At 70.6% G+C, this 56988-nt stretch carries 56 protein-coding genes and 2 riboswitches; of the genes, 38 read left to right on the forward strand and 18 right to left on the reverse strand.

What is annotated here, in order from left to right:
- The 3 genes from ADK57_RS36815 to ADK57_RS36825 form a co-directional block, all read left to right on the forward strand.
- The coding region (locus ADK57_RS36815; protein ID WP_199830766.1) for a cytochrome c oxidase subunit I at positions 1–868 on the forward strand (868 nt) is incomplete at its 5' end.
- The gene (locus ADK57_RS36820) at positions 865–1263 is read left to right on the forward strand and encodes a cytochrome c oxidase subunit 4 (RefSeq protein ID WP_053754027.1); all 399 of its coding nucleotides are present in this window, start codon (positions 865–867) and stop codon (positions 1261–1263) included. The genes ADK57_RS36815 and ADK57_RS36820, both read left to right, overlap by 4 nt.
- A gap of 130 nt (positions 1264–1393) precedes the next feature.
- Complete coding sequence (locus ADK57_RS36825; protein ID WP_053754028.1) at positions 1394–2659, forward strand: L,D-transpeptidase; 1266 nt, start codon at positions 1394–1396, stop codon at positions 2657–2659.
- 102 nt (positions 2660–2761) lie between these two features.
- Here ADK57_RS36825 and ADK57_RS36830 read toward each other — a convergent pair whose 3' ends face one another.
- Positions 2762–3163, reverse strand: coding sequence for a response regulator transcription factor (locus tag ADK57_RS36830; RefSeq protein ID WP_053754029.1), 402 nt, complete (start codon positions 3161–3163; stop codon positions 2762–2764).
- Positions 3164–3352: 189 nt separating this feature from the next.
- Between ADK57_RS36830 and ADK57_RS36835 the strand changes: the two genes are divergently transcribed.
- The 7 genes from ADK57_RS36835 (at position 3353) to ADK57_RS36865 (ending at position 12701) form a co-directional block, all read left to right on the forward strand.
- Positions 3353–3973, forward strand: coding sequence for a cytochrome c oxidase subunit 3 (locus ADK57_RS36835; RefSeq protein WP_030039314.1), 621 nt, complete (start codon positions 3353–3355; stop codon positions 3971–3973).
- Between the two features lie 63 nt (positions 3974–4036).
- Positions 4037–4846 carry a c-type cytochrome gene (locus tag ADK57_RS36840; protein WP_053754030.1) on the forward strand — a complete coding sequence of 270 codons (810 nt, stop codon included), beginning with the start codon at positions 4037–4039 and terminating at the stop codon, positions 4844–4846.
- Positions 4843–5901 (forward strand): ubiquinol-cytochrome c reductase iron-sulfur subunit, encoded by a 1059-nt coding sequence (locus ADK57_RS36845; RefSeq protein WP_053754031.1) that lies wholly within the window; start codon positions 4843–4845, stop codon positions 5899–5901. Before ADK57_RS36840 ends, ADK57_RS36845 begins: the two co-directional genes overlap by 4 nt.
- On the forward strand, positions 5898–7538 hold the full coding sequence (locus ADK57_RS36850; protein WP_053754032.1) for a cytochrome b: 1641 nt from the start codon (positions 5898–5900) through the stop codon (positions 7536–7538). The genes ADK57_RS36845 and ADK57_RS36850 overlap by 4 nt, the downstream gene beginning before the upstream one ends.
- A 136-nt stretch (positions 7539–7674) precedes the next feature.
- Positions 7675–8739 carry an anthranilate phosphoribosyltransferase gene (trpD, locus tag ADK57_RS36855; protein WP_053754033.1) on the forward strand — a complete coding sequence of 355 codons (1065 nt, stop codon included), beginning with the start codon at positions 7675–7677 and terminating at the stop codon, positions 8737–8739.
- Positions 8740–8815: 76 nt separating this feature from the next.
- A riboswitch (SAM riboswitch) is annotated at positions 8816–8932 on the forward strand.
- A 180-nt stretch (positions 8933–9112) separates the two neighbouring features.
- On the forward strand, positions 9113–10474 hold the full coding sequence (locus ADK57_RS36860; RefSeq protein WP_053754034.1) for an aminotransferase class V-fold PLP-dependent enzyme: 1362 nt from the start codon (positions 9113–9115) through the stop codon (positions 10472–10474).
- Between the two features lie 67 nt (positions 10475–10541).
- Positions 10542–12701: a protein kinase domain-containing protein gene (locus ADK57_RS36865; RefSeq protein ID WP_053754035.1), complete on the forward strand. Its 2160-nt coding sequence runs from the start codon at positions 10542–10544 to the stop codon at positions 12699–12701.
- Positions 12702–12708: 7 nt separating this feature from the next.
- On the opposite strand, the gene ADK57_RS36870 is transcribed toward ADK57_RS36865, so the two are convergent.
- Positions 12709–12990: an Lrp/AsnC family transcriptional regulator gene (locus tag ADK57_RS36870; RefSeq protein WP_019758354.1), complete on the reverse strand. Its 282-nt coding sequence runs from the start codon at positions 12988–12990 to the stop codon at positions 12709–12711.
- Positions 12987–13730: a rhomboid family intramembrane serine protease gene (locus ADK57_RS36875; protein ID WP_053754036.1), complete on the reverse strand. Its 744-nt coding sequence runs from the start codon at positions 13728–13730 to the stop codon at positions 12987–12989. Before ADK57_RS36875 ends, ADK57_RS36870 begins: the two co-directional genes overlap by 4 nt.
- A 167-nt stretch (positions 13731–13897) precedes the next feature.
- On the opposite strand from ADK57_RS36875, the gene ADK57_RS36880 reads away from it, so the two are divergent.
- The 5 genes from ADK57_RS36880 (at position 13898) to ADK57_RS36900 (ending at position 19231) form a co-directional block, all read left to right on the forward strand.
- Positions 13898–14137: a hypothetical protein gene (locus ADK57_RS36880; protein WP_053754037.1), complete on the forward strand. Its 240-nt coding sequence runs from the start codon at positions 13898–13900 to the stop codon at positions 14135–14137.
- Between the two features lie 33 nt (positions 14138–14170).
- Positions 14171–15514 (forward strand): NYN domain-containing protein, encoded by a 1344-nt coding sequence (locus tag ADK57_RS36885; protein ID WP_053754038.1) that lies wholly within the window; start codon positions 14171–14173, stop codon positions 15512–15514.
- 211 nt (positions 15515–15725) lie between these two features.
- A complete protein-coding gene (locus ADK57_RS36890) occupies positions 15726–16760 on the forward strand; it encodes a C40 family peptidase (RefSeq protein WP_053754077.1) in 1035 nt (344 codons plus the stop codon).
- Positions 16761–16980: 220 nt separating this feature from the next.
- On the forward strand, positions 16981–18003 hold the full coding sequence (locus ADK57_RS36895; protein ID WP_053754039.1) for an NlpC/P60 family protein: 1023 nt from the start codon (positions 16981–16983) through the stop codon (positions 18001–18003).
- Positions 18004–18037: 34 nt separating this feature from the next.
- The gene (locus ADK57_RS36900) at positions 18038–19231 is read left to right on the forward strand and encodes a hypothetical protein (RefSeq protein WP_053754040.1); all 1194 of its coding nucleotides are present in this window, start codon (positions 18038–18040) and stop codon (positions 19229–19231) included.
- Here ADK57_RS36900 and ADK57_RS36905 read toward each other — a convergent pair.
- On the reverse strand, positions 19219–19749 hold the full coding sequence (locus ADK57_RS36905) for a PadR family transcriptional regulator (protein ID WP_053754041.1): 531 nt from the start codon (positions 19747–19749) through the stop codon (positions 19219–19221). The genes ADK57_RS36900 and ADK57_RS36905 overlap by 13 nt on opposite strands.
- Before the next feature lie 87 nt (positions 19750–19836).
- On the opposite strand from ADK57_RS36905, the gene ADK57_RS36910 reads away from it, so the two are divergent.
- Positions 19837–21159 (forward strand): MATE family efflux transporter, encoded by a 1323-nt coding sequence (locus ADK57_RS36910; protein ID WP_053754042.1) that lies wholly within the window; start codon positions 19837–19839, stop codon positions 21157–21159.
- Here the strand turns inward: ADK57_RS36910 and ADK57_RS36915 are convergent.
- Positions 21120–22355 (reverse strand): glycosyltransferase family 87 protein, encoded by a 1236-nt coding sequence (locus ADK57_RS36915; RefSeq protein WP_053754043.1) that lies wholly within the window; start codon positions 22353–22355, stop codon positions 21120–21122. The genes ADK57_RS36910 and ADK57_RS36915 overlap by 40 nt on opposite strands.
- A 121-nt stretch (positions 22356–22476) precedes the next feature.
- Here ADK57_RS36915 and ADK57_RS36920 point away from each other — a divergent pair, with 121 nt between their 5' ends.
- Positions 22477–23619, forward strand: coding sequence for a glycosyltransferase family 4 protein (locus ADK57_RS36920; RefSeq protein ID WP_053754044.1), 1143 nt, complete (start codon positions 22477–22479; stop codon positions 23617–23619).
- A 95-nt stretch (positions 23620–23714) separates the two neighbouring features.
- Positions 23715–25301: a GMC oxidoreductase gene (locus ADK57_RS36925; RefSeq protein ID WP_053754045.1), complete on the forward strand. Its 1587-nt coding sequence runs from the start codon at positions 23715–23717 to the stop codon at positions 25299–25301.
- A 144-nt stretch (positions 25302–25445) separates the two neighbouring features.
- Here the strand turns inward: ADK57_RS36925 and ADK57_RS36930 are convergent, their stop codons facing one another.
- Positions 25446–27242, reverse strand: a complete 1797-nt coding sequence (locus tag ADK57_RS36930) for an AMP-dependent synthetase/ligase (protein ID WP_053754046.1) — start codon at positions 27240–27242, stop codon at positions 25446–25448.
- A gap of 358 nt (positions 27243–27600) precedes the next feature.
- On the opposite strand from ADK57_RS36930, the gene ADK57_RS36935 reads away from it, so the two are divergent.
- From ADK57_RS36935 to ADK57_RS36960, 6 genes are all read left to right on the forward strand, one after another.
- Entirely contained in the window at positions 27601–28356 is a 756-nt protein-coding gene (locus ADK57_RS36935) for a metallophosphoesterase family protein (RefSeq protein WP_053754047.1), read from the forward strand.
- A gap of 126 nt (positions 28357–28482) precedes the next feature.
- On the forward strand, positions 28483–28926 hold the full coding sequence (locus ADK57_RS36940; protein ID WP_053754048.1) for an SRPBCC family protein: 444 nt from the start codon (positions 28483–28485) through the stop codon (positions 28924–28926).
- Between the two features lie 42 nt (positions 28927–28968).
- The gene (locus ADK57_RS36945; RefSeq protein WP_053754049.1) at positions 28969–30138 is read left to right on the forward strand and encodes an ArsA family ATPase; all 1170 of its coding nucleotides are present in this window, start codon (positions 28969–28971) and stop codon (positions 30136–30138) included.
- Positions 30139–30195: 57 nt separating this feature from the next.
- Complete coding sequence (locus ADK57_RS36950) at positions 30196–30684, forward strand: DUF5304 domain-containing protein (RefSeq protein ID WP_053754050.1); 489 nt, start codon at positions 30196–30198, stop codon at positions 30682–30684.
- Between the two features lie 112 nt (positions 30685–30796).
- Positions 30797–31750, forward strand: a complete 954-nt coding sequence (locus ADK57_RS36955) for an ROK family glucokinase (protein WP_053754051.1) — start codon at positions 30797–30799, stop codon at positions 31748–31750.
- Positions 31751–31885: 135 nt separating this feature from the next.
- Entirely contained in the window at positions 31886–32632 is a 747-nt protein-coding gene (locus tag ADK57_RS36960; RefSeq protein WP_053754052.1) for an endonuclease/exonuclease/phosphatase family protein, read from the forward strand.
- 62 nt (positions 32633–32694) lie between these two features.
- Here ADK57_RS36960 and ADK57_RS36965 read toward each other — a convergent pair whose 3' ends face one another.
- Entirely contained in the window at positions 32695–33306 is a 612-nt protein-coding gene (locus ADK57_RS36965; protein ID WP_053754053.1) for a hypothetical protein, read from the reverse strand.
- Positions 33299–34078, reverse strand: a complete 780-nt coding sequence (locus ADK57_RS36970) for an alpha/beta hydrolase (RefSeq protein ID WP_053754054.1) — start codon at positions 34076–34078, stop codon at positions 33299–33301. Before ADK57_RS36970 ends, ADK57_RS36965 begins: the two co-directional genes overlap by 8 nt.
- A gap of 160 nt (positions 34079–34238) precedes the next feature.
- On the opposite strand from ADK57_RS36970, the gene ADK57_RS36975 reads away from it, so the two are divergent.
- The 5 genes from ADK57_RS36975 to ADK57_RS36995 all read left to right on the forward strand — a co-directional run bounded on the left by ADK57_RS36975 (position 34239) and on the right by ADK57_RS36995 (position 39189).
- A complete protein-coding gene (locus ADK57_RS36975; protein ID WP_053754078.1) occupies positions 34239–35015 on the forward strand; it encodes a lysophospholipid acyltransferase family protein in 777 nt (258 codons plus the stop codon).
- 35 nt (positions 35016–35050) lie between these two features.
- On the forward strand, positions 35051–36286 hold the full coding sequence (gene macS / locus ADK57_RS36980) for a MacS family sensor histidine kinase (protein WP_053754055.1): 1236 nt from the start codon (positions 35051–35053) through the stop codon (positions 36284–36286).
- Entirely contained in the window at positions 36283–36972 is a 690-nt protein-coding gene (locus tag ADK57_RS36985; RefSeq protein ID WP_053754056.1) for a response regulator, read from the forward strand. The genes macS and ADK57_RS36985 overlap by 4 nt, the downstream gene beginning before the upstream one ends.
- Positions 36973–37093: 121 nt before the next feature.
- Positions 37094–38122, forward strand: a complete 1029-nt coding sequence (locus tag ADK57_RS36990) for a 6-phosphofructokinase (protein ID WP_053754057.1) — start codon at positions 37094–37096, stop codon at positions 38120–38122.
- A gap of 71 nt (positions 38123–38193) precedes the next feature.
- Positions 38194–39189 carry a 2-hydroxyacid dehydrogenase gene (locus ADK57_RS36995; RefSeq protein ID WP_053754058.1) on the forward strand — a complete coding sequence of 332 codons (996 nt, stop codon included), beginning with the start codon at positions 38194–38196 and terminating at the stop codon, positions 39187–39189.
- Here the strand turns inward: ADK57_RS36995 and ADK57_RS37000 are convergent.
- Together ADK57_RS37000 and ADK57_RS52660 are read right to left on the reverse strand one after the other, a co-directional pair.
- On the reverse strand, positions 39141–41021 hold the full coding sequence (locus ADK57_RS37000; RefSeq protein WP_053754059.1) for an anthranilate synthase family protein: 1881 nt from the start codon (positions 41019–41021) through the stop codon (positions 39141–39143). The two genes, ADK57_RS36995 and ADK57_RS37000, sit on opposite strands and share 49 nt — an antisense overlap.
- A 151-nt stretch (positions 41022–41172) precedes the next feature.
- Positions 41173–41229, reverse strand: a complete 57-nt coding sequence (locus ADK57_RS52660) for a trp operon leader peptide (protein WP_071528813.1) — start codon at positions 41227–41229, stop codon at positions 41173–41175.
- A gap of 96 nt (positions 41230–41325) precedes the next feature.
- Between ADK57_RS52660 and ADK57_RS37005 the strand changes: the two genes are divergently transcribed.
- Together ADK57_RS37005 and ADK57_RS37010 are read left to right on the forward strand one after the other, a co-directional pair.
- A complete protein-coding gene (locus ADK57_RS37005) occupies positions 41326–42678 on the forward strand; it encodes a class II 3-deoxy-7-phosphoheptulonate synthase (RefSeq protein WP_053754060.1) in 1353 nt (450 codons plus the stop codon).
- Between the two features lie 171 nt (positions 42679–42849).
- A complete protein-coding gene (locus ADK57_RS37010; protein ID WP_053754061.1) occupies positions 42850–43092 on the forward strand; it encodes a (2Fe-2S)-binding protein in 243 nt (80 codons plus the stop codon).
- Between the two features lie 16 nt (positions 43093–43108).
- Here ADK57_RS37010 and bfr read toward each other — a convergent pair whose 3' ends face one another.
- Positions 43109–43588, reverse strand: a complete 480-nt coding sequence (gene bfr, locus ADK57_RS37015; RefSeq protein WP_053754062.1) for a bacterioferritin — start codon at positions 43586–43588, stop codon at positions 43109–43111.
- Positions 43589–43763: 175 nt separating this feature from the next.
- Here bfr and ADK57_RS37020 point away from each other — a divergent pair, with 175 nt between their 5' ends.
- The gene (locus ADK57_RS37020; RefSeq protein WP_053754063.1) at positions 43764–44396 is read left to right on the forward strand and encodes a sulfite oxidase-like oxidoreductase; all 633 of its coding nucleotides are present in this window, start codon (positions 43764–43766) and stop codon (positions 44394–44396) included.
- Positions 44397–44411: 15 nt separating this feature from the next.
- Here the strand turns inward: ADK57_RS37020 and ADK57_RS37025 are convergent, their stop codons facing one another.
- From ADK57_RS37025 to thiO, 5 genes are all read right to left on the reverse strand, one after another.
- On the reverse strand, positions 44412–45302 hold the full coding sequence (locus ADK57_RS37025; RefSeq protein WP_053754064.1) for a deoxyribonuclease IV: 891 nt from the start codon (positions 45300–45302) through the stop codon (positions 44412–44414).
- A 34-nt stretch (positions 45303–45336) separates the two neighbouring features.
- Positions 45337–47280, reverse strand: coding sequence for a Stk1 family PASTA domain-containing Ser/Thr kinase (gene pknB / locus ADK57_RS37030; RefSeq protein ID WP_053754065.1), 1944 nt, complete (start codon positions 47278–47280; stop codon positions 45337–45339).
- A gap of 118 nt (positions 47281–47398) precedes the next feature.
- The gene (locus ADK57_RS37035) at positions 47399–48193 is read right to left on the reverse strand and encodes a thiazole synthase (protein ID WP_053754066.1); all 795 of its coding nucleotides are present in this window, start codon (positions 48191–48193) and stop codon (positions 47399–47401) included.
- A 3-nt stretch (positions 48194–48196) separates the two neighbouring features.
- Positions 48197–48397 carry a sulfur carrier protein ThiS gene (thiS, locus tag ADK57_RS37040; RefSeq protein WP_053754067.1) on the reverse strand — a complete coding sequence of 67 codons (201 nt, stop codon included), beginning with the start codon at positions 48395–48397 and terminating at the stop codon, positions 48197–48199.
- On the reverse strand, positions 48394–49569 hold the full coding sequence (gene thiO, locus ADK57_RS37045; protein WP_053754068.1) for a glycine oxidase ThiO: 1176 nt from the start codon (positions 49567–49569) through the stop codon (positions 48394–48396). The genes thiS and thiO overlap by 4 nt, the downstream gene beginning before the upstream one ends.
- Positions 49567–49678, reverse strand: a riboswitch (TPP riboswitch). Its footprint overlaps the gene before it by 3 nt.
- Positions 49679–49770: 92 nt before the next feature.
- Here thiO and ADK57_RS37050 point away from each other — a divergent pair.
- From ADK57_RS37050 to ADK57_RS37075, 6 genes are all read left to right on the forward strand, one after another.
- On the forward strand, positions 49771–50121 hold the full coding sequence (locus ADK57_RS37050) for a hypothetical protein (RefSeq protein ID WP_053754069.1): 351 nt from the start codon (positions 49771–49773) through the stop codon (positions 50119–50121).
- A 32-nt stretch (positions 50122–50153) separates the two neighbouring features.
- A complete protein-coding gene (locus ADK57_RS37055; RefSeq protein WP_053754070.1) occupies positions 50154–51395 on the forward strand; it encodes an NAD(P)/FAD-dependent oxidoreductase in 1242 nt (413 codons plus the stop codon).
- Between the two features lie 64 nt (positions 51396–51459).
- Positions 51460–51831 (forward strand): Rv2175c family DNA-binding protein, encoded by a 372-nt coding sequence (locus ADK57_RS37060; protein WP_053754071.1) that lies wholly within the window; start codon positions 51460–51462, stop codon positions 51829–51831.
- A 204-nt stretch (positions 51832–52035) separates the two neighbouring features.
- Entirely contained in the window at positions 52036–52686 is a 651-nt protein-coding gene (thiE, locus tag ADK57_RS37065) for a thiamine phosphate synthase (protein ID WP_053754072.1), read from the forward strand.
- Between the two features lie 108 nt (positions 52687–52794).
- Complete coding sequence (metF, locus tag ADK57_RS37070) at positions 52795–53718, forward strand: methylenetetrahydrofolate reductase [NAD(P)H] (protein ID WP_053754073.1); 924 nt, start codon at positions 52795–52797, stop codon at positions 53716–53718.
- Positions 53719–53774: 56 nt separating this feature from the next.
- Entirely contained in the window at positions 53775–54731 is a 957-nt protein-coding gene (locus ADK57_RS37075) for a hypothetical protein (RefSeq protein WP_053754074.1), read from the forward strand.
- Positions 54732–54759: 28 nt separating this feature from the next.
- Here ADK57_RS37075 and ADK57_RS37080 read toward each other — a convergent pair whose 3' ends face one another.
- Both ADK57_RS37080 and ADK57_RS37085 read right to left on the reverse strand, forming a co-directional pair.
- Positions 54760–56271, reverse strand: a complete 1512-nt coding sequence (locus tag ADK57_RS37080) for a phytoene desaturase family protein (protein WP_199830767.1) — start codon at positions 56269–56271, stop codon at positions 54760–54762.
- 51 nt (positions 56272–56322) lie between these two features.
- Entirely contained in the window at positions 56323–56925 is a 603-nt protein-coding gene (locus ADK57_RS37085; RefSeq protein WP_053754076.1) for a DUF4126 domain-containing protein, read from the reverse strand.
- Between the last annotated feature and the right edge of the window lie 63 nt (positions 56926–56988).

The raw sequence follows: 56988 nt of genomic DNA on the forward strand, positions 1-56988 counted from the left end.
GCCGATGTTCGGCTACATGGGCCTGATCGCGGCGACCATCTCCATCGCGGGCCTGTCCGTGACGGTGTGGGCCCACCACATGTACGTCACCGGCGGTGTGCTCCTGCCGTTCTTCTCCTTCATGACGTTCCTCATCGCCGTGCCGACAGGCGTGAAGTTCTTCAACTGGATCGGAACGATGTGGAAGGGGTCCTTGAGTTTCGAGACCCCGATGCTGTGGGCGACCGGCTTCCTGATCACCTTCACCTTCGGTGGTCTGACCGGTGTCATCCTGGCGTCGCCGCCGATGGACTTCCACGTCTCGGACTCGTACTTCGTGGTGGCGCACTTCCACTACGTCGTCTTCGGCACCGTCGTCTTCGCGATGTTCTCCGGCTTCCACTTCTGGTGGCCGAAGATGACCGGCAAGATGCTCGACGAGCGCCTCGGCAAGATCACCTTCTGGACGCTGTTCATCGGCTTCCACGGCACCTTCCTGGTCCAGCACTGGCTGGGTGCCGAGGGCATGCCCCGTCGTTACGCGGACTACCTCGCCGCCGACGGCTTCACCGCCCTGAACACGATCTCGACGATCAGCTCGTTCCTGCTCGGCCTGTCGATACTGCCGTTCATGTACAACGTCTGGAAGACGGCCAAGTACGGCAAGCCGGTCGGTGTCGACGACCCGTGGGGCTACGGCCGCTCGCTCGAGTGGGCGACCTCCTGCCCGCCGCCGCGGCACAACTTCCTCACCCTGCCGCGGATCCGCAGCGAATCCCCGGCGTTCGACCTGCACCACCCCGAGATCGCCGCTCTCGACCAGCTCGAGAACGCGCCTCACGGTGACAAGGCGCTGGCCGGCAACGGCGGCAAGGAGGCCGGCAAGTGAAGATCCAGGGCAGGATGTTCATCTGGCTGAGCGTCTTCATGCTCGCCATGGCGATCGTCTACGGCGTGTGGTCGAAGGAGCCGGCCGGCACCACGGCCCTCTTCCTGGCCTTCGGTCTGTCCATCATGATCGGCTTCTACCTGGGCTTCACGGCCCGGCGGGTCGACGCGGGTGCGCAGGACAACAAGGAGGCCGACGTCGCGGACGACGCCGGCGAGGTCGGGTTCTTCAGCCCGCACAGCTGGCAGCCGCTCTCCCTCGCGGTCGGCGGCGCGCTCGCCTTCCTGTCGGTCGCGATCGGCTGGTGGCTGATGTACTTCTCGGCGCCGCTGATCCTGGTCGGTCTGTGGGGCTGGGTCTTCGAGTACTACCGCGGTGAGAACCGCACCCAGTAGCACGAGCTGAGCTCTCAGGAGCCCGGACACTCCGTCAGGAGCGTCCGGGCTCCTGCTTTTGCCGCAATGCGGATCACTCGTAAGAGTCACCCAGCGCGCCGCGCTTGACGAAGCTCCCTAGCGTGAAGTCATGAGCCAAGAACCCCGCACCCGTACCGTCGTCAGCTGCACGCTGCTGGTGATCGCCCTCGGCGCGGGCGTCACCGCCTGCGGCAGCGACGGCGACCCGCTGTCCGCCGCGCCGTACGACGCGACGGACCAGATCTCCTTCAACGGCCCCACCGGAGAAGGCAAGAAGGCAGACCCGGACAAACCCCTGGAGGTCACCGCCGAGGACGACGACGGCCGCATCACGGACGTCACGGCCAGGGACGCGGCAGGACGGTACCTGGCGGGCGAACTCTCCGCCGACGGTGGCCGCTGGCACAGCACCACCCCGCTGGCCGCCAACGCCCACTACACGGTCCGGGTGAGCACCGAGGACGAGGACGGGGCGCCCGGCCGCCGGGTCCTCGAATTCGAGACGAGCAAGCCCCTCACCAAGAAGCGCCTGAAGGTGACCTTCGGGCCCAAGACGGGCACCTACGGCGTCGGCCAGCCCATCACGGCCAAACTGAGCAAGCCGATCAAGGACAAGGCCCAGCGGGCCGTCGTCGAGCGCGCCCTCAAGGTCGACTCCATGCCCGCCGCGGACGGCGGCGGCTGGCACTGGGTGAACAACAAGGAACTCCACTACCGCCCCAAGGAGTACTGGCCCGCCCACGCCACCATCCAGGTCCGCAGCAACCTGGAGGGCATCAAGATCGGTGACCGACTGTGGGGCGGCAAGGCGAAGCCCCTGAAGATCACCACGGGTGACAGTGTCATCGCGGTGACCGACGCCTCGACCCACGCGATGACGGTCTACAGGAACGGCGAGGTGATCAAGCAGATCCCCGTCACCACCGGCAAGCCCGGCTTCGACACCCGCAACGGCGTCAAGGTCGTACTGGCCAAGGAGTACTTCGTACGCATGCGCGGCACCAGCATCGGCATCGCCGAGGGCTCCGCGGAGTCGTACGACCTCCCCGTCTACTACGCCACCCGCGTCACCTGGAGCGGCGAGTACGTCCACGCCGCCCCCTGGTCCGTCGGCTCCCAGGGCTACGCCAACGTCAGCCACGGCTGCACCGGCATGAGCACCGCCAACGCCGCCTGGTTCTTCGAGACCGTCCGCGAGGGCGACCTCGTCAAGGTCATCAACTCGAACGGCAACACCATGGAGAGCTTCGGCAACGGCTTCGGCGACTGGAACCTCGCCTGGAAGAACTGGCGCGACGGCAGCGCCCTGCTCGCGGGCAACCCCGAGGGCCCCGGCCCGGAGGAAGCGGCAAGGCTGCGGCCGGCGGCCGTGTGAGCCCCCAGGGGTGCGGGTCCTGATCGACATGCGGCTCCGCCGCGTGGGCGCGACAAGCCGCAACAGGCCCGCAGCCGCCGGACCACGGCCCGAAGCGAGCTCCTAGGCGCTCAGAGCCTTCCGCTCGCGCAACAAGGAAGCCAAGGCCGCCGCGAACTCCACCGGATCCACCGGCAGCGTCACAGCCGCCTCCGCACGGCTCCATGTGGCCAGCCACGCATCCTGCGGCCGCCCGATCAGCAGCAGCACCGGCGGGCAGTTGAAGATCTCGTCCTTGATCTGCCGGCAGATCCCCATGCCCCCCATGGGCACGGCCTCGCCGTCCAGGACACAGACGTCGATGCCGCCCTTGTCCAGCTCCTTGAGCACGGCCGCCGGGGTCGCACACTCCAGGAACTCCACCACAGGGACATCGGGAGCGGGCCTGCGCCCGGTGGCCAACCGCACCTGCTCGCGGGTGTTGGAGTCGTCGCTGTAGACCAGCACCGTGGCGGTCGGCTGCATGCTTCCTCCGGGACGTCAGCGTCGTACGGCCAAAGACGGGCGGAGCCCGATGCGGCGGATGCTACTCCCTTGAACTCCCCGTCAACACCTGTTGGAACATGGCTTCGATGGGCCATACGGGCAGTGCGCGAGCTGCGAACACTCCGAACGGCACCCCCCGTAGTGAGGGCGGGATAAGCGACCGACATAATGTCGGTCGTGGCGACAGCAACGACAGTAGAAACCGGGCACGCGCACCCGTCGGTCAACCGGCCGAACCTCACCAGCGTCGGAACCATCATCTGGCTGAGTTCCGAGCTGATGTTCTTCGCGGCCCTCTTCGCGATGTACTTCACCCTGCGATCGGTGACCGGTCCCGACCACTGGAAGGAAATGGCGCACGCCCTGAACCTTCCGTTCTCGGCGACCAACACCACGATCCTGGTGCTCTCCTCCCTCACCTGCCAGCTCGGCGTGTTCGCCGCCGAGCGCGGTGATGTGAAGAAGCTCCGGATGTGGTTCATCGTCACCTTCATCATGGGTGCGATCTTCATCGGCGGTCAGGTGTACGAGTACACCGAGCTGGTCAAGAAGGACGGGCTCTCGCTCTCCTCGGACCCCTACGGCTCGGTCTTCTACCTGACCACCGGCTTCCACGGCCTGCACGTGACGGGCGGCCTCATCGCCTTCCTGTTCGTCCTCGGCCGCACCTACGCGGCGAAGAGGTTCACCCACGAGCAGGCGACCGCGGCCATCGTCGTGTCCTACTACTGGCACTTCGTCGATGTCGTCTGGATCGGCCTTTTTGCCACGATCTATTTGATCAAGTAGCCGGGCCCGCTCCCGCACCTTCCAGAAGCATCGACGCAGAAGATCCTGACACCGGAGTAATCCGTGAAAAAGCTCTCCGCACGACGACGCCACCCGTTGGCGGCGGTCGTCGTCCTACTCCTCGCGCTGGCATGCACCGGGGGGCTGTACGTCCTGCTCGCACCCACGAGCAAGGCGCAGGCAGATGAAACCGCCCAGTCCCTGGCCATCGACGAGGGCAAGAAGCTCTACGCCGTCGGCTGCGCCAGCTGCCACGGCACCGGTGGTCAGGGCACCACTGACGGTCCGAGCCTCGTGGGCGTGGGCGCCGCGGCCGTCGACTTCCAGGTCGGCACCGGCCGTATGCCGGCCCAGCAGCCCGGGGCGCAGGTCCCGAAGAAGAAGGTCATCTACACGCAGGCCGAGATCGACCAGCTCGCGGCGTACATCTCCTCGCTGGGTGCCGGTCCGAACGTGCCGACCGAGGCGCAGTACGGCCCCGAGGGTGCCGACATCGCCAAGGGCGGCGAGTTGTTCCGCACCAACTGCGCGCAGTGCCACAACTTCACCGGCAAGGGTGGCGCGCTGACGCACGGCAAGTTCGCTCCCGACCTCGAGGGCGTCGACCCGAAGCACATCTACGAGGCCATGCAGACCGGCCCGCAGAACATGCCATCCTTCCCCGACACCACACTGTCGGAGCAGAACAAGAAGGACATCATCGCGTACCTCGACGCGGTCAACGGCGACGACACCGAGAGCCCCGGCGGCCTTGAGCTGGGCGGACTCGGTCCGGTCAGCGAGGGCCTGTTCGGCTGGATTTTCGGACTCGGCGCGCTGATCGCGGTCGCCGTCTGGGTCGCCGCTCGGACCGCAAAGGCCAAGAAGTCATGAGTAGCCAAGACATTCCAGAAGAGAACCTGCCCGTTGAGCAGGACCACGCGCAGGGTGCCGTAGGCGTCGCGGACGAGAAGAACCCGTTCGCCGACCCCGGGCTCCCGCCCCACGAGCACCGCATCCAGGACATCGACGAGCGGGCCGCCAGGCGGTCCGAGCGCACGGTCGCCATGATGTTCGTGCTGTCGATGCTGGCCACCGTGGGCTTCATCGCCTCGTACGTGGCGATCCCGCACGACCGGGCGATCTACGTCTTCCCGATCGGGCACATCAACGCGCTGAACTTCGCCCTGGGCCTGACCCTCGGTGCGGCGCTGTTCCTGATCGGGGCGGGCGCGGTCCACTGGGCCCGCACCCTGATGTCCGACGAGGAGATCGCCGACGAGCGGCACGCGATCGAGGCGACGCCCGAGGTCAAGGCCAAGGTCATGGCCGACTTCAAGCAGGGCGCCAAGGAGTCCGCGCTCGGCCGTCGCAAGCTGATCCGCAACACGATGTTCGGCGCGCTGGCCCTGTTCCCGCTCTCCGGCGTGATGCTGCTGCGCGACCTCGGTCCGCTGCCCGGCACCAAGCTGCGCCACACCCTGTGGTCCAAGGGCAAGCTGCTCGTCAACATGAACACCAACGAGCCGCTGCGCGCCTCCGACGTCGCGGTCGGCTCGCTGACCTTCGCCAAGCCCGAGGGCCTGGAGGAGCACGACGAGGAGTTCCAGACCGAGATCGCCAAGGCGGCCCTGATGATCGTCCGGATCCAGCCGGACAACATCAAGGACAAGCGCGAACTCGAGTGGTCGCACGAGGGCATCGTGGCGTACTCGAAGATCTGCACCCACGTCGGCTGCCCGATCTCGCTGTACGAGCAGCAGACGCACCACGTGCTGTGCCCCTGCCACCAGTCCACCTTCGACCTCTCCGACGGTGCCCGGGTGATCTTCGGCCCCGCCGGTCACGCCCTGCCGCAGCTGCGCATCGGTGTGAACGACGAGGGCTACCTCGAGGCGCTCGGCGACTTCGATGAGCCCGTCGGTCCTGCTTTCTGGGAGCGCGGATGAGCACTGAGAAGACCACCACGGACTCGCGCTCGCGCGAGAAGGCGCCCGCCGGCGAGCGGGTCGCCGACTGGGCCGACGGCCGCCTGGGGATCTACTCCCTGGCCAAGGCCAACATGCGCAAGATCTTCCCCGACCACTGGTCGTTCATGTTGGGTGAGGTCTGCCTCTACAGCTTCATCATCATCATCCTCACGGGTGTGTACCTGACGCTGTTCTTCCACCCGTCGATGAACGAGGTGGAGTACCACGGCAGCTACGTCCCGCTGCAGGGACAGCTGATGTCCGAGGCGTTCAACTCGACCATGCACATCTCCTTCGATGTGCGCGGTGGTCTGCTGATCCGGCAGATCCACCACTGGGCGGCGCTGATCTTCCTCGCCGGCATGTTCGTGCACATGATGCGCGTGTTCTTCACGGGTGCGTTCCGCAAGCCGCGTGAGGTCAACTGGCTGTTCGGCTTCCTGCTGTTCGTCCTGGGCATGTTCACCGGCTTCACCGGTTACTCGCTCCCGGACGACCTGCTCTCCGGCACCGGTGTCCGCTTCATGGAGGGCGCGGTCCTGTCCGTGCCGATCGTCGGCACGTACCTGTCGTTCTTCCTCTTCGGCGGAGAGTTCCCGGGCGGCGACTTCGTGGCCCGCTTCTACTCGATCCACGTTCTGCTGCTGCCGGGCATCATGCTCGGTCTGGTGGTCGGCCACCTGATCCTGGTCTTCTACCACAAGCACACCCAGTTCGCGGGCCCCGGCAAGACGAACAAGAACGTCGTCGGCATGCCGCTGCTTCCGGTGTACATGGCCAAGGCCGGAGGCTTCTTCTTCCTGGTCTTCGGTGTCATCGCGGCCATCGCGGCGATCGCCTCCATCAACCCGATCTGGGCCATGGGTCCCTACCGGCCGGACCAGGTGTCCACCGGCGCCCAGCCCGACTGGTACATGGGCTTCTCCGAGGGCCTGATCCGTGTGATGCCGGGCTGGGAGATCAACTTCTGGGGCCACACGCTCGTCCTGGGTGTGTTCATCCCGCTGATGATCTTCCCGCTGGTCCTGGTCGCGATCGCGGTCTACCCGTTCATCGAGTCCTGGGTCACCGGCGACAAGCGCGAGCACCACATCCTGGACCGCCCGCGCAACGTGCCGACGCGTACGGCCTTCGGCGTCGCGTGGATCACCTGGTACATGGTGCTGCTGATCGGTGGTGGAAACGACCTCTGGGCCACCCACTTCCACCTGTCGATCAACGCCATCACCTGGTTCGTCCGGATCGCGTTCTTCGTCGCCCCGGTCATCGCGTTCGTCATCACCAAGCGGATCTGCCTCGGCCTCCAGCGCCGGGACAAGGACAAGGTGCTGCACGGCCGCGAGTCGGGCATCATCAAGCGCCTGCCGCACGGTGAGTTCATCGAGGTCCACGAGCCGCTCAGCCAGGACGCGCTGCACACGCTCACCGCGCACGAGCAGTACAAGCCGGCCGAGATCGGCCCGACGGTCGACGAGAACGGCGTCGAGCGCAAGGTGAAGGGCTCCGAGAAGCTGCGCGCCAAGCTCAGCGAGGCGTACTACGGCGAGGAAGCCCAGATCCCCAAGCCGACCGTCGAGGAGTACAAGGAGATCACGAGCGGCCACGGCCACCACTGATCGCTGCGCTCGCCACGCGCGGTAGAAGGGCCCCGTCCGAACACCGGACGGGGCCCTTTGCCGTGCCCGTCGCTGGATAGGGTGGACCCGTTGAGACTCGCGTCCCGTTGTACGGGACCACACCCAGGAGCGGCTTATGAGCGCTGTGACCACCGCTGGAGGCGACACCGCGGCGGACCGTTCCTGGCCCGAGGTACTGAGCGCACTGCTCGCCGGTCGGGACCTGAGCGCCGGCGACACCGCGTGGGCGATGGACCGCTTCATGAGCGGCGAGGCCTCGGACGCCCAGATCGCGGGCTTCATGGTGGCGCTGCGGGCCAAGGGAGAGACGGTCGAGGAGATCACCGGCCTCGTCGAGGCGATGTACGCGCACGCGCAGCCGCTGCACATCCCGGGGCCGGCGGTCGACATCGTCGGTACGGGCGGCGACCGGGCCAAGACGGTCAACATCTCGACGATGTCCGCCATCGTGATCGCGGGCACCGGGGCGAAGGTCGTCAAGCACGGCAACCGGGCGTCGTCCTCGGCCAGCGGGTCGTCCGACGTGCTGGAGAAGCTCGGCATCAACCTGGACCTGTCGCCCGACGGGGTCGCGCGAGTGGTGGAGGAGGCCGGGATCACCTTCTGCTTCGCGGCCAAGTTCCATCCCTCGATGCGGTTCGTCGGCGGGGTCCGGCGGGACCTGGGGATTCCGACCTCCTTCAACCTCCTCGGTCCGCTGACCAACCCGGCCAAGGTCACCGCCTCGGCGATCGGCTGCTTCGACACCCGGATGGCGGGGCTCATCGCCGGTGTACTGGCCGAGCGCGGCTCGTCGGCGCTGGTGTTCCGCGGCGACGACGGCCTCGACGAGCTGACGACCACGGCCACCTCCCGGGTGTGGGTCGTCCGCGACGGCAAGGTCGCCGAGGAGGCCTTCGACCCGCGGGACGTCGGCCTCGAACTGGTGCCGGTGGAGGCCCTGCGGGGCGCGGACTCCTCGTACAACGCGGAGGTCGCCCGACGGCTGCTGGACGGCGAGCCGGGTCCGGTGCGGGACGCCGTACTGCTGAACTCCGCTGCGGCGCTGGTGGCGTTGGAGCCGACCGGGGCGCCGCTGACCGAGCAACTGCGCGCCGGGATGGCGAAGGCGGCGGAGTCGATCGACTCCGGCGCGGCCAAGCGGACGCTGGAGCGCTGGGTGGCGGCCAGCAACGCGTAGCGCCCCATGCGGTGATGTCCCGCAATCCGGACACGGGTTGCGGGACCACGATCACTTCGCGTAGGTTCCTGTACCAGGTCATGAGTGACAGTCATGAGGCCCCGGCCGACTGTCCGGCAACCCTCCGTCCGTGGCGGGGTGCCCCGGGTGAAGACCAGGTCGTAGGCAGAAAGGCCTACGGCAAGCGCGGACCCCTCGCCGCTTTTCAACGAGCGCAGTACCAGGGGTCCTGGTCGTCGAGGAGCCTTCCGTGAGCAAGCGAATGCGATAGGGCCGCAGAGCCCCGCCTCCGCGCACCCCTCTTCCCTTTCCTTCCCGCGCTGAGCCTGTCCGCTCGCGTGGTGAATTCAGCTGCCTCTCACGGGAGTTCGCCATGTCTGTCTCCACCGTTGCCGCCACCCGGTCCGTTTGTGCCCATCTGCCGGTTCTGGGACGGGATGTCACCGTCCCGCTCGTCACCGGCGGCGAGGTCACCTACGCCGCGCTCGACTACGCGGCCAGCGCACCGGCGTTGCAGCGGGTCTGGGACGACGTGGCGGCCTACGCCCCGTACTACGGCAGCGTCCACCGCGGCGCCGGGTACCTCTCCCAGCTCTCCACCGACCTCTTCGAGAACGCCCGCAAGACGGTCGCCGAGTTCCTCGACTGCCGAGCCGACGACCAGGTGGTCTTCACCCGGTCCACCACCGACTCCCTGAACCTCCTGGCCGCCGCGCTCCCGGCCGACTGCCAGGTCTTCGTCTTCGAGACCGAGCACCACGCCTCGCTGCTGCCCTGGCAGGACGCACGCGTCAGCTACCTCGACGCCCCGCGCACCCCGCAGCAGGCGGTGGCGACGCTGGAGCGCGCCCTCGCCGACCGTGACCCCCACGGCCCGGCCCTGGTCTGCGTGACCGGCGCCTCGAACGTCACCGGTGAACTGTGGCCCGTACGGGAGCTGGCCGCCGCCGCGCACGCGCACGGGGCCCGGATCGTCCTGGACGCCGCCCAGTTGGCTCCGCACCACCCGGTGTCGGTGCAGGACCTCGACGTCGACTGGGTCGCCTTCTCCGGGCACAAGCTGTACGCCCCCTTCGGCTCCGGCGTCCTGGCCGGGCGTGCCGACTGGCTGCGCGCGGCGAAGCCGTACCTCGCGGGCGGCGGCGCCAGCCGCAAGGTCACGCGGCGCGAGGACGGGGGAGTGGACGTGGAGTGGCACGAGAGTGCCGCCCGCCACGAGGCCGGCTCGCCCAACGTCATCGGGGTCTACTCCATCGCCTCCGCCTGCAAGGCCCTCACCGAGGCCGGCTTCGACACGCTCGTCGCCCGGGAGCAGTACCTGATCGACACGGTCCGCGCGGGCCTCGCCGAGGTCCCGGAGGTCAGGGTCCTCTCCCTCTTCGGCGACGACGCCCCGCGCGTGGGCGTGATCTCCTTCGTCGTCGAGGGCTGGAACAGCTCCCACTTCGCCGCCGCGCTCTCCGCCGAGTACGGCATCGGCGTCCGCGACGGCCTCTTCTGCGCCCACCCGCTCGTGCGCACCCTGCTCGGCAGCGACCCCCAGTCCCAGGGAGAGTGCGGCGCGCCCGAGGCCGCGCCCGGCGAGAAGTCCCTCAACGCGATCCGGGTGAGCTTCGGCGCGGGCACGCCCGACGAGCACGTGGAGCGGTTCGTAGGCGCCGTCAAGGAACTGGTCCGGGACGGTGCGAAGTGGACGTACCGCACGGAGGACGGCCGCTGCGTACCGGCCGTCTGAGGGACTGACGTCCACCAGCGCGTATACGCTCCCTCTCGGCAGCGGTACGACGTAGGGGGAGCACGGGGTGCAGGAGCTGCGCGGGACGGATCCTCGGGCCATCGGTCCCTATGAGGTCGTGGGCAGGCTCGGGTCCGGCGGCATGGGCGAGGTGTATCTCGCCGAGGCGCGGCGCGGGCCGCGGCTGGCCGTCAAGGTGGTGCGGGCCGAGCATGCGGAGGACCGCACCTTCCGGGCGCGGTTCCGGCACGAGGTGCGGGCCGCTCAGACCGTCGGCGGGGCGGGGACGTACACCGCGCGGGTCGTGGACGCGGACACCGAGGCTCCACGGCCGTGGATGGCCACCGAGTTCGTCGACGGGCCGAACCTGCGGGACGCGGTGCTCGACGGCGGCCCCCTGACGGGAGACGCGGTACGGCTGCTGGCGGCCGCGCTCGCCGAGGCGCTCGCCGCGATCCACGCCAAAGGGCTGGTGCACCGGGACCTCAAGCCGTCCAACATCCTGCTGGCGCAGGACGGTCCCCGGGTGATCGACTTCGGGATCGTCCGGGCCCTGGAAGGGACGGCGCTGACCCGGACCGGGGTGGTCGTCGGGTCGGTCGGCTATGTCTCGCCCGAGCAGATCCGCAACGGTGCCCAGGTGGGGCCGGCCAGTGACGTCTTCTCGCTGGGCGCGGTGCTCGCGTACGCGTCCGGCGGTAAGGAGCCGTTCGGCGAGGGACAGGATTCGGTCGTCCTGCTGCGGATCCTGACCGGGGACGTCGACCTGTCCGCCGTACCGAAGGACCATCTGCCGCTGGTGGAGGCGTGTCTGCGGGACGATCCGGGCGCCCGGCCGACGCCCGCGGACGTGGTCGCGGCCGCGGGGCACACCGCGCGTTCGTTGCGCGAGGGCCTGCGGTCGGGGTGGTACGCGACCGGTGCCCCCCAAGGGGCCCAGTCCGTCGGGGGCGGTGAGCGCTGGATCCCCGACCACGGGTCGGGGGAGCGGGAGAGCCGGGTCGAGTACGTGGCGCCCGTGACGGTCAGGGACTTACCGGCGGTCGCGGAGAACCCGCCGCAGCCGCCCTCGCGGCGACGGTTGCTGGGGGCGCTGACCGGTGGCGCGGGGGTGGTGGCGGCCGGTGGCCTCGGCGGATGGCTGCTGCTGCGGGACTCCTCGGACGGCAAGGCAGGGGCCGCGGGCGGGTCCGGCATCCCGGCCCGGTCCTCCGCGGCGGCAACGCCTCGGGTGGGCTGGCAGTACAAGGTCGAGGGACTGGGCGGAAGACACGGCCCATGTACCGCGCTGTCGCCCGACGGCAGGCGTGTGTACGTCGGCGGCGCGGACTCCTCACTGCACGCCGTGGACCTGAACGGCCTGAGTGTCTGGCGTACCCCACTGGGCGGCGAGGTCATGTCCCCGCTCGCCACCGCCGACGGCGTGTACTGCCTGCTGTTCGACGGGCAGGAGGGCGCCTCCAAGCTCTGCGCGCTCGGCCGGGGCGGCAAGGTGCGCTGGACCAGGCCGGTCGCCTCGAACAGCCAGGTCCCGGTGGCCGCGGGCGGACTGGTTCTGGTTTCCTACGCCTCTTCGTCGGACGAGGGCGGGGTGCGGGCGTACGCGCCCGACGGCAGCGTGCGCTGGAGCAGGCCGACAGGGGCGGCGCCCACCAGCGAACCCATGGTGGCGGACTCAGTGGTGTACGTCGGCACCTTCGGAGACGAGGTGCAGGCCCTGGACGCGAAGACCGGGAAGCGGCTGTGGGCGACGCGGGTGGGAACGGACACCGGGCGGCCCACGCTGGTCGGAGACACGCTGCTGGTCGGGTCGGGCGGGGAGCAGTCGCTGCACGGCGTCAGCCGCTCCGGAAAGGTCCTGTGGCACAAGGCCGACGAGACGTTGTACGGCAGCCGCTACCTCAGCTGTGTCGCCTTCGGCGGTCTCGGGGTCACCGCGACCGACTACGAACTCGTCGCGCTGGACCCGGCTGACGGATCCAGGGCGTGGACCTTCCGGTTCACCGACGAGGGGACCCAGTACAGCGATCCGACGGTCGCGGGTGCCACGCTCTACGCACGCCAGGGCTCGACGCTCTACGGCCTGAACCGTCAGGGCAAGAGGACCTGGCGGAAGCGGGTCGAGGGGGGAGCGTCCGTCGGCACCCAGAGCCCGGTCGTCCGCGACGGACGCGTCTATGCCGCGACCGCCGACGGAATCACCGTCCTCGCGCTGAAGAAGTCCTAGCCGTGTCCTAGCTGTCCAGCCCGATCGCGAACGCCGCCTCCAGGTCGTGCTGCGAGTACGTCCGGAACGCCACGTGCGTGTCCGTCCCCTCCACGCCCGGGATCTTGCTGATGCGGCCCGGGATGACCTCGGCCAGGTCCTCGTGCTGCTTCACCCTGACCATGGCGATCAGGTCGTAGGTGCCGGTCACGGAGAACACCTCGCTGACGTTCTCCAGTGCCGCGATCGACTCCGCGATCTCGGGGATCCGGTCCACGCTGGTCTTGATGAGGACGATCGCGGTGATCACGGCTGGTTCTCTCCCTCGGGGGCCGGGGCTGGGGCGGGCTTCACTCTAGTCCCACGCCCGAATCGCACCCACGCGAAGGCGAGCCCCAGCCCGAACCCCACCAGGTGGGCCAGATACGCCACCCCCGGCCCCTGGCCTGCCTGGCCCGCGGCCAGCCACTGGAGGGCCGCCCAGAAGGGGAGGACGACCCAGGCGGGGAAGCGCAGGGGGAGGAAGAAGAGGAACGGCAGGAGACTGGTGACACGGGCTCCGGGGAACAGGTACAGGAACGCGCCGAGGACCGCCGAGATCGCCCCGGACGCGCCGACCAGGGACTGCCCGGAGTCGGCGTTGGCTGCCGCGTAGCCCAGCAGGGCGAGGTAGCCGCAGCCCAGGTAGAAGAGGCTGAACTGGACGCGGCCCATCCGTTCCTCGGTCAGGACGCCGAAGACATAGAGGAAGAGCATGTTGCCCAGCAGGTGGACCCAGCTGCCGTGGACGAAGAGGGCCGTGGCGGGGGTGAGCGCGGCCCGTGCCGAGCCCTCGAACAGTTCCGCGGGGACCACGCCCCAGCGGTGGAAATAGGACCGCTGCGCGGCAAGCAGCAGGTCGCCGGAGCCGTACGCCGGATTGAGCCCCGAGGCGGGGCCGGCCAGGAAGAGCAGACAACACACGGTGATCAGCCCGTATGTCACCGGCGCCGACGGCCGCCGGACCGCCACGACCGCCCTGCCGACCGCCCCGCTCCAGTTGCTGATCATGAATACAGAGCATGACGTAAGGGGGCCGAACGGCACAGACCGCCTCGCCGCTGTGGACGGCGGAGCGGCGAGTACCCGCCAGGCCGTAGGGTAACGAGCCACACGCACCGGGGTGCCCGGCGCGTCACGGACACTAGAAGGAACAAGAAGGAAGGCGAACAGCCACGATGACGGTTCCCCTGCCGACTGCCTCGACGCGGTGGCGCTGCACCCTCTGCGGCAACCTCACGCGCTTCGACGTGACCCGCTCGTCGAAGGTGGTCGAGTACGTCCACCTCGACCTGGCCGGTGAGCCGAAGGTCGAGGAGCGCGACGTGGTCAGTGAGAGCATCGAGTCGGTGCGCTGCCGCTGGTGCAACGCCGTGGATCAGGTGGAACTCGTGGACAGGCCGGGCGCCGGCTCCTGAGGGAGCGGGCCCCGCACAGGCGATGGGGTGAGGATGGTGGAGACCGCAGGCGGGGGGCCGGGCGACGGCGCCGCTGAGGTGCTCGACCGTCCCCTGCCCGACGGCGTGCGCCGGAGAGTCGTACAGATCGTCTCCGACGGCTTCGGCGGGCTGACCGTCGGCGAACTGCCCGCCCAGCTCAGGCAGTACGCCCGCTTCGCACCGAACCGGCGGGCCAAGTTCGCCGGCAACGCCATGGCGGCCGCTCTGGAGACCGATCCGCTGTTCCGGCAGCGCATCGGGGAGAAGTTCAGAGAGGCACAGCCGGAACTCTCCGGCGCCTTGGACTCCGGCTCGCCGCCCCCGGCCGCGGACCCGCTCGACGTGGCGGCCGCGGCCTACGTACTGCGGCCCACCGGCTGGGTGAAGCTCGTGACCGCGGCCGGCGAGGAGGCCCAGCGGGCCGACGCCGAGCGCGCCGACGAGGAGAGCCGGGCCGAACTGGAGCGCCTGCGCGAAGAGCTCGACCGGGCCCGTGAGCAGACCCGGAGCGAGACCGAGCGGCTGCGCACCGAGCTGGATTCGGCCAAGAAGGAAGCGGAATCGCTGCACCGCAAGCTGCGCGCCGCCCTCAGCGACGTCAAGCGCGGCGAGGCGGCCCTGCGCAAGGTGCACGCCGAGATGGAGACCCTGCGCGCGGAGGGGCAGACCCAGGTGTCCGCCGCCGAGAGCGAGTCCCGGCGGCTCAAGGCGCGGCTCGGCGAGGCGGAGGCCGCCCTGGAGGCCACCCGCAAGGCGGCCCGCGAGGGACGCAGCGTCGAGGACATGCGCGTACGGCTGCTGCTCGACACCCTGCTCGACGCGACCCAGGGACTACGGCGGGAACTCGCGCTGCCGCCCGTGTCGGTACGGCCGGCCGAGACCGTGGATGCGGTCGAACCGGGACGAATGACACCGAAAGACATTGCCGCGCGGGCGTTGTCCGAAAACGACCCCGCGATCCTCGACCAGCTCCTCGCGCTGCCGCAGGCCCATCTGGTCGTCGACGGCTACAACGTCACCAAGACCGGCTATCCCCAGATGCCCCTGGAGAAGCAGCGGTTGAGGCTCCTGGGGCAGCTCTCGCAGCTCGCCGCGCAGACCGGCGCCGAGGTGACGTGCGTCTTCGACGGGGCCGAGCTGGCCGCGCCGGTGCTGCTGGCGCCGCCGCGCGGGGTGCGGGTGCTGTTCTCCAAGCCGGGTGTCACCGCCGACGAGTTGATCCGCCAGCTGGTGCGTGCGGAGCCGCCGGGCCGTCCGGTCATCGTCGCCTCGACCGATCGCGAGGTCGCCGACGGGGTGGCCCGGGCGGGGGCGCGACCGGTCGCGTCTGCGATGCTTCTCAAGCGCCTGTCCTGAAATGGTCAACGTACGGACCTAATGCCCGAATTGACGGAACCGTCACGCAACGTAGTGTCAAGCGGACATCACTTCATGTGAGTTGAGTGTAAAGAATGCAGGGTGTGGCGAGATTTTTCTCGTGAGGATTTGAACTGATCACGGGAAGGTCACTAGGGTCTGGCCTCGAACCTCCAAGCGGGTGATCACTCAAAAGAAGGAGTTCACCTCCGTGGCGTCCCACCGTCGACCCAAGCAACCGAGCCGTGCACGCGTGACCGTGCTGACCACCGCAGCCGCCGCTGCGGTCGCCCTGAGCTCGCAGGCCGCGAATGCCGCGCCGAGCGAGAAGCCGAGCAAGGACGAGGTCAAGGCCAAGGTCGACAAGCTCTACGAAGAGGCGGAGCAGGCCACCGAGAAGCTCAACGGGGCCACGGAGAAGCAGGAGAAGCTCCAGAAGGAGATCTCCACCATCCAGGACAACGTCGCCCGCGGCCAGGAGGAGCTCAACGAGCTGCGCGACTCCATAGGCCTGGCGGCAGCCGCCCAGTACCGCACGGGGTCGATCGACTCCTCGGTGCAGCTCTTCCTCTCCTCGGACCCGGACGACTACCTGGACAAGGCGTCGACCATGGACCAGCTGAGCTCTCAGCAGGTCGAGGCGCTGAAGAAGATCCAGGACAAGCAGCGCGAGCTCGCCCAGGACCGTTCCGAGGCCTCCGAGAAGCTCAAGGACCTCGCGAGCACCCGCACCGAACTGGGCAAGAAGAAGAAGGAAGTCCAGTCCAAGCTCGCCGCGGCGCAGAAGCTCCTCAACACGCTGACGGCCGCCGAGAAGGCCGCCCTCGCCGCCGAGGACGCCCGTGCCAGCCGCGACGCCGGCGACCGCGTCGACCTCGGCAACACCGGCGCCGCCTCCGGCCGGGCCATGGCCGCCTTCCAGGCCGCCCAGACCCAGATCGGCAAGCCGTACGTCTACGGCGCCACCGGCACCGCCTCCTACGACTGCTCGGGCCTGACCTCGTGGGCCTACGCGCAGGCCGGCGTCTCGATCCCGCGCACCTCGCAGGCCCAGGCCAACGCCGGCACGCGCCTCTACTCCCAGAGCCAGCTCAAGGTCGGCGACCTCGTCATCTTCTACGGCGACCTGCACCACGTCGGCCTCTACGCGGGCAACGGCCAGGTGCTGCACGCCCCGCGCACCGGCACGGTCGTCCGCTACGAGTCGATCAACAACATGCCGTTCCAGTTCGGCGTCCGGATCTGACCTCCTTCGGGACGAGTCCGATCACCATCAAGATCGGGACACCGCACCGCCCGTTCGGGCGAATCACGGCAAGGTGAACTGACCGCGCGCCCCGCCCATGACCTGCGTCTGAGGCGGGGCGTCACGTTGTGTGCCCACGGAGGTTGTTGGTGGGGCCCCCTTGCCGGGGCTACTGTCTGCCGCGTTTCCCTGTCCGCCAGCGGAAGGAGTGCGGCTTCCCGTGGGGTCCCATCGCCGCCATGCACCGTCCGGGTTCGACCGGGGCGCCGGTGCAGCGCTCTGTGTCATGTCAGCCGCCGCCGCGGCCTTCGGCGTCCTGCCGGCCACGTCGGCCGTCGCCGAACCGCACGACGACACCCGCGCGGAGGTGGACCGCCTCTACGAAGAGGCCGAGCAGGCCGCCGAGGCCTACAACAAGGCCGACGAGCGCGCCGACGGCCTCCGTGAGGAGGTCGGTACCGCGCAGGACGGGATCGCCCGCCAGCAGGAGCGCATCAACCGCATGCGGGAGGCGCTCGGATCGCTCGCCGGTGCCCAGTACCGCTCCGGGGGGCTCGACCCCTCCCTGGCGCTGCTGTTCTCCGACGACCCGGACGACTACCTCGACAAGGCCTCCGTCCTCGACCGCATCACCACGCAGCAGGCGGGCGAGCTCGAGGACCTCCAGGAGGCCATGCGCGAACTCGCCCAGGAGCGCTCCGAAGCGGCCGAGAAGCTCGGCGAACTGGAGAAGAGCCGCAAGGCCGTCGCCTCCCACAAGCGGACCGTCGAGAACAAGCTCGCCAAGGCGCGCGCACTTCTCAACGCCCTGCCGGCCGGCGAGCGCGACGCCTTTGGCCGGGCCTCCCGCTCCGGCCGCTCCGACATGCCGGACCTCGGCGGCGTCGTCCCGCCGTCCGCCCGTGCGGCCGCCGCCATCGCCGCCGCCCGCTCCGCGCTCGGCAGGCCGTACGTCTGGGGCGCCAACGGCCCTTCCGGCTTCGACTGTTCGGGCCTGATGCAGTGGTCCTACGCGCAGGCGGGCGTCTCCCTGCCGCGCACCTCGCAGGGCCAGCGCCACGCCGGCCGCCAGGTCCCGCTCTCCCAGGCCCAGCCCGGCGACCTGGTCACCTACCGGTCCGACGCCAGCCACGTGGCGATGTACATGGGCAACGGCCAGGTCATCCACGCGCCCTATCCCGGGGCGCCGGTGCGCTACGACCCGGTGGGCATGATCCCGGGCGCGACCGTCACCAGGGTCTGACGGCGCACCCCGCGGCCACCGTACGATCGGGAACGTGGCTGGTCGAGGGCGGGCGTCGGGACGCGGAGTCGTGGCGCTGTGTCTGCTGTTGCTCGTCGGCCTGGTGGGGTGCGGGGGGAAACCGGCCACCGACAGCGCCAAGGCCGACGTGCAGCGGATCCTGGACCGGCGCGCGACCGCGGTCCTGGACCGCGACCGGGCGGCGTTCGTGAAGACGGGCGCGCTGAGCTGGTTCACGAACCTCACCGCGGTCCCGCTCGCCGACTGGTCCTACCGCGTCACCGCCCTGCACCGCACCGGCGACACCGCCACCGCCGACGCCCAACTGCGCTACCGCGTCCAGGGTTACGACCGCGCCCCCGTCACCGTCGGCCGCACCCTGACCCTGAGCCTGGACGCGGGCGGGCAGTGGTACGTGGACGCCGAGCAGCCCGCGAGGAAGACCGCCCAGCAGCTGTGGGACCAGGGCGAGGTCATGACCGTACGGGGTGAGCACAGCCTCGTTCTCGGGGTGGGGCAGTCCGGCGAGCAACTGCACTCCTACGCCGATCTGGCGGACCGCGCGGTACCGGCCGTGTCGGACGCGTGGGGCACCGACTGGCCCCGGCACGTCGTCGTGCTCGTGCCGAGATCGCTGGAGGGCATGGCGGGGCTGCTCGGCTCGCCCGCCTCCTCGTACCGGGGGATCGCGGCGGTCACCACCGGCGAGACGGGCGCGCCCGCGCAGGCGCCCGCGGACCGGATCATCGTCAACCCGGACGCGTACGGCGTCCTCGGCTCCGTCGGCAAGCAGGTCGTGCTCACCCATGAGACGACCCATGTCGCCACCCGCGCCGACACCACCCCCGCGACGCCGCTGTGGCTGTCCGAGGGGTACGCCGACTGGATCGGCTACCGCGGCAGCGGACGTACGCCGGTCCAGGCCGCGCCCGAGCTGTGGGACGCCGTGACCGAGGGCAGGCTGCCGGCCGCGCTGCCGACCGACCGGGACTTCGGCTTCAGCGGCGACGCGGCCGGGCTCGCCCGGGCCTACGAGGGCGGCTGGATGGCCTGCCGGATGATCGCCGAACGCTGGGGCGAGGTGCGGCTGAAGGAGTTCTACCAGGCCGTGGGCGGGCACGAGAAGCGGGCGGGGGCGGTCGAGGACGCGATGAAGGAAGTCCTCGACACGGCACCGGGCGAGTTCACCGAGCAGTGGCGGCGGTATCTGCGGGATCAGCTGGGCTGATCGAGCCGTGCGACGGCCTCCTTGAGCCAGGCACGCTCGGCCCGGCCGGTCGCCCGGGCCACCCGCAGCATGCCCTCCCGGAACCGGTCACCCGTCTCCTCCGCCCGTACCGGCTTCCCGTCCTCGTAGAAGAAGCTCGCGGGCGTCTCCAGGAACTCCAGACGGCGCCGCAGCACCGCGGCCTGCTCCCGGCGGTCGGGCAGGTGCCGTAGGAACGCCAGGAGCGTGTTGAAGCGCACCTGGTCCGTGATCTCGGCCTGCTTGGGGTGCCGCAGCCGCTCCAGCAGATCCTCACGGCCGGTGGCGGTCAGGGACAGCATCCGGCGCGGGGCCGCGCTGGTGCCGGGCTCGGTGTGCTGGTCGAGCTTGCCCGCGGTCACCAGGCGGGTGATGGCGGGGTAGAGGGCGCCGTCGCTGACCGGGCGGACATGGCCGCTGAGGGCCTTGATGCGTTCCTTCAACTCGTAGCCGTGCAGCGGTTGTTCGGCCAGGAAGCCCAGGATCGACAGCTCCAGCACTGGTTCCTCCTTGCGGGTGTCGTACCGGCATGCTACCTCTTATCGAGCTACCTCGTTTAGAGGTAGCTCGAATCGAGGGAGGTCGCGGTGAACACCCACCGCAAACAGCTCATGGCGCTCGCCCACCCCGTCTACCTCGCGCTCCTGGCCTCCGTCGCCGCCGGAATCATCAACACCCTCTGGGTCTCCCGGCTCGGCGGCCCGGCCGTCGCCGCCGTGGCCGTGGCGACCAACACCGAGAACGTGCTGCTCGGCGTCGCCCTGGTCTTCGGCTCCGGTACGACCGTGCTGGTCGCGCACGCCAGGGGTGCGCGGGATCCGGGCGCGGTGCGGGCGGCGGTGCGCGGGGGCCGGGCGCTGTGCGCGCTGGTCACGCCGGTGGTCGTGGCGGGCGGGCTGCTGCTGCGTGAGCCGTTGTCCCGGCTGGTCCTGGGCGAGGGCGACGCCTTGTCGCTCGCGGTGGCCTACTTCGCGATCTCGATGCCGGGCATCGCCGTCTTCTTCGCGCAGAACCTCGTGGACGGCATCCTCAAGGGCACCGGCGACACCAGGGCCCCGATGCGGCTCGCCCTCCTCGCGAACGGTCTGATCCTCGTCTGCGACCCGTTCTTCATCCACCTCTACGGCGTCCGGGGCGCCGCCGCCTCCACGGTGCTGTGCCGGTGTCTGACCCTCGGCGTGGGACTTTCGGTGCTGCGCCGCAACAAGCTGCTCCGGGAGTGCGCGGGTGCGCGGCCCTCGGAGGGCACCTGGGCCGCGTCGCGCAGGACGCTGCGGACCGGGCTGCCGATGTCCGCCGACTTCACCGTGCGGCAGGCCGGGGCGCTCGCGCTGGTCGCGATCGTGGCGCGGCTCGGGGTGACGGCGGTCGCCGCCTACTCGATCGCCTACAAGGTCATGTACGTAGCCACCATGGCCTTCTACGCCGTCCGTCAGGCCGCCTCCATCCACACCGCGCACTCCCGGGGAGCCGGCCAGGACGCGGGGCGGCAGATCGGGCGGCAGGCGGTGCTGGTGTCCGGGGTGGTGGGGCTGGCGGCGGCCGTCCTGCTGTTCGTCGCGGCCCCGTGGATCATGGCTGCCTTCGGCGCCGGGCCCGCGGTCGCCCACGAAGGCACACTGTTCCTGCGCTGCGTGGGGCCCTACCTGCTGCTGATGGCCTGCTTCATCGCGGTCGGCGGGGTCTTCGAGGGGAGCGGGGGAGCGCCGGCGCTGCTGCGGGTGACCGTGCTCGGCACGGCGGTCCAGCTTCCCCTGGCGTACGGCCTCACGGGCCTGGGCCTGGGCCTGCCCGGGGTGTGCCTGGCGCTGGCGTCGGCCATGGCGGTGCAGTGCGGGGCGGTGCCGGTGCTGTTCCGGCGGGGCCGGAATCAGGCGGAGGCCGACGTCTCCTTGGCGCGGGCGGCCTGATCGGGGACCTCGGCCGGGGCGGGCTTCGGCACCGTCGAGCGCCACAGCCCGCGGGCCGCGACCACGGCGGCGAGGACCAGCAGGCCGTTGCGGACCACCATCAGGGTGATGCCGAGCGGGGTGCTCGTCACCACGTCCCCGAACCAGAGCGGGAACTCCAGGACCGTCACGAAGCACGCCGCCAGCACCAGGCCGGCCGGCACGCCCATCCGGCTGGCGCGGAAGCACAGGCACACGGCCGCGACGCCGACCAGCCACACCATGTACTGCGGGCTGATCACGCGGCTGGTCACGGTGAACATCAGCACCGCCACGAACGCCGCGTCGGCCGCCGTGTGCGCCTCGAACCGGGTCGCCACCAGCCGCCACAGGAGCAGCCAGCCGAACGTCATGCCGGTCAGGGTCAGCGCGGCGGTGCTCACCACGTTCACCCACGGGCCGAGGAACTCGACCGAGCCGTAGTTGAGCAGCACCTGGCCGTCCCAGCCGTAGTGCCGGGCCACGTGGAAGACCAGCGCGCCCAGCGACTCCACCTCGGTGCCCCGGTCGCGCTGGAAGGTCAGGAAGGCGAACGCGCCGGGCATCGCCAGGGCGAACAGCGCGGCCAGCACGACGACGGTCGCCGCCGCCGACGCCCAGGCCCTGCGCCCCCGGACGCCCAGGAGCAGCAGCGCCGGCCAGACCTTCAGCATCGCCCCGAAGCCCGCGAGGGCGCCCATCAGGCGGGGGTGCCGGGCGCCCGCGAGCAGGGCGGCGACCGCGACCGCGGTGACCATCACGTCGTAGCGGGCGTAGACGGTGGGGCCGAGCAGCGGTACGCCGGCCACCCACACCCAGGCGCCACGCAGCCGCCGGCCCGGGCGCCGGCCCGCGTACAGCAGCAGCGACAGGACCACCAGGTCGGCGAGGAAGGCGAGGACGAAGAAGGCCGACGCGTAGTCGAGGAAGGGCAGCAGGCCGGGGGAGAGGATCGCGAGAGCCGCGGCGGGCGGATACTGCCAGGTGACGTCGTCCAGCGGGAAGGTGCCGGTCCGCAGCACGTCGAACCAGCTCTGGTAGATGACGGAGACGTCGCTCGTGACGTCCGGGCCCGGGAAGACGTACACCTTGAACACGAAGAGCAGCAGCAACAGCCTGGTCACGCCCCAGGTCGGCAGCAGCCACGTCAGCGACCGCCTCGCACCCGTCGTCTCCACGTGATCCCCTGCCCGTTCGCTGCTCGTCTTGAGGGGAACATGATGTCCTGCCCTCCTGTGAGGGTGCCATAAACGCGGCCGCGGGCGGCTGTGAGCAGGCGGTTCGGTAGGGTCTGCGGCGATGCACAAGACCCTGATCGTCACGAACGACTTCCCGCCTCGGCCGGGCGGCATCCAGGCGTTCCTGCACAACATGGCCCTGCGGCTCGACCCCGAGCAGCTCGTCGTCTACGCCTCCACCTGGAAGCGCGGCCGGGAGGGCGCCGAGGCGACTGCCGCCTTCGATGCCGAGCAGCCCTTCACCGTCGTACGGGACTCCACGACGATGCTGCTGCCGACGCCCGGGGCGACCCGGCGGGCCGTCGGGCTGCTGCGCGAGCACGGGTGCACCTCGGTGTGGTTCGGGGCGGCGGCGCCGCTGGGTCTGATGGCGCCGGCGCTCAGGAAGGCGGGCGCCGAGCGGCTGGTGGCCACCACCCACGGGCACGAGGCCGGGTGGGCCCAGCTGCCCGCCGCGCGGCAGCTCCTGCGCCGGATCGGTCAGTCCACGGACACCATCACCTACCTCGGCGAGTACACGCGCTCGCGGATCGCCCGGGCGCTGACGCCGGACGCGGCCTCGCGGATGGTGCAGCTGCCGCCGGGCGTCGACGAGAAGACCTTCCACCCCGGCTCGGGCGGTGACGAGGTCCGGACGCGGCTCGGGCTGAGCGAGCGGCCGGTGATCGTGTGCGTCTCCCGGCTGGTGCCGCGCAAGGGGCAGGACACGCTGATCCTCGCGATGCCCCGGATCCTGGCCGCCGAGCCGGAGGCCGTGCTGCTGATCGTGGGCGGCGGGCCGTACGAGAAGGAGCTGCGCAGGCTCGCGGGGGAGACCCGGGTCACCGACTCCGTCCGCTTCACCGGCGCGGTGCCCTGGGCCGAGCTGCCCGCGCACTACGGGGCCGGTGACGTGTTCGCCATGCCGTGCCGGACCCGGCGGGGCGGGCTCGACGTCGAGGGGCTCGGGATCGTCTACCTGGAGGCCTCCGCGACCGGGCTGCCCGTCGTGGCCGGTGACTCCGGCGGCGCCCCGGACGCCGTCCTCGACGGCGAGACCGGCTGGGTCGTGCGGGGCGGCTCCGCAGAGGAGGCCGCCGACCGGATCCTCGTCCTCCTCCAGGACGCCGAGCTGCGCCGACGGATGGGGGAGCGGGGACGGGCGTGGGTCGAGGAGAAGTGGCGGTGGGACCTGCTGGCGGAAAAGTTGAAGACGTTGCTGTAGCGCGACTCCTAGGCGGAGGGAAATAATCCGCCGATGCTGCGCGCATGACAGCAAAACTGATGCAGCGTCAGCTGACGAGACGTCATATCTTGGGCATGGTGGCCCTGCAGACCGCCGCCGCGTCCGGTCTCACCCGCATCGGTCTCCAGACGGCGTCGGGCGTGGAGCCCGCGGCCGTCGACAACGCCCCCGCCATCGTGGTCGGTTCGGGCTACGGCGGTGCAGTCGCCGCCCTCCGCCTCGGCCAGGCCGGCATCCGCACCCTCGTCCTCGAGATGGGCCGGGCCTGGAACACCCCCGGCGCCGACGGCAAGGTCTTCTGCTCCACCAGCGCCCCGGACCAGCGGTCCATGTGGTTCCGCACCCGCACCGAGGCCCCGCTGGCCACCTTCCTGTGGCTGGACGTCGTCAACAAGGACATCAGCGCCTACCCGGGGGTCCTGGACCGGGTGCACTTCGACGCCATGTCCGTGTACGTCGGCCGGGGCGTCGGCGGCGGCTCCCTGGTCAACGGCGGGATGGCGGTGACGCCCCTGAAGGCGTACTTCGCCGAGCAGTTCCCCACCGTCGACTCCGACGAGATGTACGGCACCTACTTCCCGCGCGCCCGTTCCATGCTCGGCGTCAACACCGTCGACCCCGCCTGGTTCGAGTCGACCCAGTGGTACCGGTTCACCCGGATCTCCCGCGCCCACGCCCAGAAGACCGGCCTGAAGACCACCTTCGTGCCGAACGTCTACGACTTCGGGTACATGCAGCGCGAGGCGGACGGCACGGCCACGAAGTCCGCGCTCGCCGGCGAGGTCATCTACGGCAACAACCACGGCAAGCGCAGCCTCGACAAGACGTACCTCGCCTCGGCTCTCGGGACCGGGAACGTCACCCTCCACACCCTGGAGAAGGTCAGGGCGATCAGCCGGGCGGCCGACGGCTCCTGGCTGCTCACCGTCGACCGCATCGACATCACCGGCACGGTCGTCGAGACCAAGCAGTACGGCTGCACGTACCTCTTCCTCGGCGGCGGCAGCGTCGGCACCACCGAACTCCTCGTCCGCGCCCGGGAGACGGGTGCGCTGCCCGCCCTGGACGCCAGCGTCGGCGGCGGCTGGGGCACCAACGGCAACGTGATGCTCGGCCGCGCCAACCACCTGTGGGACACCGTCGGGGCGAACCAGTCGACCATGCCCGTCATGGGCATCGACGACTGGGCCAACACCGCGAACCCCGTCTTCGCGGAGATAGCCCCGCTGCCGACGGGACTCGAGCACTGGGTCAGTCTGTACCTGGCGATCACCAAGAACCCGTCGCGGGCGTCGTTCTCGTACGACAGCGGGACGGACGGTGTGAAGCTCGGCTGGACCGCCGCCCACAGCGCGGTCTCCGTCGCCATGGCCAAGAAGCTGTTCGACCGGATCAACTCGGCGAACTCGACGATCTACCGCTACGACCTGTTCGGCTCGTCCAACAAGGTCTTCGCCGACGACTTCACCTACCACCCCCTGGGCGGCTGCGTGTTGGGGAAGGCGACCGACGACTACGGCCGGGTGAAGGGGTATCCGAAGCTGTACGTCACCGACGGCTCCCTCGTGCCCGGGTCGATCGGGGTGAACCCGTTCGTGACGATCACCGCGCTCGCCGAACGGACGATGGCGCGGGTCCTCGCAGAGGACACCGCGCCATGACAGTGCTTGATGGCTCGGTCGCCTACGGGGCGCCTCAGCCGGTGTCGAGACGGCGATCGTGCTCAGCCCTTCGGGCCTCCGCGCGTTCGCCGTCTCGACACCGGCGCGCCCCTACGGCTCCCTCGCGGCCCGTCAGGGGCCTTGCTACTTCTGGTAGATGGCCTCGATCTCGGACGCGTAGTCCTTCGCCACCACGTTGCGCTTGAGCTTCAGGGACGGCGTGAGGTGGCCCGAATCCTCCGTGAACTGGGAGGACAGAATGCGGAACTTCCGCACCGATTCCGCCTTCGACACCGCGGCGTTGCCGTCGTCGATCGCCGACTGGATGGCGGCCAGCAGGTCCGCGTCCTCGTGCAGCGACGCCGCGGTGGAACCCTCCGGCTTGCCGTGCTCGGCCGCCCAGCGGCCCAGGAACTCCTCGTCGACGGTGACCAGCGCGCCCACGAACGGCCGTCCGTCGCCGACCACCATGCACTCCGCGACCAGCGCGTGCGCGCGGATCCGGTCCTCGATCACGGCCGGGGCGACGTTCTTGCCGCCCGCGGTGACGATGATCTCCTTCTTGCGGCCGGTGATCCTGAGATAGCCGTCCTCGTCGAGGGTGCCGATGTCGCCGGTGTGGAACCAGCCGTCGGCCAGCGCCTCGGCGGTCGCCGCCTCGTTGTTCCAGTAGCCCTTGAACAGGTGCTCGCCGTGCAGCAGCACCTCGCCGTCGTCCGCGATCCTGACGACCGAGCCGGGCAGCGGCTGGCCGACCGTGCCGATCTTCTGGCGGTCCCACGGGTTGAAGGCGGTGGCGGCACAGGACTCGGTCAGGCCGTAGCCCTCCAGGACCGTGAAGCCGATGCCGCGGAAGAAGTGACCCAGGCGCTCGCCGAGCGGGGCGCCGCCGGAGATGGCGTACTCGCCCTTGCCGCCGAGGACCGCGCGCAGCTTGCTGTAGACGAGTTTGTCGAAGGTCTTGTGTTTGATCTTCAGGCCGAGGGACGGGCCCGACGGCGTGTCCAGCGCCTTGCTGTACGCGATCGCGGTGTCCGCGGCCTTGTCGAAGATCTTGCCCTTGCCGTCCGCCTGCGCCTTGGCGCGCGCCGAGTTGTAGACCTTCTCGAAGACCCGCGGCACGCCCAGGATCAGCGTCGGCCGGAACGCGGCCAGCTCGTTGGTGAGGTCCTTGATGTCCGGGACGGTGCCCAGCTTGATCGGCGCCATCATCGGAGCGATCTGCACGAGCCGGCCGAAGACGTGCGCGAGCGGCAGGAAGAGCAGGACGGAGCACTCGCCGGTGCGGAACAGCGGCCGCAGTCGCTCCACGATGTTCCCGCACTCGGCGAAGAAGCTGCGGTGGGTGAGCACACAGCCCTTGGGCCGGCCGGTCGTGCCGGAGGTGTAGACGATGGTCGCCGGGTCGTCGGCCTTGGCGAGCGAGCTGCGCTCCTCGACGGTCTCGTCGGCGACGTCCTGGCCCAGGCGCCCCAGCTCCTCCAGGCCGCCGGCCTCGATCTGCCAGACGTGCTTGAGGGCGGGCAGGCTGTCGCGCACCGACTCGACGGCGGCCGTGTGGTTGTCGAGCTCGACGATGCAGGCGGTGGCGCCCGAGTCGCTCAGGATCCACTGGACCTGCTCCGCCGAGCTGGTCTCGTACACCGGCACGGTGACCGCGCCCGCGCACCAGATCGCGAAGTCGAGCAGGGTCCACTCGTACCGCGTGCGGGACATCAGGCCGACCCGGTCGCCGGGCTGGACGCCGGAGGCGATGAGCCCCTTGGCGGCCGTGTGCACCTCGGCGAGGAAGGCGGTGGCCGTCACGTCCTGCCAGGCACCGTCGACCTTGCGGGCGATCACGGCGACGTCCGGATGCTGCGCGGCGTTTCTCCGGACGATGTCGGTGAGATTGCCGTCCGCAGGGACCTCGTACAAAGCCGGAAGGCTGAACTCGCGCAAGACTGCTGCTCCTCATAGGGCGCCGGCGCCACGACGTTGTGTGATGCGACGGTGCGGTCCAAGGCTCGGGCGGGTACTCAGAGGCTCACCCCGGGGCCTTGGGAACCGGTGGTTGAAATCCTGAGCACGACTGGACCGACCGGACGTTACCCGCCGGTATGGCTTCTTCGACAGGGGGTCCCGGCGAGATGTTCGCTGCGTCACACAGATTGGTTTTCCTTCGCGCACAGTAGTCCACCCACTAACTGACTGGCCAGTAACCGCAGGTCCTGCCGCCACTGTTCACGTATGCCGCACACGCTTACTCTTGATCGTCATGGCACCCACACCAACCGGTAACCGGAGGACACGTGTCCATGTGGTCAGTGACGTGCACGGCAACGCCCGTGACCTGGCCAGATCCGGCGAGGGCGCGGACGCCCTGATCTGCCTGGGTGACCTCGTCCTCTTCCTCGACTACGCCGACCACTCGCGCGGGATCTTCCCCGACCTCTTCGGCGTGGAGAACGCCGACCGCATCGTCGAGCTGCGCACCGCCCGTCGCTTCGAAGAGGCGCGCGAGCTCGGGGCCCGCCTGTGGGCCGGGGTCGGCGAGAACCGCGCCGAGGTGATCGAGCAGGCGGTACGCAAGCAGTACGCCGAGATGTTCGCGGCGTTCCCGACACCGACGTACGCGACATACGGCAATGTCGACATGCCGCCCCTGTGGCCGGAGTACGCCGGACCCGGCACCACCGTGCTCGACGGGGAACGGATCGAGATCGGCGGGTGGGTCTTCGGCTTCGTGGGCGGGGGACTGCGGACGCCGATGCGGACGCCGTACGAGATCAGCGACGAGGAGTACGCGGCGAAGATCGAGGCGGTGGGCGAGGTGGACGTGCTGTGCACGCACATCCCGCCGGAGGTGCCCGAGCTGGTCTACGACACGGTCGCGCGCCGCTTCGAGCGGGGCAGCCGGGCGCTGCTGGACGCGATCCGCCGCACCCGGCCCCGGTACGCGCTGTTCGGTCACGTCCACCAGCCGTTGGCGCGGCGGATGCGGATCGGGGCGACCGAGTGCGTGAACGTGGGGCACTTCGCGGGATCCGGGAAGCCCTGGGCGCTCGAATGGTGAGAGACCGCAGCTGATGGGGGTGAAGTCGGCCGGTCGACCGCGCGGTAGCCTTCACGCTGCACACACGTGCGCAGGCTTGCGCACGGTGGACTTGCCTACCGGCCCGCATCTGGAGGAGCCACAGCGATGGCGGAACACACCAGCTCGAGCATCACGATCGAGGCGGCACCGGCCGATGTCATGGGGGTGATCGCCGACTTCGCCCGCTACCCGGACTGGACCGGAGAGGTGAAGGAGGCGGAGGTCCTGGCGACGGACGGTCAGGGGCGCGCCGAACAGGTCCGCCTGGTCATGGACGCCGGAGCCATCAAGGACGACCAGGTCCTGGGCTACACCTGGACCGGCGACCACGAGGTCTCCTGGACCCTGGTGAAGTCCCAGATGCTGCGCTCGCTCGACGGCTCCTACATCCTGAAGCCGGCCGGCGCCGGGGCCACCGAGGTGACGTACCGGCTCACCGTCGACGTCAAGATCCCGATGCTCGGCATGATCAAGCGCAAGGCGGAGAAGGTCATCATCGACCGGGCGCTGGCCGGATTGAAGAAGCGGGTGGAGTCGGGGGCGAAGTAGCCGTCCCCGCCAGGGCGGTACACGGAGGTACCGTTCACCCCCATGCGCACCATCCTGATCACGGGCCCCGGCGGCAGCGGTCGTACGACGGTCGCCGCCGCCACCGCACTCGCCGCCGCCGGTGAGGGCACCCGCACCCTCGTCCTCAGCGCCGACCGCACCGACACCCTCGGAGCGGTGCTCGGCACGCCGACGGGCCCCGCGCCGGTGCAGGCCGCCGCGAACCTCACCGCGTGGCGCCCCGACGCGACCGCGGGTTTCCGTGACGACCTGGCCGCCTTCCAGGACCGCGCGTCCTCCGTCCTCGACCTCCTGGGCGCCTCCCGCCTGGACCCCGAGGAGGTCACTCCCCTCCCGGGAGCCGAGGAACTCACCCTGCTCCGCGCCCTGCGGGACGCGGCCCTCGCCGAGGTCCACGACCTGCTCGTGGTCGACCTGCCGCCCACCCCGCAGGCCCTCGCCCTGCTCGCCCTCCCCGAGGAGCTGCGCCGCTATCTGCGCCGCCTGCTCCCGCCCGAGCGGCAGGCGGCCCGCGCCCTGCGTCCCGTCCTCGGCCGTTTGGCCGGCGTGCCCATGCCCGCGGAGTGGCTGTACGAGACCGCGGCCCGCTGGGACGTCGAACTGGCCGCCGTCGAGGCGGTCGTCGCCGACCGGAACACCGTCGTACGGCTGGTCGCCGAGCCCTCCCCGGCCGGTGCCGACGCCGTCGCCACCGCCGGTCTGGGCCTCGCCCTGCGCGGACTTCGGCCCGACGTGCTGGTGGCGAACCGGGTGCTGCCGGAGGCGGCGGGGGACAGCTGGCTCGCCGGGCCCGTCGCCCAGCAGCGCAAGGTCCTGGCGGAGTGGCAGGAGTCGTACGACGTCCGGGAGGTGGCCCATCTCGGCCGCGACCCGCGCGGCGCCGACGACCTGGCCGGGCTCGTCGCCCCCGGCGTCAACGTCGAGCCTCCCACCGTAGAGTGGCCCGTCACCGACCACCTCGCCGAGGACGGCGTCCTCATCTGGCACATTCCGTTGCCCGGCGCGATACGCGACGAGCTGGACCTCATCCGGCGCGGCGACGAACTCGTCGTCAACGCGGGCCGGTTCCGCCGGATCGTCCCGCTGCCGTCGGCCCTGCGCCGCTGCACCGTCGACGGTGCAGCGCTGCGGGAGGGCGAGCTGCGGATCCGGTTCGCGCCCGACCCGGATCTATGGCCCGGGACACGGTGAACCGCATACGCCCGTTCGGGTAACGTCGGAGAGACGAACCGTAGTCAGGAGTCCGTCATGAGCGAAGAGCTCCCCCCGTCCGACTCCGCCGAGCGCGAGGCTGTCGACGAGGTGCGGGCGACCGACGCCGACGCGTGGGCGACGGCGTGTGCCGAGGATCTCGCGGCGGAGAAGGTCCGCCGCCGCGCCGATTACGGCCCGCCCCCGGGCTCGGCCGCCGAGGAACTGCGCAAGCTCGTCGACACCGTCGCGGACAAGCTGTCCGGCCTCCAGTCCCCGCTGCTCGGCGCCGTCGCGGGGCCCGCCGCCCAGCAGGTGGTCAAGCAGGTCGTGCAGCAGGCCAAGGCGGCCGTCGAGCCCGTCATCGAACGCAACCCGGACGTCTTCGACCATCTGGCGGCCGCGGGCAACGAACTGCTCGCCGCCTACCGCTCGGCGGTCGAGGCCCAGGAACAGCGCTGGACGGCCCGGAACACCGACCCGGACGAGGGCCGCCGCGACAAGGGCGACGAGCCCGGCCCCGGGGAACGCATCGACCTGGACTGAGTGCCTCCTGGAGCCCTGCCGCCGCCTTCCCGCCTGCCCGGCGACGGGAATCCGACGGCAGGGCCTCGGGTACGGTTGGCCGTAGCGGGGCTCGACCGAAACTGAGGGATTCATGGGACTCACCATCGGCGTCGATATCGGCGGCACGAAGATCGCGGCCGGCGTGGTCGATGAGGAAGGCAACATCCTCTCGACCTTCAAGGTGCCGACCCCGGGTACGTCCGAGGGCATCGTGGACGCCATCGCCTCCGCGGTGGAGGGAGCACGCGCCGGCCACGAGATCGTCGGCGTGGGCATCGGTGCCGCCGGATACGTCAACCGTCAGCGCTCCACGGTCTACTTCGCGCCGAACATCGACTGGCGTCAGGAGCCGCTGAAGGAGAAGGTCGAGGCGCGCGTCGACCTGCCGGTCGTCGTGGAGAACGACGCCAACGCGGCCGCGTGGGGCGAGTACAAGTTCGGCGGCGGCAAGGGCCACCGCAACGTCATCTGCATCACCCTCGGCACCGGCCTCGGCGGCGGCATCATCATCGGCAACAAGCTGCGCCGCGGCCACTTCGGCGTGGCCGCCGAGTTCGGCCACATCCGCATGGTCCCGGACGGGCTGCTGTGCGGCTGCGGCAGCCAGGGCTGCTGGGAGCAGTACGCCTCCGGGCGAGCCCTTGTGAGGTACGCCAAGCAGCGCGCCAACGCGACCCCCGAGAACGCGGACATCCTGCTCGGCCTCGGCGACGGCACCCCTGACGGCATCGAGGGCAAGCACATCTCGATGGCCGCCCGCCAGGGCGACCCCGTCGCCGTCGACTCCTACCGCGAGCTCGCCCGCTGGGCCGGCGCCGGCCTCGCCGACCTGGCCTCCCTCTTCGACCCCTCCGCCTTCATCGTCGGCGGCGGCCTCTCGGACGAGGGCGAGCTGGTCCTCGACCCGATCCGCAAGTCGTACAAGCGCTGGCTGGTCGGCGGCAACTGGCGCCCGGTGGCCGATGTCATCGCCGCCCAGCTGGGCAACAAGGCCGGCCTGGTGGGTGCGGCGGACCTGGCGAGAGAGCCCGACCCGATCATGTAACGCTCACTGTTCCGAGCCAAGGGGCGCGGGGCTGTATGAACACGCGGCTCCGCCGCGTGGGCGCGACAAGCCGCGACGAGCTGCTGGTCGCCCATGCACCTCGCGCCCCGAGCCTTTGGGCGTAGATTGATCGACATGGTGCTGCTCCCCAATTCCCGCACGGATTCCGACGGTTCCGCGGTCATCAGGGTCCTGAGCTACAACATCCGCTCCATGCGCGACGACACCGACGCCCTGGCAAGGGTGATCGGCGCATGCGCGCCCGACCTGGTCCTCGTCCAGGAAGCCCCCCGTTTCTTCCGCTGGCGCAAGAAACTCGCCCGGCTCGCCGCGGCGTCCGGGCAGGTCATCCTCTCCGGAGGCGGCACGGCCGCGGGCCCGGCGATCCTCTGTTCGCTCCGGGTCACCGTCGAGCGCACCGAGGACGTCCTGCTCCCGCTCACCCCGGGTCAGCACCGGCGGGGCTTCGCCACCGCGGTCGTACGGATCGGGGCCGCCCGGCTCGGCGTACTGAGCTGCCACCTCTCGCTCCAGAAGGACGAGCGGTACGAGCAGGCCGGCCTGCTCCTCGACCGGCTCGCCGGGATGGGCGTGGAGCACGCGGTCGCGGGCGGCGACCTGAACGAGCGGCCCGGAGGCCGCGCCTTCGCCCGGCTCGCCGAGGGCCTCCAGGACTGCCGGGCCACCGCCCCCCGGGGCGGCGAACACACCTGGACGCGTACCGACCCCCACCGGCGCATCGACGCGATCTTCGCGACGAAGGGCATCGAGGTCCTCGGCTGCGGAGTGCCACGGGGTCATCCCGGTGTGACCGAGACAGACCTGAGGGCGGCCACGGACCACCTTCCGGTGCTGGCCGCCCTCAGAATTCCCGCACGCTGAAGACGTGCCGGACCCGTGCCGGACCCGGGCAGGACCCGTGCCGAACCCGGGCCGGACGCGCGCTAGACGACCGCTCCCCGTCCGGGATCGTCGTCGTCCTCGTCGTCCGGCCGCATCCGCATCACGAGCGTGGCGCAGCCGCCCAGGAAGCCGCCGATCCCGAGCGTGCTGAGCCACCAGGTCATGTCCCAGCCGAGCAGCACGGCGAGCAGGAGCAGGACCGGGCCGCCGAGGAGCCCCAGCCAGGCGAACTTCGCGGTGGCGTCGGCGGCGGGCAGCGGCGGCGGCTCCGGCGGGACGAAGCCGCCCTCGTCGTCGTCCTCCGCCAAGTCCTCTTCGGCCGGCTCGGGCGTGCTGTAGTCCCGGGGGCCGACACCGGGGGCGAAGGCGACGGAGCCGCCCAGCGGCTTCGCGGGCTTCTCCTCCTTGGCCTCCGTGGTCCCCTTGGCGTCTTCGGGGCCCCCGTCGCCGGTCTCGTGGGTCTCGGGCTCCAGCAGCGCCAGGTCCTCGACCGACTTGAAGGGCTTGGAGCCCGGCGGGTCCGGCGGCTCCTCGCCGTACCCTTCGACGATGGCCGCCCAGGCGGCCTCCTCGTCGAACGGGACGTGCTGCTCGTCCGGCTCGCGGTCCTCGCGCTCCTCACGGTCCTCGCGATCGGAGTCGTGCTCAGCCACGTGCGGCCGTCCCTTCCTTGCCGATGTTGGGTGCGAAGCGGCCGATGAACGCGTAGCTCTCCTCGAAGATCCGGTCCGCTTCGTGGTCCAACGTCGCGACGTGGTAGCTCTGTTCCAGCACGATCTCCTGTACGTCCGTGGACGAGACCCGGCTCAGCACGCGCGCGGAGTCGGCGGCGGGCACCACATGGTCCTGGGCGCTGCGCAGGACCAGCAGCGGCTGGGTGACCTGCGGCAGCTCGCCGTCGACCAGCCGGAAGAAGGTCCGCAGGGAGTGCGCGCAGTGCAGCGGCACCCGGTCGTACCCCAGCTCGGCGCTGCCCTCCTTGGCGATGTCGTCGGCGATGCCCTTCGTCGTGCGGACGAGGTGACGGACCACCGGGAGGGCGTAGGCGCCCAGTCCGTGCATCCGGTTCGCCGGGTTCACGACCACGAGGCCGCTGACCTCGTCCCCGTGCTTGGCCGCGAGCCTGAGAGCCAGCGTGGCACCCATCGACAGGCCCGCCACGAACACCCGCGTGCAGCGCCGGCGCAGGGCACGCAGCTCGCGGTCCACCTCGGCGTACCAGTCCTGCCAGCCGGTGAGCTGCATGTCCTCCCAGCGTGTGCCGTGGCCGGGCAGCAGCGGCAGGGAGACGGTCAGACCGCGCGCGGCCAGATACTGCGCCCAGGGGCGCAGCGACTGGGGGGAACCGGTGAAGCCGTGACAGAGGAGGACCCCCGTGTCCCCGCCCTCGTGGCGGAACGGCTCGGCTCCAGGGAGGACCGGCACCTTCGGTCTCCTGTTCATGAGAAGGGCGTGAACGAGTCCAGGTGGAGTTCACCGTACGCGACCGCACTGACACCGACCAGGGCCGTCGGGCCCTTTGACAGTGCTCCGGGTTAAGGTCTGACCGACAGACACAGGAGGCACTCGGTTGTTGTACGGCACGATGAAGGTCGCCATCGGAGGGCCACTGAAGGTCGCCTTCAGGCCCTGGGTGGAAGGCATGGAGAACATTCCGGCCGAGGGCGCCGCCATCCTGGCCAGCAATCACCTGTCGTTCTCCGACTCGTTCTTCCTGCCGGCGGTCCTCGACCGCAAGGTCACCTTCATCGCGAAGGCCGAGTACTTCACCACGCCCGGTGTGAAGGGCCGTCTGACGGCCGCCTTCTTCAAGGGCGTCGGTCAGCTCCCGGTGGACCGCTCCGGCGCGCGCGGCGCGGGCGAGGCGGCCATCAAGAGCGGCATGGAGGTGCTGGAGCGCGGTGAGCTGTTCGGGATCTACCCGGAGGGCACCCGCTCGCCCGACGGGCGCCTCTACCGGGGCAAGCCCGGCGGCCTCGCGCGCGTGGCGCTCGCCACCGGCGCGCCGGTGATCCCGGTCGCCATGATCGACACGGAGAAGATCCAGCCGCCCGGGAAGGTGATGCCCAAGCTGATGCGCCCGGGCATCCGCATCGGCGAGCCGCTGGACTTCAGCCGCTACCAGGGCATGGAGCACGACCGTTTCGTACTCCGCGCGCTGACCGACGAGGTCATGTACGAGATCATGAAGCTCTCCGGTCAGGAGTACGTCGACATGTACGCGACCGCCGCCAAGCGGCAGATGGCGGACGCGGCGAAGGCCGAGAAGGAAGCCGAGAAGGCGGCCAAGGCCGCGCTCGCGCAGGCGGCCAAGGAGCAGGCGGCGAAGGAACAGGCCGAGAAGGAGAAGACCGAGTCCTAGACGACAGTCTGGGAGTCGGCCGGGGGGTGGGGGACATGGCCAGGCGCGAGAGAGTCATGCGGATGTCGGTCGAGCAGCCGCTGTGGCGTGCGCTCGCCGGCTATCGGGTGCTCACCATGCTGTACGCGGTCGGGTTCTTCGCCACCGCCTACGACGGGTTCGACCGCCCCTGGGTCGCCGTCGCCTACTACTGCGTCCTGTTCGTCTGGACCCTGGCCACCCTGCCCAGGATCGCGAACGCGGCCAGCTGCACCAAGCGCTTCCTCGCCGCCGACCTCACCGTCGCACTGACCGGCATCATGCTGACGCCCGTCGCCGACGCCCACGAACACATCCAGTCGGGCGGTCCGACGCTGCCGTCGATCTGGACCGCGGGTTCCGTCCTGGCCTTCGCCATCAAGGGCGGCTGGCGCTGGGCGGCCGGCGCCTCCACCGCGGTCGCGGTCGCCAACCTCGTCGAGCGCGGAACCCCGGCCCGGGACACCGTCCACAACGTGATCCTCGTCTGGGTCGCCTCCATCGCCATCGGCTACGTCGTCGAGGTCGCCCGCGCCTCCGAGCGCACCCTCGCCAGGGCCCTGGAGATCGAGGCCGCGACCAGGGAGCGGGAGCGGCTCGCCCGGGACATCCACGACGGCGTGCTCCAGGTGCTGGCGATGGTGCAGCGGCGCGGCGCGGTCATCGGCGGCGAGGCGGCCGAGCTGGGCCGGATGGCGGGCGAGCAGGAGGTCGCGCTGCGCACGCTGGTCTCCGGCGGACTGGTGCCCGTCTCCCGCGCGTCGGAGGACGCGGCCGAGGGGGCGGTCGTACGGGCCGTCGAAGAGCCGGACGACTCCACCGGCCCGGTCGACCTGCGCGCACTGCTCGCCCCGTACGCCTCAGCGAAGGTCAACCTCGCCGAGCCGGGCGCTCCCGTCATCCTGCCTCCGGCGGCGGCGCGGGAGCTCGCCGCGGCCGTCGGTGCCGCCCTGGACAATGTCCGCGAGCACGCGGGCGAGCACGCGCGCGCGTGGATCCTCGTCGAGGACGAGCCCGACGAGGTGATCGTGACCGTACGGGACGACGGCCCCGGCATCCCCGAGGGCCGGCTCACCCAGGCCGAGGGGGAGGGGAGGCTCGGCGTGGCCCTGTCGATCCGGGGCCGGCTGCGCGACCTCGGCGGCAGCGCCGACCTGATCTCGGTGCCGGGCCAGGGCACGGAAGTAGAACTGAAAATGCCGAAAGAGCCGAAGAAGGCGAAGCCTTCACGGGGGAAGGCGCAGAAGCGATGACGGACGGCAGCGAGGTCCAGCGGGGCCCGATCAGAGTCATGGTGGTCGACGACCACCCCATGTGGCGCGACGCGGTCGCCCGCGACCTGGGCGAGTCGGGCTTCGAGGTGGTCGCCACAGCGGGCGACGGCGAGCAGGCCGTGCGCCGCGCCAAGGCGGCCGCTCCCGACGTACTGGTGCTGGACCTGAACCTGCCCGCCAAACCCGGCGTCCAGGTCTGCAAGGAACTCGTCGGCGCCAACCCGGCGTTGCGCGTGCTCGTGCTGTCGGCGAGCGGTGAGCACGCCGACGTCCTGGAGGCGGTGAAGTCCGGCGCGACCGGCTATCTGCTGAAGTCGGCCTCGACGGAGGAACTGCTGGACGCCGTCCGCCGTACGGCCGTCGGCGACCCGGTGTTCACCCCCGGCCTTGCGGGGCTGGTCCTCGGCGAGTACCGGCGCCTGGCCGCCGAGCCCGCGCCCGCCCCGGACACCGACCAGCCGGGGGCCCCGCAGCTCACCGACCGCGAGACCGAGGTGCTGCGCCTGGTCGCCAAGGGGTTGAGCTACAAGCAGATCGCCGAACGCCTGGTCATCTCGCACCGCACGGTCCAGAACCACGTCCAGAACACCCTCGGCAAGCTCCAACTGCACAACAGGGTCGAGCTGGTGAGGTACGCGATAGAGCGCGGACTCGACGACGAGTAGACCGGCCTGACTTGATCAACCTCCCGACGTTTCAACGGAATTGTCGTTCCCGCCCATCCCTGTGTGACCTGGATCACTACTAGCGTGATTCCGTCGGACAACCGTGGCGAAGGGACATTCCATGCGCGTCGGAGTACTGACCGGAGGCGGCGACTGCCCCGGGCTCAACGCCGTCATCCGGGGCATCGTCCGCAAGGGCGTGCAGGAGTACGGCTACGACTTCGTCGGCTTCCGGGACGGCTGGCGAGGACCCCTCGAGAACCACACCGTGCGTCTGGACATCCCCGCGGTGCGCGGCATCCTGCCCCGCGGCGGCACCATCCTCGGCTCCTCGCGCACCAATCCGCTGAAGCAGGAGAACGGCATCCGCCGTATCAAGGAGAACCTCGCCCGACAGCGGGTCGGGGCGCTCATCGCGATCGGCGGCGAGGACACCCTCGGCGTCGCCGCCCGGCTGTCCGACGAGTACGGCGTGCCCTGCGTCGGCGTGCCCAAGACGATCGACAACGACCTCTCCGGCACCGACTACACCTTCGGCTTCGACACGGCCGTCGGCATCGCCACGGAGGCCATCGACCGGCTGCACACCACCGCCGAGTCCCACATGCGCGTCCTGGTCTGCGAGGTGATGGGCCGGCACGCGGGCTGGATCGCCCTGCACTCGGGCCTGGCCGGCGGCGCCAACGTCATCCTCATCCCCGAGCAGCGCTTCGACGTCGAGCAGGTGTGCGCCTGGGTGACCTCCCGCTTCAGGGCGTCGTACGCCCCCATCGTGGTCGTCGCCGAGGGCGCGATGCCCAAGGACGGCGACATGGTCCTCAAGGACGGGTCGCTGGACTCCTTCGGGCATGTGCGGCTGTCCGGCGTCGGCGAGTGGCTGGCCAAGGAGATCGAGCGGCGCACCGGCAAGGAAGCCCGCACCACGGTCCTCGGGCACATCCAGCGCGGCGGCACGCCCAGCGCCTTCGACCGCTGGCTCGCCACCCGCTTCGGCCTGCACGCCATCGAGGCCGTCCGCGACGGCGACTTCGGCACGATGGTCGCCCTGCGCGGCACGGACATCGTGCGCGTCCCGATCGCGGAGGCGACGGCCCGGCTGAAGACGGTGGATCCGAAGCTGTACGAGGAGGCCGGGGTGTTCTTCGGCTGAACCGGTCCGGCACCGTCGGCTCATGGGTCGTATATTCGGCCCATAAGCCTTCTGGACGGGAGAAGCCGGTCGTGGAGATTCTCGCCTTCGGCGTGCAAGCAGACGAAAAGCCCCTGATCGAGAAGGCCTTCGCGGGCCACCACGACGTCCGCTGCGTGGACGTCTTCGTCAACGAGGACACCGCCCCCATCGCGGCCGGCCAGGAGGTGATCTCCACCAGCGTCAACGCCGATCTCGGCCCCCGCGTCCTGGAGATCCTCGCGGCCGGCGGCACACGTATGATCGCCCAGCGCTCCACCGGCTTCAACAACATCGACCTGGAGGTCGCCGAACGGCTCGGCATGACGGTCGCCCGGGTGTCGTACTACTCGCCGTACTCGGTCGCCGAGTTCGCCTGGACCCTCGCCATGGCCGTCAACCGCCGTATCGTCCGCGCCTCCACCCGCACCCGCGACTTCGACTTCCGCCTCGACGGCCTGATGGGCCGCGACATGCACGGCCGCACCGTGGGTGTCCTCGGCACCGGCAAGATCGGCGAGGCGTTCGCCCGGATCGCCCACGGCTTCGGCATGCGGCTGCTCGGCTGGGACGTCGCCGAGAACCCGGCCTGCGTCGAACTCGGCATGAAGTACGTCCCCAAGGAGCAGCTCCTCGCCGAGTCCGACCTGGTCACCCTGCACGTCCCGCTGATGCCCGAGACCCGCCACCTCATCGACGAGGCCGCCCTGAAGACGATGAAGGACGACGCGATCCTGGTGAACTCCAGCCGCGGCGGCCTGATCGACACCGTGGCCCTCGTCATGGAGCTGCGCGCGGGCCGTTTCGCGGGCGTCGGCCTCGACGTCTACGAGGCCGAGGCGGGCCTGTTCTTCCTCGACAAGTCACTTCAGGCCGTCGAGGACGACACCCTGGCCCGCCTCGTCACCTTCCCGAACGTCCTGGTCACCTCCCACCAGGCGTACTACACCGAGGACGCCGTCGGCCAGATCATCGACGCCACGGTGCAGAACGTCCTGGACTACACAGCCGGCCGCCGCTCCGAGAACGTGCTGGTGCCGCGCAGCTGACCCACCAGCTCCCGTACGACCGCCGCTCCGTTCAGCGTGAGCACCGACTCCGGGTGGAACTGCACGCCGGCGAACCCCGGCCCGCGCAGGGCGTGGACCTCGCCGGTGTCGCCGCGGCTCACCTCGACGTCGTGAGCGGCCAGCTCCGTGGCGGTCTCGTCGTCGCAGCGCGCCACGAAGCTGTTGTAGAAGCCGACGGTCTCCCGCCGCCCGAACAGGTCGATCTCCGTCTGCGCCCCCTGATACGGCACTTCCTTCCGTACGATCTCCAGGCCCAGCTCGGCCGCGATCAGCTCGTGTCCGAGGCAGACACCGAGCACACCGTGCCGGTTCTCCCGGAGCACCTCGGCGGTCAGCGCCCGCAGGAACCGCATCTTGGGGTCGGTGGTGTCGGAGGGGTCGCCCGGGCCGGGGCCGAGGATGACCGGCCCCTCGTGCGCGCCGACCGCCTCCGACAGGCCGGGCTCGTCGTAGCGCCGGACGGTGGTGGTCAGGCCCGACGAGCGCAGCACGTGCGCGAGCATCGCCGTGAAGGTGTCCTCCCCGTCGACGACGAGGGCGTGGCCGCTCAGGTCCTCGGCCCGCTCCTGCATCCGCAGCCAGAACGGCGCCAGCGAGGCCCGGCGCCCGTCCAGCGCGGCCCGCACACGGGGGTCGTCGGCCAGCCGGGGGCGCGCCCGCTCCTCACGAGGCCGTGACGGACGTACGCCCAGGGCAGCCAGCACACCCGCCGCCTTCGCGTGCGTCTCCGCGACCTCGCCCGCCGGGTCCGAGCCGCGCACCAGCGTGGCGCCGACCGGTACCCGCAGCCGCCCGGCCGCGTCGATGTCGGCGGTACGGATCAAGATGGGGGAGTCCAGGGTCTGGGCACCGCCCGAGTCCCTGCCGAGGAGCGCCAGCGCACCCGCGTAGTAGCCCCGCCCGCCGACCTCGTGCCGTTCGATGACCCGGCAGGCGTTCTGCACCGGCGAGCCCGTGACGGTCGCCGCGAACATGGTCTCCTTCAGCACCTCCCGCACGTCCAGCGAGGACTTTCCGCGCAGCTCGTACTCGGTGTGCGCGAGGTGCGCCATCTCCTTCAGCCGGGGCCCCACCACGACCCCGCCCATGTCGCCGACCGTGCACATCATCTTGAGCTCCTCGTCGACGACCATCGACAGCTCCTCGATCTCCTTGCCGTCGGAGAGGAAGTCGAGCAGGTGCTCCGGGGTCGGTCCTTCGGCCGGATAGCGATACGTCCCGCTGATCGGGTTCATGACGACGGTCCCGCCGGACATGCGCACGTGCACCTCGGGACTGGCGCCGACCACGGTCCGCTCCCCGGTGTGCACGACGAACGTCCAGTACGCGCCCCGCTCACCCACGAGCAGCCGCCGGAACAGTGCCAGCGCGTCCGCTCTCCCGAAGCCCGGGATCGAGCCCTCGTACGTCCGGCGGATCACGAAGTTGGCGCCCTCGCCCGCACCGATCTCCTCCCTCAGTACCCGCCCGACGATCTCCGCGTACTCCTCGTCGGCCACGTCGAAGCCGCCGTCCCGGACGCGGACGTCATGCGCGGGGAGCTGTTCCAGTGCTTCGGCGAGCGGGATCTCGTACGTCTCCTCGGGTGTCAGTACCGACAGTGGCGTCCCGTCGTCGCGGACGTCGAAGCCGCGCTCGCGGATCTGCCGGAAGGGGACGAGCGCCAGGCCGTGTTCGGGGAGGTCGGCGAGGCGGTCGTGCGTGGTGACCGGGCCGACCAGCAGCTCGACCGTTTGCTCGTCGTGGCCGGGGGTGCGGCGGCGGAGCAGGGCGAAGGGGCGGGGGTCGTGCAGCAGCCGTGCCAGGTCCATGGTTCCTCTTCCGTCGAGTCGATCGATGTCGATGTCTCGATCGATGTCGATGTCGATGTCGGTATCGGTATCGATGTCGGTGAGGAACGACCCCGGAAACGCCGAAGGCCGCCCCTCGGGCGGCCTTCGCGAAGTCTTGCGTACGCGCTAGTCAGTGGGCCGCCGGATGAGCGGTCCACCACCAGTTCTGGGTCGAGTGCGCGAACATGCGACGCACCCTACCCCACGCGCACCTGAGCGTGGGCGTGTCTCACCTGTCGAGCCGCACGAAAATCACTCGACACGACCCCGTAATGTTGAGGGCGTGACCGTGAACGCTAAGACCAGCGCGAGCGCTGGCAACACCTGGCGAGACCTGCCCGCGGCGCAGCAGCCCGAGTACCCCGACACCGAGGCTCTGCGCGCAGTGATCGCGGACCTCGAGTCGTATCCGCCGCTCGTCTTCGCGGGCGAGTGCGACCAGCTGCGTGCCCGGTTGGCGGCCGTCGCCAAGGGAGAGGCGTTCCTCCTCCAGGGCGGCGACTGTGCCGAGGCCTTCGACGCGGTGTCCGCCGACCACATCCGCAACAAGCTCAAGACCCTGCTCCAGATGGGCGCCGTCCTCACGTACGCCGCCTCGGTGCCGGTCGTGAAGGTCGGCCGCATCGCCGGCCAGTACTCCAAGCCGCGCTCCAAGGGCACCGAGACCCGCGACGGCGTGACCCTGCCGACGTACCGCGGCGACTCGGTCAACGGCTTCGACTTCAACGAGGCCGCCCGGATCCCGGACCCCGAGCGCCTGAAGCGGATGTACAACGCCTCCGCCTCGACGCTCAACCTGGTGCGCGCCTTCACCACCGGCGGCTACGCCGACCTGCGCCAGGTGCACGCCTGGAACCAGGACTTCGTGAAGTCGTCCCCCTCCGGCCAGCGCTACGAGCAGCTTGCCCGCGAGATCGACCAGGCGCTCAACTTCATGCACGCCTGCGGGGCGGACCCGGAGGAGTTCAAGACCGTCGAGTTCTACTCCTCGCACGAGGCGCTGCTGCTCGACTACGAGTCGGCGCTCACCCGCGTCGACTCCCGCACCGGGCAGCTGTACGACGTCTCGGCGCACATGGTGTGGATCGGTGAGCGCACCCGGCAGCTGGACCACGCGCACATCGAGTTCGCCTCGCAGATCCGCAACCCGATCGGCATCAAGCTCGGCCCGACGACCACGGCCGAGGAGGCGCTGCAGTACATCGAGCGCCTGGACCCGGACCGCGAGCCGGGCCGGCTGACCTTCATCGTCCGGATGGGCGCCGACAAGGTCCGCGACAAGCTCCCCGAGCTGGTCGAGAAGGTCACCGCCTCCGGCGCGACGGTGGCCTGGATCACCGACCCGATGCACGGCAACACCTACGAGGCGGCCTCGGGCCACAAGACCCGCCGCTTCGACGACGTGCTCGACGAGGTCAAGGGCTTCTTCGAGGTCCACAAGGGTCTCGGCACCCACCCGGGCGGCATCCACGTGGAGCTGACCGGCGACGACGTCACCGAGTGCGTGGGCGGCGGCGACGAGATCTTCGTCGACGACCTGCACCAGCGCTACGAGACGGCCTGCGACCCGCGCCTGAACCGCAGCCAGTCCCTGGACCTGGCGTTCCTCGTCGCGGAGATGTACCGGGACCAGTAGCAGATCATTGATGGGCGCGCCTGTTACAGCAGCGTGAAGTGGGGCGCGGATCACATACGATCCGCGCCCCACGCCACTTTTAAGGCTGCGGCGAGCCGGGTAAGGTTAGGTTTGCCTCACCGTTCAAGGGGATGGCATCAAGCGACCGATCCCGGCGGGAGGTGGAACCGCGTGTATGTCTGCAACTGCTTCGGCGTCACCGAGGCGCAGGTGAAGAAGCACGCGGCGGACGGTGCCTGCACCCCCCGCCAGATTGCCTCGGCCAGCAAGGCGGGCACGGACTGCGGCTCGTGCGTCCGTCACATCCAGGCGCTGCTGGGCAGGGGCGGGTGTCCGCGCCGCGAGCTCGCCGACCAGGGCAAGCCCGTTCTCTCGGAGTTCGAGGAACTCGAGCAACTCGAGGAAGCCGCCTAGGTCCGCAGGGCGGGGTTCAGCTCTCCGGCTGCTCGATCAGCTGCGCGAGATAGAGCGCCTCACCGAGCTTCTCCAGCAGTTCCAGCTGGGTGTCGAGGTAGTCGATGTGGTGCTCCTCGTCCTCGAGGATCGACTCGAAGATGTTGGCGGACGTGATGTCGCCCTTGCTCCGCATCACCTCGACGCCGCGCTTGAGGCGGTCGATCGCCTCGACCTCGATCTGCCGGTCGGCCTCGAACATCTCCTTGACCGTCTGTCCCACGCGTACATGGAAGAGGCGCTGGTAGTTCGGCAGCCCGTCCAGGAACAGGATCCGGTCGGTGAGCACCTCCGCGTGCTTCATCTCGTCGAACGACTCGTGCCGCGTGTACTTCGCGAGCTTGGTCCAGCCGAAGTTCTCCTGCATCTTCGCGTGCAGGAAGTACTGGTTGATCGCGGTGAGCTCGGCGGTCAGCTGCTCGTTGAGGAATTCGATGACCTCGGGGTCGCCCTGCATCGCAGAGGCTCCTTCCAACCGGGGGGAACTGGCAGGTTGCGCCGCATCCTTGCACCGGCAACGAAGATCGTCCAGTAAGTCTTCACTTAGTAAGTAAGGGCATACTCAGTTCCAATTGCCCGCTTTGGGTGGGGGCTGGTCATGTGCACTGCCCCGGGTCTGTCAGGATGGAGTCATGGGTCAGCCGGTGGAACGCGAGTCGGGAGATGCGGCACACTCCGAGCTTCCGCCGGGGCAGCGAATGCAGCGCGGCTGGCCGGTCACGCACTACGGTCCGGTCCCCAAGTTCCGGCCCGAACGCTGGGAGTTCCGGGTCTTCGGCGCCACCGCGGACAGCGAGAAACAGTGCTGGAACCACGAGGAGTTCACGGCCCTGCCGTACACCACCGTCGTGGGCGATCTGCACTGTGTCACGAAGTTCAGCATGCTCGGCGCCGAGTGGGGTGGCATCCCCGCGCGGACGATCCTGGAGATCGCCCCGCCCGCCCCGGCCGTCACCCATGTGATGGTGTGGGCGGAGTACGGATTCAGCTCGAACCTGCGCCTGTCCGACTTCGCGTCCGAGCGCACGATCTTCGCCACCCACAAGGACGGCGAACTGCTGACGGCGGAGCACGGCTTCCCGCTCCGGCTGGTCGTCCCCCATCTGTACGCGTGGAAGGGCCCCAAGTGGGTCCGGGGCGTGGAGTACATGACCGCCGACCGCCGCGGCTTCTGGGAGGAGCGCGGCTACCACAATGTCGGCGACCCCTGGAAGGAACAGCGCTACTCCTACCAGGAGGGGCCCGGGGAAGGCCCCGAGCTCTGACCCTGGGCCACCGTCTCAGCCGTCCCGCAGCTTCTTCAGCCGTTCCACGTCCGCCGCGTGTCCCTCCTTGCCGCCGGGCGTCTCGATGATCAGCGGTACGCCCTCGGTCGCGGGATGGGTCATCAGCGCGCGGAACGGGTCCTCGCCGATGTGACCGGCGCCGATGTTCTCGTGCCGGTCCTTGTGGGCGCCGACCACGTCCTTCGAGTCGTTGGCGTGGATCAGCTTGAGCCGGCCCTCGCCGACCGTGTCCACCAGCAGGTCGAGCGTCTGGTGCATGCCGGCCGGCCCGGTCAGGTCGTGCCCGGCCGCGAAGATGTGGCAGGTGTCCAGGCACACACCCAGCTTCGGATGGGCGTCCAGCGCCTCGAAGTACGGCCCGAAGTCCCAGGTCCGCGAGCAGAGCGAGGCGCCCTGGCCGGCCGTCGACTCCAGGAGCAGGTACGGGTCGTCGTCGTGGGTGAGCTCGTCGAGCAGCGGCAACAGGTACTCCCGCACCTGCTTCAGTGCCACGGACCGGTCCCGCCCGCCCGTCGCGCTGCCGGTGTGCACGACCACGCCCAGCGCCCCGATCTCCCGCCCTCGCCGCAGGGAATGCCGCAACGACTCGACCGACTTCTCCACGGTCGCCTCGGTGTGCGAACCGAAGTTGATCAGATACGGGGCATGCACGTACGCCGGAATCGACTCGGCCGCGCACACCTCCCGGAACTCCTCGTCCTGCCGCGGATTGCCGACGGGCGTGGCCCAGCCGCGCGGGTTGGCGACGAAGACCTGCACGGTCTCGGCCTTCAGGTCATGGGCGTACGACAGGCCCACGGAGTGGAGACCGCCGGCCACGGGGACGTGGCCGCCGACGGGGTTGCGCAGCGTGCCGGGGGCGGTGCCGGGCTGTTGACTCTTCACGCATCAAGGGTGTCATGCGGCCCGGAGCGGCCGGTCAGCGGATCGTGATGGTGATCGTCGATCCCTTGGGGGCCGTCTTCCCGCCCTTCACGGACTGCTTCTTCACGGTGTCGCCGAAGAGCCCGAGCAGCCCGCGGTCCTCGTCGACCTCGAAGCCGGCCCCCTCCAGCGTCGCCTTGGCGTCGTCGACGCTGTCGCCGACCACGTCCGGGACCTCGATCATCTCGGGGCCCTTGGACAGCGTCAGCGTCACCGTGTCGCCCTCGGCGGCGGTGCTGCCGTTCTGCGGTGTCTGCAGGGCGACCCGGCCCTTGTCGTACTCCGAGGAATTGACCTCCTCGGAGGAGACCTTCACCTGCAGCCCGGCCTCTTCCAGGTCCGCCTGCGCGTCTTTCAGGGACTCGCCGGTGACGTCCGGGACGTCGATCGGGCTGCCCTTGCTGACGGTGAGCGCGATCGCCGAGCCCGCGCGCCGCTCGGTGCCCTTCTCCGGGTCCGTGGAGATCACGAAGCCCTTGCGGACCTCCTCGCTGAACGCCCGGGTGACCATGCCCGGCTCCAGCCCGCCGTCCTTCAGCAGGGACCTCGCCTTGTCCAGCCGGTAGCCCTCCACGTCGGGCACCTTCACCGTCTGAGGGCCGTCGGAGATGGTGAGCGCCACCGAGTCGTTGTCCCGGATCCGGGTGCCCGGCTTCGGGTCGGTGTTGATGACGGTGCCGCGCTTCACGGTGTCGCTGTAGGCGTGGTTGACCTTGCCGACCTCCAGGCCGGCCTGCTCCAGCCGGTCCCGGGCCTGTGCCTCGGTCTTCGCCAGCAGCGGCGGGACCTGGGTGAACTGGCCGGAGTTGATGTACCAGACGCCCGCGCCGAGGCCGAGCGCCAGCAGCACGGCGGCCACGATCGTGACGATCCGACGCCGGGAGCGGTCGGTACCGCGGCGCGGGGGAAGCGGCGGCGGACTCTCCAGCCGGCTGGTGCGGTGGAACCCGGCCTCTGCCTCGTCCTCGTTCACCGGCAGTGGGCGCGGCACGGTCAGCGAGCGCGGGATCACGCTCGTGAGGTCGGCACCGATGTCACGGTGCTCGTGGTCCGACGAGAGCGCCCGCGGCGGCACCGCGTCCAGCTGGTCCTCGCTGAGCGTGGCGCGCGCCTCGCGCGCCTGCGCGAGCAGCGCGACCGCGTCGTACGGGCGGATGCCGGGGGTGCGGGCGGTCGCCGACGCGACCAGTTCGTCGAGCTCGTACGGCAGACCCGGCACGAGGGCCGAGGGCGGCGGGACGTCCTCGTGGAGGTGCTTGTAGAGCACCACGGCGGGGGAGTCCGCGTCGTGCGGCTTCTCGCCGGTGAGCATCTCGTAGAGGACGACACCGCACGCGTACACGTCGACGCGGGGGTCGGCGGCGCCCGGCTGCTCTATCTGCTCGGGCGCGAGGTACGAGACGGTGCCGAGAACGGCCCCGGTGGTGCTGGTGACGGTGTTCACGGAGCGTACGAGCCCGAAGTCGGCGACCTTGACCCGGCCGTCGTCCCCTATCAGCACGTTCTCCGGCTTCATGTCCCGGTGCACGAAACCGGCGCGGTGCGCGGCGCCCAGCGCGGCGAGCACCGGCTCCAGGATGTCCAGGGCGGCGCGCGGCTGCAGCGCCCCGCGGTCGCGCAGTACGTCGCGCAGGGTGCACCCGGCGACGTACTCCATGGCGAGGTAGACGTACGACCCGTCGGTGCCCTGGTCGAAGACCTGCACGACGTTCGGGTGCGCGAGCCGGGCGACCGACTTCGCCTCCCGGATGAACCGCTCGACGAAGGTCCCGTCCGCCGCGAGCGCCGGATGCATCACCTTGAGCGCGAGCACGCGGTCCAGGCGGGTGTCCAGGGCCCGGTAGACCGTGGCCATCCCGCCGACCGCGATCCGCGCGTCCACGCGGTAGCGCCCGTCGAGCACCTGCCCGACCAACGGGTCCTGAAGGGTCGTATCCACGCAGGTGAGTGTACGAGCCGTGACTGACACGACTGGCGGTTCGGTCGAGATCGGGGCGGGACTGAAGCGGACCTGTGACGGAGGTCGCACCGGCGCCCCGCTTCATTCGAACGTACGTTCAGAATGCCGGTCGTTCGGGATCCAGCACCGCCAGCCCCTCCGCGGGAGACGACGCCTCCGCGAAGTGCCGCCGCGGAATCCGGCCCGCCCGGTACGCCAGTCTTCCCGCCTCCACCGCGTGCTTCATGGCCTCGGCCATCAACTGAGGCTCCTGCGCCCGGGTCACCGCCGAGGCGAGCATCACGCCCGCACACCCCAGCTCCATGGCCAACGCCGCGTCCGACGCCGTACCGGCCCCCGCGTCCAGAATCACCGGCACGCGCGCGTGCTCCACGATCAGCTGGAAGTTGTGCGGGTTGCGAATGCCCAGCCCCGACCCGATCGGCGACCCGAGGGGCATGATCGCCGCGCACCCGACATCCTCCAGCTTCCGCGCCAGCACAGGATCGTCGTTCGTGTACGGCAGCACCGTGAACCCGTCGTCCACCAGCGTCTCCGCCGCGTCCAGCAACTCGATCGGATCCGGCAGCAGCGTCCGCTCGTCGGCGATGACCTCCAGCTTGACCAGGTCGGTACCGAGTGCCTCGCGGGCGAGGCGGGCGGTGAGGACGGCCTCGCCCGCGGTGAAGCAGCCGGCGGTGTTGGGCAGCACCGGGATGCCGAGCTTCTCCAGCACCGACAGCACCGAGCCGTGCACGTCCGGATTGACGCGCCGCATCGCGACCGTCGTCAGCTCCGTGCCGGAGGCGACCAGCGCCCGCTCCAGCACCTCCAGGCTGGGCGCCCCGCCGGTGCCCATGATCAGGCGGGACGTGAAGGACGTACCACCGATGACAAAGGGATCGTCGGCCATGGGTCAGCCTCCTTGGACGGCGGTGAGGACTTCGACGCGGTCTCCCTCGGTGAGGGACGTGGCGGACCACTGCGCGCGCGGGACGACGGTTTCGTTGAGCGCGGCGGCCACTCCGGAGGGCGCCGCGGTGAGGGACCGTACGAGCGTGTCGAGGGCGGTGCCGGGGGCGACTTCCTGCCGCTCGCCGTTGACCTGGATGTTCATGCGGGCTGCTCCGTGAGGGCGGTGCTGAAGCGCTTGGGCGTGAAGGGGCGGGCCTCGTCCGGGAGTTCACCGGTGGCCAGGACGTGTGCCATGGAGTCGCCGGTGACCGGCGTGAGGAGCACGCCGTTGCGGTAGTGCCCGGTGGCCAGCAGCAGCCCGTCGAGGCCGGTCGGGCCGAGCAGCGGCGCGTTGTCGGGGGAGCCCGGCCGCAGACCGGCCCGGGTCTCCGTCAGCGGCAGCTTGGTGATCCCGGGCACCAGCTCGTGAGCGTCGCGCAGCAGCTCGTACACCCCGCCCGCGGTCACCGTGGTGTCCCAGCCCAGCTCCTCGCTGGTCGCGCCGACGACCAGCTCGCCGTTCTCACGCGGCACCAGGTAGACCTGACTGCCGCGCACCACGGCCCGCACGGTCCGGCTCAGGAACGGCGCGTACCGCTCGGGCACGGTCAGCCGCAGCACCTGTCCCTTCACGGGCCGTACGGGCGGCAGCAGATCCTCGGGGACGCCCGCGAGCCGCCCGCTGAGGCTGCCCGCGGCCAGCACCACCTGCCCGGCGCCCAGAACCTCGCCCTCGCGTGTGACGACCCCGGCCGCCCGCTCCCGCAGGACCGACAGCCGCTCGGCCCATGTGCGGTGGATGACGACCCCGGCCCGCTCGCAGGCGGCCACCAGCGCCGCCGCGAGCCGCCGCGGGTCGATCTGGTGGTCCCCGTCGACCCGCAGCCCGCCGCGTACGCCCGGCGCGAGCATGGGCTCCAGACGCCGGCACTCCCGCCCGGACAGCCAGTCGGAGTCCAGCCCCGACTGCCGCTGCAGCGCGTGCAGTTCCCGCAGATGGGCGCGGTCGTCGGCGTCCAGTGCGACGGCGAGCGTGCCGCACCGGCGGTAGCCGAGGTCGTGTCCGGTGAGGTCGGTGAGCTCGGCCGCGAAGTCGGGATAGCGGCGGGCCGATTCCAGGTTCAGGCCGAGCAGGGTCTGCTCGCCGTAGTGCAGTTCCGTGACGGCGGCCAGCATTCCGGCCGCGACCTGGGCGGCCCCGCCACCCGGTTCGGGGTCCACGACGGCCACGGCGAACCCGCGTTGCGCGGCCCGCCAGGCCGTGACCAGGCCGATGATCCCGCCCCCGACGACCAGGACGTCTGAGGTGTGTGATGTGTCGGACGTACGCGACATGGGCGTCCAGCCCCTCCCTTCGCCGGCATGACCCGGATCAGGTTCGTACGGTCGGAGGCCGCCAGCCTCCCTCTCAGCCCGGTGCGTCCGGGCTCCCGCGTGTATTTTTTGTGCTGGGGGTCCGGGGGTCGCCCCCCGGGAAACGCAGCACGTTGGCCACCCTAGCCAATGCCGTATGTCTCAGTAAGGGAGCCTCCGCCTGTGGCACGTTCGCTCGACGGACTCGTCCTCGCCCCCGTCGCCGACCAGGCCCCAGGTCAGGTCGGTACCCGTACCAGGTTCACGTACCACGAGAAGGACGGCGAGATCTGGGCCGAGTACGCGGGCGGAGACGTCGTACGCGGGCACCTGGTGGGGACGCGGGAGGGCGACCGCCTGGACTTCCGGTACGTACAGCTCAAGGAGGACGGGACGACGTCCTCGGGGCACTGCGTGTCGACGGTCGCCGAGCTGCCCGACGGCCGGGTGCGGCTGGAGGAGACCTGGGAGTGGGAGTCGCAGCCGGGCAGCGGGACGAGCGTTGTGGAGCAGCTCACCGAGCACGCCCCCTGACTGACTGTTCGTCAGTTGTCTATGGTGATCAGGTGAGCGAGCAGAGGCAGGAACGGGGCACGTCCACGCCACGGCGTGTTGTCGTCGTCGGCGCGGGCATGGCCGGGGTGCAGACCGCGGTCGCCCTGCGGGAACAGGGCCACACCGGCAGCGTGACCCTGATCGGCGCGGAGCCCCACCAGCCGTACGACCGGCCGCCGCTGTCGAAGGCCGTCCTGCTCGGCAAGGCCGAGGGCTCCGCCTTCGACGTCGACTTCGAGGCGCTCGGCATCGAACTGCGGCTCGGGCGCGAGGTCCTGGGCGTCCGCCCCGCCGAACACGAGCTGGACACCGCCGAGGGGCCGGTGCCGTACGACGTCCTGGTCCTCGCCACCGGTGCCGAACCGATCCGGCTGCCGGGCGCGGAAGGCGTCCCCGGCGTGCACCTGCTGCGCACCCTGGACGATGCCGAACGGCTGCGTCCGGTGCTCGCCCGGCAGCACGCCATCGTGGTCGTCGGCGCGGGCTGGATCGGCGCCGAGTTCGCCACGGCGGCGCGCGAGGCAGGCTGTGCGGTGACGGTCGTGGAGGCCGCCGACCGGCCGCTCGCGGGCGCGCTGCCCGCCGAGGTGGCCGCGCCGATGGCCGCCTGGTACGACGACGCCGGTGCCTCTTTGCGCACCCACGCGCGCGTGCGCCGCGTCGAGCCCGGCGCGGTGCTGCTGGACGACGGCTCCCGGCTGCCCGCGGACGCCGTGGTCGTCGGCATCGGCGCCCGCCCCGCCACGGCCTGGCTCGCCGGCTCCGGCATCGAGCTCGGCACCCACGGCGAGGTCGTCGCCGACGACCGTCTGCGCACCTCGGTGCCGGACGTCTACGCGGTCGGTGACTGCGCCTCCTTCCCTTCGGGGAGGTATGGCGAGCGCCTGCTGGTCCACCACTGGGACAACGCCCTCCAGGGCCCGCGCACGGTGGCCGAGAACATCCTCGGCGAGGCCACCGGCGAGCCCGCGGCCGTCTACGACCCAGTCCCGTACTTCTGGTCCGAGCAGTTCGGGCGCTTCGTCCAGTACGCCGGCCACCACGAGTCCGCCGACACCACCCTGTGGCGCGGCGACCCGTCCGGCCCGGCCTGGACGGTGTGCTGGCTGCGGGCCGGCCGCCTGGTCGCCCTGCTGGCCGTGGGCCGACCCCGGGACCTGGCGCAGGGACGGCGGCTGATCGAGGCGGGTACGGCCATGGACCCCGAGTTGCTGGCCGACCCGGCGAGGCCTCTGAAAGCGGCCACGGCGTAGTGCGAAACCCCAGGTCGGGCGCTCCTGGCTTCCGACTGTCAGTGCGGGATGGCAGGCTTGTCCCGTGACTGAGATTGACGCAAAGATCGATGCTCTCGTCCCCGCCTGGCTCACCCTCCCCGACATCGCGGAAATGCTCGATGTCGAGGTGACGCGTGTGCGTCAGCTGGTCAAGGAGGGCCAGCTCATCGCCGTACGCCGTGGTGAGAACCGCGCGCTGCACGTCCCCGCCGCCTTCCTCGACGGGGCCGAGCAGAAGGTCGTCAAGGGCCTGACCGGCACCCTGACGCTCCTGCGGGACGACGGTTTCACCGACGAAGAGATGCTCGAGTGGCTCTTCACCCCCGACCCGAGCCTGCCCGGCACCCCCGCGCAGGCGCTGAGTGAGAATCGCGGCACGGAGGTGAAGCGCCGGGCCCAGGCGCTCGCCGTCTGATCTGAGCACGCTGATCTGAACATCGCCCGACGTACGGGCCGTGGCCCGTGAGAGCCACGGCCGTGGTTGACTGCGGCCCGCGACGGCCACAGTCGTGGCTCGCTGCGGCCCGCAGTGGCCGACCACTCCGGCTTCCGCGGCCCGCAGTGGCCGACCACTCCGGCTTCCGCGGCCCGTACGCCATCCACAACGGGGGACCCACGCATGTCCGACACCACCGCCCGCGCCCAGCTCGCCGACGCCAGGCTCTACCTCTGCACGGACGCCCGCAGGCGGCAGGGCGACCTCGCCGACTTCCTGGACGCCGCCCTGGCCGGCGGGGTCGACATCGTGCAGCTGCGGGACAAGGGCATGGAGGCGGCGGAGGAGCTGGAGCACCTGAAGGTGTTCGCCGACGCCTGCGCCCGGCACGGCAGGCTCCTCGCGGTCAACGACCGCGCGGACGTCGCCCACGCCGCCCGCGCCGCCGTCCTGCACCTGGGCCAGGGCGATCTCCCGGTCCCCGCCGCCCGCGCGATCCTGGGCGAGGACGTCCTCATGGGCCGCTCCACGCACGCGGAGTCCGAAGCCGCCGCGGCCGCCGTCCAGGAAGGCGTGGACTACTTCTGCACCGGCCCGTGCTGGCCGACCCCCACCAAGCCCGGCCGCCACGCACCCGGCCTCGACCTGGTCCGGTACACCGCCTCCCTCGGCACCGACCGCCCCTGGTTCGCCATCGGCGGCATCGACCTCGGCAACCTCGACGAGGTGCTGGAGGCGGGCGCGCGCCGGGTCGTGGTCGTGCGTGCCATCACGGAGGCGGACGACCCGGGCGCGGCTGCGGCGGAGTTCGCCAAGCGGCTGCGGCAGGCATGACACCGCTGACGGCCCTCTGGTGTCCGAAGGGTGGACAACAAATCGACAAATCGGGCAAAATCCCTGGATCTGGTTGGGGGACCGCCTCCCCCTGACTAACCTGCGGGTATGGCCCTCGGCACCGCATCCACCAGGTCGGACCACGCCCGCACCGTGCGTGACATGCTCGCGACCGGCAAGACGACGTACTCGTTCGAGTTCTACGCCCCGAAGACCCCGAAGGGCGAGCGGAACCTCTGGAACGCGCTGCGCCGGGTCGAGGCCGTGGCGCCCGACTTCGTCTCCGTGACCTACGGCGCCGGCGGTTCCACCCGCGCGGGCACGGTGAAGGCGACCGAGGCGATCGCGTCCAACACCACGCTCACCCCCATCGCGCACCTCACCGCGGTCGACCACTCGGTGGCCGACCTGCGCAACATCATCGGGCAGTACGCCGACGCCGGGATCCGCAACATGCTGGCGCTGCGCGGCGACCCGCCCGGCGACCCCATGGGCGACTGGGTGCCGCACCCGCGCGGCCTCACCTACGCCGCCGAACTCGTCGAACTCATCAAGGCGTCCGGCGATTTCTGTGTGGGCGTCGCGGCCTTCCCCGCGATGCATCCGCGCTCTGCCGACTGGGACGCCGACGTCCGCCACTTCGTCGACAAGTGCCGCGCGGGCGCGGACTACGCGATCACGCAGATGTTCTTCCACCCCGAGGACTACCTGCGGCTGCGCGACAAGGTCGCGGCCGCCGGTTGCGAGACCCCGGTCATCCCGGAGGTCATGCCGATCGCGAGTGTGAAGAGCCTGGACCGGGTGCCGTCCCTCACCAACGCGGCCTTCCCGCCCGCCCTGAAAGAGCGAATCCTCACAGCAAAAGACGATCCGACCGCTGTACGCTCCATTGGCATCGAATACGCCACGGAGTTCTGCGCACGGCTGCTGGCCGAGGGAGTGCCCGGACTGCACTTCATCACGCTCAACAACTCCACGGCGACGCTGGAAATCTACGAAAACCTGGGCCTGCACCACCCACCGCAGGCCTAGACCGGTCGCACCGATATACGACACACTGCGTAGCGGCCACTGGGAGAGGGGCGTACATGGGCTGGACGGTCCTCTACATCGCGTTCGGCGTCGTCGCGCTGTGGCTGCTCGGCGAGGTGCTGCTGCAGTACAAGGCGCGTCTGCGCTGGCGGTTGCTCGCCTTCGGCGGCTTCCTCGGCGTCGTACTCGGCGTCCTGATCCCCTCCGTGATCGTCATCGGCCTGGGCGCCGTCGCCTTCGCGGTCGGCCAGACCTACGTCACGCTCTCGTTCCGCCGCGGCTTCGCGGCCGGCTGGGCGGTCAGCCGTCCGGGCGCCGACGGCACCAAGCGGCGCCGCGGCAAGGCCGACCGCCAGGACCCGACCCTGGAGGTCACCGACCTCGAAGCCGCCGACGCGGGCTTCGGCGACGACTCCGGGTACGACCGGAACACCGGCGCCTACGGCCAGGACGACTACGACCGCGACGACGTGTTCACGCCCGCGCGCCCGGTCGACCCCAGTGCCGCCGAGAGCACCGCCGTGTACGAACCGCAGCCCCTGCCCGACGACACCGGCTCGTACGGTATATACGGCAACTCCGGGTACGCCGCCGCCGGCTCCGACTACGCCACCGCGGACCAGACCCAGGACCAGTACGCGGCAGCCGCTCAAGGCGCCGACCAGACCTACGGGTACGACGGCTACTACCAGCAGCAGTACAGCTACGACACCTCCGGTCAGCAGCAGTACGCCGCCTACTCCGACCCCTACATCGGCACGCAGACCTACGGCGGCGGCTCCTACGACGCCTCCTACGGCGGCCAGCAGCAGTACGACCAGCAGGGCTACGGACAGGACCAGTACGGCAACGGCACGTACGCCGGGGAGACGCCGGCCGGCGGGGTGTGGGTGCCGCAGCAGCGCAGCACCGACGACGCCTACGGCGGCGAACTCCCCCCGGAGCAGCCGTATCCCTACCAGGGCGACGGCCAGGCGCAGGGCAACGGCTTCGACGACCAGTACCGGTTCTGAACGGCCCCTCGGCCGGGATGCCTTCCGTTCACTGAGAACCCCGGAACTCCGGTCCCTCCACGACCAGTCCGGCGACCAGCGCCCCCGACATGCCGGCGTGCGGCAGGCCTCCGCCCGGGTGCGACCAGCCGCCGACGGTGAACAGGCCCGGTATCGCCGTGTTGTTGGACGGGTGCAGCAGGGTCCCCGCCGCCGAGGCCAGGGAAGGCGCGGGCACGCCACCGCCCTCGGCGCCCGTCTCCTCGCGGGTGTGCACGGGCGTACGCACCTCGCGCCACAGCGTCCGCTCGCGCAGCCCCGGAATCGCCCGCTCGGCGGCAGTGACCATCCGGTCGGCGAAGGCGTCGGCGGCACCGGCCGCGGCCCAGTCGTAGTGCGTCTGCGACGGCACCGTCGACGTGAGCACCACGGCCTCGTGCTCCTCGTCGGGGCGCAGGGCCGGATCATCAGGCCGGTCGATACGGACGGTCGGCTGCTCGGGCGGCACGGCGAGCGAGAAGAGCTCCAGTTCGCTCTCCGAGTCCGGGCTGTGCACGACGGTGCGGTGTGCGGCATCCGTCGGCCTGGCGCCGCGCAGCGCCAGGCAGAGGACGACCCGGCCGGCGGCCATGCCCTCGGGGTTGGGCTCGACGGCCTCCGCGTCATACAGCGCACGGCCCCGCACCAGGTCACCCAGCCGCCAGGGCCCGGTGCCGACGACCGTGTCCGCCTCCGCGACCGTGCCGTCCCGGAGCTCCACGCCCGACGTCCGGCCGTCCTTCTCGAGCACCCCGGTGACTTCGGCGCCGAAGACGAACTCGACCTTCCTGGCCAGGCACCGCTCGTACACCGCGCGCGCCAACTCCCGCATTCCGCCGCGGACATACCAGGTGCCGAAGGCGTGCTCCATGTACGGCAGCACGGACGCGCTCGCCGGGGCGTCGCTCGGGTCCAGGCCGTACGCGAGGGCGTAGTTGTCCAGGAGGGCGGCGAGCCGGGGGTCGCGCAGCTCCCAGGCGCCGATCTCGGCCAGCGTGCCGGCCCGGCGGGTGCGCAGCAGCCGCTTGTGGGGGACCGCCGGATAGGGCTCGCGTCCGGCCAGCACCGACCAGTTCGGCCACAGGGGCTCCTCCAGGAGCGGCCTGCGCGTGCGGTCCCAGGCCTCCCGTGCCCGGACCAGGAAGTCGCCCCAGCGCTGCCCCGCGCCAGACCCGAGCGCCTCGTCCAGCGCGGCGACGACGCCCGCGCGCGAGGCGTTCGGCAGCGACACCTCGGTGCCGTCCGCGAAGAGGTGGTGCGAGGACGGATCTACCTGGACCAGCTCGACGCAGGACTCCAGTGGCTCCTTGCCGGTCTTGACGAACAGGTCGCGGTAGACCGCGGGCAGGGGGAGGAGCCCCGGGCCCGTGTCGAAGGAGAAGCCGTCGCGCTCGAAGCGGCGCACCGCTCCGCCGTACGTCTCCGTACGCTCGTACACCGCCACCCGGTGGCCCGCGACGGCCAGCCGGGCAGCGGCCGCCATCGCGCCCATCCCGGCGCCGATCACCGCAATCCGTGCCATGCCTGCGACTTTATCGGCCGCCACCGACAACCCGGCCACGGCCACCGGTCGTCAGTCCGGGCGGGCGGCCAGCCGTCTCTCCTCCCGCCGCTGGGCCCGGCGACGCAGGAACCGCCGGATGCGTGAGACCAGGAAGAAGAGCACGATCAGTCCGGCGACCAGCAGCACACCCGCGATGATCGCCGCCGCCTCCGGATGGAACATCGCGAAGGTGACGATCCCGCCGACCCCGAGATCCTCGGCAAGGCTCACGATCACATTGCTGAAGGGCTCCGGCGAGACGTTGACCGCCATCCGCGTCCCGGCCTTGACCGCGTGGCTGGCCAGCGCCGTCGAGCCGCCGACCAGACCCGCCGTCACATCGGAGAGCGAGCCGCTCTGCCCGGCCAGCAGCGCCCCGACCCAGGCCCCGGCGACCGGCCGGATCACGGTGTGCGCCGCGTCCCACGCCGAGTCGACGTACGGGATCTTGTCGGCGACCGCCTCGCACAGGAACAGGACGCCCGCCAGGACGAGGACCTCGGGGCGCTGCAGCGTCTCGGGGACGTCGTCACTCAGCCCTGCCGCGCCGAACAGGCCGAGCAGCAGCACCACGGCGTACGCGTTGACGCCGCTGGCCCAGCCGCTGGTGAACACCAAGGGGAGTACGGACACGGACGCGATCGTAACCAGTCGGCGACACAGCGCCCTGGGGGTGAGTGCGCAGTGCTGAGTATC

The sequence above is a fragment of the Streptomyces sp. MMG1533 genome (assembly GCF_001279775.1).
Lineage (GTDB): Bacteria > Actinomycetota > Actinomycetes > Streptomycetales > Streptomycetaceae > Streptomyces.

Coding starts and splice junctions, on each gene's coding strand:
- ADK57_RS36825 (WP_053754028.1), top strand. CDS start 1,394: ATGAGCCAAGAACCCCGCACCCGTACCGTCGTCAGCTGCACGCTGCTG.
- ADK57_RS36830 (WP_053754029.1), bottom strand. CDS start 3,163: ATGCAGCCGACCGCCACGGTGCTGGTCTACAGCGACGACTCCAACACC.
- ADK57_RS36835 (WP_030039314.1), top strand. CDS start 3,353: ATGTCGGTCGTGGCGACAGCAACGACAGTAGAAACCGGGCACGCGCAC.
- ADK57_RS36845 (WP_053754031.1), top strand. CDS start 4,843: ATGAGTAGCCAAGACATTCCAGAAGAGAACCTGCCCGTTGAGCAGGAC.
- ADK57_RS36850 (WP_053754032.1), top strand. CDS start 5,898: ATGAGCACTGAGAAGACCACCACGGACTCGCGCTCGCGCGAGAAGGCG.
- trpD (WP_053754033.1), top strand. CDS start 7,675: ATGAGCGCTGTGACCACCGCTGGAGGCGACACCGCGGCGGACCGTTCC.
- ADK57_RS36860 (WP_053754034.1), top strand. CDS start 9,113: ATGTCTGTCTCCACCGTTGCCGCCACCCGGTCCGTTTGTGCCCATCTG.
- ADK57_RS36875 (WP_053754036.1), bottom strand. CDS start 13,730: ATGATCAGCAACTGGAGCGGGGCGGTCGGCAGGGCGGTCGTGGCGGTC.
- ADK57_RS36880 (WP_053754037.1), top strand. CDS start 13,898: ATGACGGTTCCCCTGCCGACTGCCTCGACGCGGTGGCGCTGCACCCTC.
- ADK57_RS36885 (WP_053754038.1), top strand. CDS start 14,171: ATGGTGGAGACCGCAGGCGGGGGGCCGGGCGACGGCGCCGCTGAGGTG.
- ADK57_RS36920 (WP_053754044.1), top strand. CDS start 22,477: ATGCACAAGACCCTGATCGTCACGAACGACTTCCCGCCTCGGCCGGGC.
- ADK57_RS36925 (WP_053754045.1), top strand. CDS start 23,715: ATGGTGGCCCTGCAGACCGCCGCCGCGTCCGGTCTCACCCGCATCGGT.
- ADK57_RS36940 (WP_053754048.1), top strand. CDS start 28,483: ATGGCGGAACACACCAGCTCGAGCATCACGATCGAGGCGGCACCGGCC.
- ADK57_RS36945 (WP_053754049.1), top strand. CDS start 28,969: ATGCGCACCATCCTGATCACGGGCCCCGGCGGCAGCGGTCGTACGACG.
- ADK57_RS36950 (WP_053754050.1), top strand. CDS start 30,196: ATGAGCGAAGAGCTCCCCCCGTCCGACTCCGCCGAGCGCGAGGCTGTC.
- ADK57_RS36955 (WP_053754051.1), top strand. CDS start 30,797: ATGGGACTCACCATCGGCGTCGATATCGGCGGCACGAAGATCGCGGCC.
- ADK57_RS36960 (WP_053754052.1), top strand. CDS start 31,886: ATGGTGCTGCTCCCCAATTCCCGCACGGATTCCGACGGTTCCGCGGTC.
- ADK57_RS36975 (WP_053754078.1), top strand. CDS start 34,239: ATGAAGGTCGCCATCGGAGGGCCACTGAAGGTCGCCTTCAGGCCCTGG.
- macS (WP_053754055.1), top strand. CDS start 35,051: ATGGCCAGGCGCGAGAGAGTCATGCGGATGTCGGTCGAGCAGCCGCTG.
- ADK57_RS36985 (WP_053754056.1), top strand. CDS start 36,283: ATGACGGACGGCAGCGAGGTCCAGCGGGGCCCGATCAGAGTCATGGTG.
- ADK57_RS36990 (WP_053754057.1), top strand. CDS start 37,094: ATGCGCGTCGGAGTACTGACCGGAGGCGGCGACTGCCCCGGGCTCAAC.
- ADK57_RS37000 (WP_053754059.1), bottom strand. CDS start 41,021: ATGGACCTGGCACGGCTGCTGCACGACCCCCGCCCCTTCGCCCTGCTC.
- bfr (WP_053754062.1), bottom strand. CDS start 43,588: ATGCAGGGCGACCCCGAGGTCATCGAATTCCTCAACGAGCAGCTGACC.
- ADK57_RS37020 (WP_053754063.1), top strand. CDS start 43,764: ATGGGTCAGCCGGTGGAACGCGAGTCGGGAGATGCGGCACACTCCGAG.
- ADK57_RS37035 (WP_053754066.1), bottom strand. CDS start 48,193: ATGGCCGACGATCCCTTTGTCATCGGTGGTACGTCCTTCACGTCCCGC.
- thiS (WP_053754067.1), bottom strand. CDS start 48,397: ATGAACATCCAGGTCAACGGCGAGCGGCAGGAAGTCGCCCCCGGCACC.
- thiO (WP_053754068.1), bottom strand. CDS start 49,569: ATGTCGCGTACGTCCGACACATCACACACCTCAGACGTCCTGGTCGTC.
- thiE (WP_053754072.1), top strand. CDS start 52,036: ATGTCCGACACCACCGCCCGCGCCCAGCTCGCCGACGCCAGGCTCTAC.
- metF (WP_053754073.1), top strand. CDS start 52,795: ATGGCCCTCGGCACCGCATCCACCAGGTCGGACCACGCCCGCACCGTG.
- ADK57_RS37075 (WP_053754074.1), top strand. CDS start 53,775: ATGGGCTGGACGGTCCTCTACATCGCGTTCGGCGTCGTCGCGCTGTGG.
- ADK57_RS37080 (WP_199830767.1), bottom strand. CDS start 56,271: ATGGCACGGATTGCGGTGATCGGCGCCGGGATGGGCGCGATGGCGGCC.